General features: G+C 72.5%; 53 protein-coding genes and 1 pseudogene (1 of these 54 cut by a window edge). 36 read left to right on the top strand and 18 right to left on the bottom strand.

Annotation, left to right across the window (positions count from 1 at the left end; genetic code table 11):
- From B086_RS0107415 to B086_RS0107395, 5 genes are all read left to right on the top strand, one after another.
- On the top strand, nt 1-11 hold the 3' end of the coding sequence (locus B086_RS0107415) for a GntR family transcriptional regulator (protein ID WP_018565772.1). The gene continues 742 nt to the left of window position 1, outside the view; 11 of the gene's 753 nt are visible here — the last part of the coding sequence; its start codon lies beyond the left edge, outside the window; it ends in the stop codon at nt 9-11.
- Nucleotides 12-166: 155 nt separating this feature from the next.
- Nucleotides 167-907: a class I SAM-dependent methyltransferase gene (locus B086_RS0107410; protein WP_018565771.1), complete on the top strand. Its 741-nt coding sequence runs from the start codon at nt 167-169 to the stop codon at nt 905-907.
- 171 nt (nt 908-1,078) lie between these two features.
- Nucleotides 1,079-2,218, top strand: coding sequence for a hypothetical protein (locus B086_RS0107405; protein ID WP_018565770.1), 1,140 nt, complete (start codon nt 1,079-1,081; stop codon nt 2,216-2,218).
- Nucleotides 2,219-2,244: 26 nt separating this feature from the next.
- The gene (locus tag B086_RS0107400) at nt 2,245-3,108 is read left to right on the top strand and encodes a DUF3592 domain-containing protein (protein WP_018565769.1); all 864 of its coding nucleotides are present in this window, start codon (nt 2,245-2,247) and stop codon (nt 3,106-3,108) included.
- Between the two features lie 294 nt (nt 3,109-3,402).
- On the top strand, nt 3,403-4,932 hold the full coding sequence (locus B086_RS0107395) for an FG-GAP-like repeat-containing protein (RefSeq protein WP_026252196.1): 1,530 nt from the start codon (nt 3,403-3,405) through the stop codon (nt 4,930-4,932).
- A 237-nt stretch (nt 4,933-5,169) separates the two neighbouring features.
- On the opposite strand, the gene B086_RS0107390 is transcribed toward B086_RS0107395, so the two are convergent.
- Together B086_RS0107390 and B086_RS0107385 are read right to left on the bottom strand one after the other, a co-directional pair.
- Nucleotides 5,170-5,982 carry a class I SAM-dependent methyltransferase gene (locus tag B086_RS0107390; protein ID WP_018565767.1) on the bottom strand — a complete coding sequence of 271 codons (813 nt, stop codon included), beginning with the start codon at nt 5,980-5,982 and terminating at the stop codon, nt 5,170-5,172.
- A gap of 191 nt (nt 5,983-6,173) precedes the next feature.
- On the bottom strand, nt 6,174-7,007 hold the full coding sequence (locus tag B086_RS0107385; RefSeq protein WP_018565766.1) for a PIG-L family deacetylase: 834 nt from the start codon (nt 7,005-7,007) through the stop codon (nt 6,174-6,176).
- A 698-nt stretch (nt 7,008-7,705) separates the two neighbouring features.
- On the opposite strand from B086_RS0107385, the gene B086_RS0107380 reads away from it, so the two are divergent.
- Both B086_RS0107380 and B086_RS0107375 read left to right on the top strand, forming a co-directional pair.
- Nucleotides 7,706-9,265: a carbohydrate binding domain-containing protein gene (locus B086_RS0107380; RefSeq protein WP_018565765.1), complete on the top strand. Its 1,560-nt coding sequence runs from the start codon at nt 7,706-7,708 to the stop codon at nt 9,263-9,265.
- A 67-nt stretch (nt 9,266-9,332) separates the two neighbouring features.
- Nucleotides 9,333-10,637, top strand: a complete 1,305-nt coding sequence (locus B086_RS0107375) for a chitinase (protein ID WP_018565764.1) — start codon at nt 9,333-9,335, stop codon at nt 10,635-10,637.
- 109 nt (nt 10,638-10,746) lie between these two features.
- Here the strand turns inward: B086_RS0107375 and B086_RS0107370 are convergent, their stop codons facing one another.
- From B086_RS0107370 to B086_RS0107360, 3 genes are all read right to left on the bottom strand, one after another.
- Entirely contained in the window at nt 10,747-11,439 is a 693-nt protein-coding gene (locus B086_RS0107370; RefSeq protein WP_018565763.1) for an alpha/beta fold hydrolase, read from the bottom strand.
- A gap of 102 nt (nt 11,440-11,541) precedes the next feature.
- Entirely contained in the window at nt 11,542-12,423 is an 882-nt protein-coding gene (locus B086_RS0107365) for an alpha/beta fold hydrolase (protein ID WP_018565762.1), read from the bottom strand.
- Between the two features lie 131 nt (nt 12,424-12,554).
- Nucleotides 12,555-13,655: a hypothetical protein gene (locus tag B086_RS0107360; protein ID WP_018565761.1), complete on the bottom strand. Its 1,101-nt coding sequence runs from the start codon at nt 13,653-13,655 to the stop codon at nt 12,555-12,557.
- Nucleotides 13,656-13,896: 241 nt separating this feature from the next.
- On the opposite strand from B086_RS0107360, the gene B086_RS0107355 reads away from it, so the two are divergent.
- Nucleotides 13,897-14,562, top strand: coding sequence for an MSMEG_1061 family FMN-dependent PPOX-type flavoprotein (locus B086_RS0107355; RefSeq protein ID WP_018565760.1), 666 nt, complete (start codon nt 13,897-13,899; stop codon nt 14,560-14,562).
- Nucleotides 14,563-14,676: 114 nt separating this feature from the next.
- Here the strand turns inward: B086_RS0107355 and B086_RS0107350 are convergent, their stop codons facing one another.
- Nucleotides 14,677-15,543 (bottom strand): alpha/beta fold hydrolase, encoded by an 867-nt coding sequence (locus tag B086_RS0107350; RefSeq protein ID WP_018565759.1) that lies wholly within the window; start codon nt 15,541-15,543, stop codon nt 14,677-14,679.
- A 111-nt stretch (nt 15,544-15,654) separates the two neighbouring features.
- Between B086_RS0107350 and B086_RS0107345 the strand changes: the two genes are divergently transcribed.
- From B086_RS0107345 to B086_RS0107320, 6 genes are all read left to right on the top strand, one after another.
- Nucleotides 15,655-16,134, top strand: a complete 480-nt coding sequence (locus B086_RS0107345; protein WP_018565758.1) for a CGNR zinc finger domain-containing protein — start codon at nt 15,655-15,657, stop codon at nt 16,132-16,134.
- A gap of 167 nt (nt 16,135-16,301) precedes the next feature.
- Nucleotides 16,302-17,150 carry an oxidoreductase gene (locus B086_RS0107340; RefSeq protein ID WP_018565757.1) on the top strand — a complete coding sequence of 283 codons (849 nt, stop codon included), beginning with the start codon at nt 16,302-16,304 and terminating at the stop codon, nt 17,148-17,150.
- Complete coding sequence (locus B086_RS0107335) at nt 17,150-17,758, top strand: TetR/AcrR family transcriptional regulator (RefSeq protein ID WP_018565756.1); 609 nt, start codon at nt 17,150-17,152, stop codon at nt 17,756-17,758. The genes B086_RS0107340 and B086_RS0107335 overlap by 1 nt, the downstream gene beginning before the upstream one ends.
- Nucleotides 17,759-17,972: 214 nt before the next feature.
- Nucleotides 17,973-18,323 carry a hypothetical protein gene (locus B086_RS0107330; RefSeq protein WP_018565755.1) on the top strand — a complete coding sequence of 117 codons (351 nt, stop codon included), beginning with the start codon at nt 17,973-17,975 and terminating at the stop codon, nt 18,321-18,323.
- A 216-nt stretch (nt 18,324-18,539) separates the two neighbouring features.
- The gene (locus tag B086_RS0107325) at nt 18,540-19,118 is read left to right on the top strand and encodes a dihydrofolate reductase family protein (protein WP_018565754.1); all 579 of its coding nucleotides are present in this window, start codon (nt 18,540-18,542) and stop codon (nt 19,116-19,118) included.
- A 183-nt stretch (nt 19,119-19,301) separates the two neighbouring features.
- Complete coding sequence (locus tag B086_RS0107320; RefSeq protein WP_026252193.1) at nt 19,302-19,742, top strand: VOC family protein; 441 nt, start codon at nt 19,302-19,304, stop codon at nt 19,740-19,742.
- Between the two features lie 81 nt (nt 19,743-19,823).
- Here B086_RS0107320 and B086_RS0107315 read toward each other — a convergent pair whose 3' ends face one another.
- Nucleotides 19,824-21,362, bottom strand: coding sequence for an FAD-dependent monooxygenase (locus B086_RS0107315; RefSeq protein WP_018565752.1), 1,539 nt, complete (start codon nt 21,360-21,362; stop codon nt 19,824-19,826).
- Between the two features lie 138 nt (nt 21,363-21,500).
- Here B086_RS0107315 and B086_RS0107310 point away from each other — a divergent pair, with 138 nt between their 5' ends.
- Nucleotides 21,501-22,172: a TetR/AcrR family transcriptional regulator gene (locus B086_RS0107310; RefSeq protein WP_018565751.1), complete on the top strand. Its 672-nt coding sequence runs from the start codon at nt 21,501-21,503 to the stop codon at nt 22,170-22,172.
- Between the two features lie 46 nt (nt 22,173-22,218).
- On the opposite strand, the gene B086_RS0107305 is transcribed toward B086_RS0107310, so the two are convergent.
- Nucleotides 22,219-22,707, bottom strand: a complete 489-nt coding sequence (locus tag B086_RS0107305) for a GNAT family N-acetyltransferase (RefSeq protein WP_018565750.1) — start codon at nt 22,705-22,707, stop codon at nt 22,219-22,221.
- 133 nt (nt 22,708-22,840) lie between these two features.
- Nucleotides 22,841-23,866 (bottom strand): hypothetical protein, encoded by a 1,026-nt coding sequence (locus tag B086_RS0107300; RefSeq protein WP_234029273.1) that lies wholly within the window; start codon nt 23,864-23,866, stop codon nt 22,841-22,843.
- Nucleotides 23,867-23,981: 115 nt separating this feature from the next.
- On the opposite strand from B086_RS0107300, the gene B086_RS0107295 reads away from it, so the two are divergent.
- Entirely contained in the window at nt 23,982-24,638 is a 657-nt protein-coding gene (locus tag B086_RS0107295; RefSeq protein ID WP_018565748.1) for a TetR/AcrR family transcriptional regulator, read from the top strand.
- A 216-nt stretch (nt 24,639-24,854) separates the two neighbouring features.
- On the opposite strand, the pseudogene B086_RS43975 reads toward B086_RS0107295, so the two are convergent.
- Nucleotides 24,855-25,223, bottom strand: a pseudogene (locus tag B086_RS43975) (FAD-dependent oxidoreductase); the annotation flags it as partial.
- Here B086_RS43975 and B086_RS42610 point away from each other — a divergent pair.
- The 3 genes from B086_RS42610 to infA all read left to right on the top strand — a co-directional run bounded on the left by B086_RS42610 (nt 25,123) and on the right by infA (nt 26,870).
- The gene (locus B086_RS42610; protein ID WP_420712542.1) at nt 25,123-25,584 is read left to right on the top strand and encodes a TetR/AcrR family transcriptional regulator C-terminal domain-containing protein; all 462 of its coding nucleotides are present in this window, start codon (nt 25,123-25,125) and stop codon (nt 25,582-25,584) included. The pseudogene B086_RS43975 and the gene B086_RS42610 overlap by 101 nt on opposite strands.
- Nucleotides 25,585-25,857: 273 nt before the next feature.
- Nucleotides 25,858-26,649 (top strand): GNAT family N-acetyltransferase, encoded by a 792-nt coding sequence (locus tag B086_RS0107280; RefSeq protein ID WP_026252192.1) that lies wholly within the window; start codon nt 25,858-25,860, stop codon nt 26,647-26,649.
- Nucleotides 26,646-26,870, top strand: a complete 225-nt coding sequence (gene infA / locus B086_RS0107275) for a translation initiation factor IF-1 (protein ID WP_018565744.1) — start codon at nt 26,646-26,648, stop codon at nt 26,868-26,870. Before B086_RS0107280 ends, infA begins: the two co-directional genes overlap by 4 nt.
- 177 nt (nt 26,871-27,047) lie before the next feature.
- Here the strand turns inward: infA and B086_RS39365 are convergent, their stop codons facing one another.
- On the bottom strand, nt 27,048-28,004 hold the full coding sequence (locus B086_RS39365; protein ID WP_199790721.1) for a phosphotransferase family protein: 957 nt from the start codon (nt 28,002-28,004) through the stop codon (nt 27,048-27,050).
- Between the two features lie 463 nt (nt 28,005-28,467).
- Between B086_RS39365 and B086_RS41875 the strand changes: the two genes are divergently transcribed.
- The 3 genes from B086_RS41875 to B086_RS46185 are packed head-to-tail and all read left to right on the top strand — an operon-like array spanning nt 28,468 to nt 29,899.
- The gene (locus tag B086_RS41875; RefSeq protein WP_026252191.1) at nt 28,468-28,878 is read left to right on the top strand and encodes a hypothetical protein; all 411 of its coding nucleotides are present in this window, start codon (nt 28,468-28,470) and stop codon (nt 28,876-28,878) included.
- Complete coding sequence (locus tag B086_RS41870) at nt 28,853-29,401, top strand: hypothetical protein (RefSeq protein ID WP_018565742.1); 549 nt, start codon at nt 28,853-28,855, stop codon at nt 29,399-29,401. The genes B086_RS41875 and B086_RS41870 overlap by 26 nt, the downstream gene beginning before the upstream one ends.
- A 27-nt stretch (nt 29,402-29,428) precedes the next feature.
- The gene (locus B086_RS46185) at nt 29,429-29,899 is read left to right on the top strand and encodes a hypothetical protein (RefSeq protein ID WP_420712544.1); all 471 of its coding nucleotides are present in this window, start codon (nt 29,429-29,431) and stop codon (nt 29,897-29,899) included.
- Nucleotides 29,900-30,971: 1,072 nt separating this feature from the next.
- Here B086_RS46185 and B086_RS0107245 read toward each other — a convergent pair.
- Nucleotides 30,972-32,138 (bottom strand): C40 family peptidase, encoded by a 1,167-nt coding sequence (locus B086_RS0107245; RefSeq protein ID WP_018565739.1) that lies wholly within the window; start codon nt 32,136-32,138, stop codon nt 30,972-30,974.
- Nucleotides 32,139-32,347: 209 nt separating this feature from the next.
- On the opposite strand from B086_RS0107245, the gene B086_RS0107240 reads away from it, so the two are divergent.
- Nucleotides 32,348-32,818: a hypothetical protein gene (locus tag B086_RS0107240; protein ID WP_018565738.1), complete on the top strand. Its 471-nt coding sequence runs from the start codon at nt 32,348-32,350 to the stop codon at nt 32,816-32,818.
- Nucleotides 32,819-32,854: 36 nt separating this feature from the next.
- On the top strand, nt 32,855-33,442 hold the full coding sequence (locus tag B086_RS41865) for a hypothetical protein (RefSeq protein ID WP_158690368.1): 588 nt from the start codon (nt 32,855-32,857) through the stop codon (nt 33,440-33,442).
- 64 nt (nt 33,443-33,506) lie between these two features.
- Here the strand turns inward: B086_RS41865 and B086_RS0107230 are convergent, their stop codons facing one another.
- From B086_RS0107230 to B086_RS0107220, 3 genes are all read right to left on the bottom strand, one after another.
- The gene (locus tag B086_RS0107230) at nt 33,507-34,052 is read right to left on the bottom strand and encodes an RNA polymerase sigma factor (RefSeq protein ID WP_018565736.1); all 546 of its coding nucleotides are present in this window, start codon (nt 34,050-34,052) and stop codon (nt 33,507-33,509) included.
- Nucleotides 34,053-34,199: 147 nt separating this feature from the next.
- Nucleotides 34,200-34,883, bottom strand: a complete 684-nt coding sequence (locus B086_RS0107225) for a M15 family metallopeptidase (RefSeq protein WP_018565735.1) — start codon at nt 34,881-34,883, stop codon at nt 34,200-34,202.
- A gap of 179 nt (nt 34,884-35,062) precedes the next feature.
- Nucleotides 35,063-38,443, bottom strand: coding sequence for an AfsR/SARP family transcriptional regulator (locus B086_RS0107220; protein WP_018565734.1), 3,381 nt, complete (start codon nt 38,441-38,443; stop codon nt 35,063-35,065).
- A gap of 326 nt (nt 38,444-38,769) precedes the next feature.
- Between B086_RS0107220 and B086_RS0107215 the strand changes: the two genes are divergently transcribed.
- From B086_RS0107215 to B086_RS41860, 3 genes are all read left to right on the top strand, one after another.
- The gene (locus tag B086_RS0107215; RefSeq protein WP_018565733.1) at nt 38,770-39,171 is read left to right on the top strand and encodes a hypothetical protein; all 402 of its coding nucleotides are present in this window, start codon (nt 38,770-38,772) and stop codon (nt 39,169-39,171) included.
- A gap of 133 nt (nt 39,172-39,304) precedes the next feature.
- Nucleotides 39,305-39,718 carry a hypothetical protein gene (locus B086_RS0107210; protein WP_158679302.1) on the top strand — a complete coding sequence of 138 codons (414 nt, stop codon included), beginning with the start codon at nt 39,305-39,307 and terminating at the stop codon, nt 39,716-39,718.
- Between the two features lie 48 nt (nt 39,719-39,766).
- The gene (locus B086_RS41860) at nt 39,767-40,291 is read left to right on the top strand and encodes an RICIN domain-containing protein (RefSeq protein ID WP_018565731.1); all 525 of its coding nucleotides are present in this window, start codon (nt 39,767-39,769) and stop codon (nt 40,289-40,291) included.
- Nucleotides 40,292-40,501: 210 nt separating this feature from the next.
- On the opposite strand, the gene B086_RS0107200 is transcribed toward B086_RS41860, so the two are convergent.
- A complete protein-coding gene (locus B086_RS0107200) occupies nt 40,502-41,707 on the bottom strand; it encodes a winged helix DNA-binding domain-containing protein (RefSeq protein WP_018565730.1) in 1,206 nt (401 codons plus the stop codon).
- A gap of 207 nt (nt 41,708-41,914) precedes the next feature.
- On the bottom strand, nt 41,915-42,811 hold the full coding sequence (locus tag B086_RS0107195) for a helix-turn-helix transcriptional regulator (RefSeq protein ID WP_018565729.1): 897 nt from the start codon (nt 42,809-42,811) through the stop codon (nt 41,915-41,917).
- A 192-nt stretch (nt 42,812-43,003) separates the two neighbouring features.
- Here B086_RS0107195 and B086_RS0107190 point away from each other — a divergent pair, with 192 nt between their 5' ends.
- The 5 genes from B086_RS0107190 (at nt 43,004) to B086_RS0107170 (ending at nt 49,744) form a co-directional block, all read left to right on the top strand.
- Nucleotides 43,004-43,936 carry an alpha/beta hydrolase gene (locus B086_RS0107190; protein ID WP_018565728.1) on the top strand — a complete coding sequence of 311 codons (933 nt, stop codon included), beginning with the start codon at nt 43,004-43,006 and terminating at the stop codon, nt 43,934-43,936.
- 106 nt (nt 43,937-44,042) lie between these two features.
- The gene (locus tag B086_RS0107185; RefSeq protein WP_018565727.1) at nt 44,043-44,999 is read left to right on the top strand and encodes an alpha/beta hydrolase; all 957 of its coding nucleotides are present in this window, start codon (nt 44,043-44,045) and stop codon (nt 44,997-44,999) included.
- Nucleotides 45,000-45,268: 269 nt separating this feature from the next.
- A complete protein-coding gene (rox, locus tag B086_RS0107180) occupies nt 45,269-46,744 on the top strand; it encodes a rifampin monooxygenase (protein ID WP_018565726.1) in 1,476 nt (491 codons plus the stop codon).
- Nucleotides 46,745-46,945: 201 nt separating this feature from the next.
- Nucleotides 46,946-48,352: an MmgE/PrpD family protein gene (locus B086_RS0107175; RefSeq protein ID WP_078531000.1), complete on the top strand. Its 1,407-nt coding sequence runs from the start codon at nt 46,946-46,948 to the stop codon at nt 48,350-48,352.
- Nucleotides 48,353-48,727: 375 nt separating this feature from the next.
- Nucleotides 48,728-49,744, top strand: coding sequence for a ParB/RepB/Spo0J family partition protein (locus tag B086_RS0107170; RefSeq protein ID WP_078530999.1), 1,017 nt, complete (start codon nt 48,728-48,730; stop codon nt 49,742-49,744).
- 25 nt (nt 49,745-49,769) lie between these two features.
- Here the strand turns inward: B086_RS0107170 and B086_RS44530 are convergent, their stop codons facing one another.
- Nucleotides 49,770-50,054 (bottom strand): hypothetical protein, encoded by a 285-nt coding sequence (locus B086_RS44530; protein ID WP_158690367.1) that lies wholly within the window; start codon nt 50,052-50,054, stop codon nt 49,770-49,772.
- A 171-nt stretch (nt 50,055-50,225) separates the two neighbouring features.
- Between B086_RS44530 and B086_RS39345 the strand changes: the two genes are divergently transcribed.
- The 4 genes from B086_RS39345 to B086_RS0107150 all read left to right on the top strand — a co-directional run.
- On the top strand, nt 50,226-51,563 hold the full coding sequence (locus tag B086_RS39345; protein WP_018565723.1) for a bifunctional o-acetylhomoserine/o-acetylserine sulfhydrylase: 1,338 nt from the start codon (nt 50,226-50,228) through the stop codon (nt 51,561-51,563).
- Nucleotides 51,560-52,681 carry a homoserine O-acetyltransferase MetX gene (gene metX, locus B086_RS0107160; protein WP_018565722.1) on the top strand — a complete coding sequence of 374 codons (1,122 nt, stop codon included), beginning with the start codon at nt 51,560-51,562 and terminating at the stop codon, nt 52,679-52,681. The genes B086_RS39345 and metX overlap by 4 nt, the downstream gene beginning before the upstream one ends.
- Before the next feature lie 32 nt (nt 52,682-52,713).
- Nucleotides 52,714-53,280 (top strand): carboxymuconolactone decarboxylase family protein, encoded by a 567-nt coding sequence (locus tag B086_RS0107155; protein WP_018565721.1) that lies wholly within the window; start codon nt 52,714-52,716, stop codon nt 53,278-53,280.
- 159 nt (nt 53,281-53,439) lie between these two features.
- Nucleotides 53,440-56,887, top strand: a 3,448-nt coding sequence (locus B086_RS0107150) for a type I polyketide synthase (protein WP_018565720.1), incomplete at its 3' end; no start/stop codon positions are given.

Raw genomic sequence — 56,887 nt, 5'->3', positions numbered from 1 at the left:
CGCGCCGCTGACGGGCCGGGCGGGGCGGCCCGCCCGGGATCGCCCGGGATCGCCCGATCGCATCGGGACACCTGCGGCCGGTGGGCCGGTGGGGCGTCCTCGGCGTCCTCCCGGCCGCACCACAATCGTGTTGACCACCCCCGACAGGCGGTGCTTGAGTCGGCGCGTGGACAGCATTCCCGCCAACCGGCGGTTCTGGAACCAGTTCAGCAGCGCCTACCAGCACCAGCACGACCCGCAGATCGGCGCGGCGCCCCGGCTCTGGGGCACGTACGCCGTCCCCGACGCGCACCTGCGCGCTCTGGGCGACGTCACCGGCAAGCGCGTCCTCGAACTCGGCTGCGGCGCGGGCCAGTGGTCCAGGGCGCTCGCCGCCGAGGGCGCCGCCGTGGTGGGAATCGATCTGTCCGAAGCCCAACTCGCCGCGGCGGCAGGCGCGATGGGAGCGGCCCGCTATCCGCTGGTGCAAGGCGCCGCCGAACACCTCCCGTTCACCGCCGACAGCTTCGACCTGGTGTTCTGCGACTACGGCGGGCTCAGCTGGGCGCCCCCGCGCCTGGCCGTCCCGCAGGCCGCACGCGTCCTGCGCCGCGGTGGGCGCCTGGTGTTCAACGTCGCCAGCCCATGGTTCGAAGCCTGCTACGACGAAGCCGCCGGGCGCGCGACCACGACACTCCAGCAGGACTACTTCGGGCTGAACGCCATCGCCGAGGACGACGGCGCGACCAGCTATCAGCTCACCTACGGCGACTGGGTCAGGGTCCTGCGCGGCGCGGGTCTCGTCATCGACGACCTCATCGAGCCGCGGCCCGACCCCGGAACAGCCAACGGCTACAACCGAACCGACCCGCCTGACTGGGCACACCGCTGGCCGGCGGAAACGCTCTGGGTGACCCACAAATCGTAGGCACCGCACCGCACGCACCGCCGCACCGAGCCGTGAAAGTGTTCCCCCCTACCCTCCGCCGACCAGGGCCGGTGCCGCTCGTCCGCGACCCTTCGCGATCTTCCACGATCTTTCGCGAGGGGTTTTCCACAGGGCTGTCGGCCGTTGGCCCTGGCGTGCACAATCGCCCACATGACCTTCACCGCGGACGCGCAGCCCGCGCACAGCACACCCGCCGATCTCGCCCGCGGGCTCCTGACCGGCGGGGTGATCGGGGCGTCCCTGACCGCCTTCATCGGCGGGTGCGTCGTCGAGAAGGCGCTGCCGGTCGTCGTGGGGCTGGTCCTGCCCGCGGTGTACGGTCTGGTCCTCTTCCTCGCCACGCTGCCGCGCCGGGCCCGTGAGGCGGCCGTCGTACCGCGCACGGCGCTCGCGGTGATCGAGAGCCTGGAGGCCGTCGGCGGCGAGAGCAGCGACGTACCCGTGCGGTTCGAGCTGTCCGTGGCGCCGGACGAAGCACCCGCGTACCGCGTCGAGATACGGCAGGACATCAACCTCGTCGAACTGCCCGACTACCGGCCGCGCGGCATCGTGGTGGTCGAGTATCCCCCGGACCGGCCGGCGAAGACGCGGATCGTGAAGCGGCCCACCCCCAAGTGGGAGGAGCGAGCCGCCGGGGCCCAGGTGGATTCGGTGCCCGGCCCGGTCTTGAAGAGCGATCCCCCGGTGGGCTGCGCCGGCGGTCTCCTCACCCTCCTCGGCCTGCTGCTCGGCGCGGGCGCCGTGCTCCTGCTGTTCCGTGCCGACCTGTTCGGCACCGACGAGAGCGGCGCCCCCCGACGACCGTCCGTCTCCTCCTCGTCGTCCACGTCCTCGTCGACCTCGTCGTCCACGACTACGGTGACGTCGGCGACCGGCACGGTCACCGTCGGACCGGGCCAGTCGATGCTCGACCGGGGCGAACTGCGCAAGGCGGTCGAGTCGTTGACGGAGAACACGGGAAGCACGGGGAACGCGGGGAACACGGAGTACACGGACAGGCGCCGGGCACTCACCGTCGTCGTGCAGGACCGTCTGCTGACGGTCGTCTTCTCCCCCACCGGTGTGCGGAGCGCCGGGTTCGACCCGCGTTCCCTGCCCTTCGACCGCCTGCCCGGCCTGGTCGAGGAGGCCAGGACCACCCTCGGTACCGGCTCCCCGCGAAGCTGGCAGCTGACCGCCGACGGCATCACCGGCTCGCTCACGCTCAGAGTCGTGGTCACCGGCGACGGCGGCACGGCAACGCTGGAGGCGGACGGGCAGGGCACCGTACGTCGACACAGCGGCAGTTGACCGGATCGAACGGAGGAAGGGCGCACATGGGGTGGGACGAGTTCCTGGTGCTGTGGTGTGCGGTGTGGGGTGTACTGGCGCTGGTCGGCTACACCATGGCGCTGGCCGGGGTGACCGGGGCGCAGCGGACGGTCCGGCTCACAGGGCGGATCGAGCAGGTACGGGAATCCCGGCACGGCGGCTCCCGCAAGGGCGGGATACCGGTGGTCGTCACCTACCGCGATCCGGTCTCCGGGCAGGAGATCACCGTGACGAACGACGGTGAGCGCGGCGAGATGATCACCGCGGCGTGGGAGGGCCGGGAGATCGGGGTCAGCCACCCGCGGGGCAGACCGCACGACTACCGGTTCTCCGACCGCCCCGAGCGGCCCGGCCGCGGACTGGGCCGGCCCGGTTGCGCGCTCTTCCTGGTCTACGTCGGTCTGGTGGTCCTCGCCGCCGTCGAGCAGGGATGGCCCTGGGCGCTGATCGGCTTCGGCGGTCCGTGCGCGCTCTACGCCGCCGCCCACCTGCCCGGGACGGTACGCGCCAGGCGCGAACGCCTCAGCGGGCTGGCCGCGATGGAATCCGTTCCGGGACGGGTCGTCGCGGTCCTGAAGGACGTCAGCATCGACCAGGACGACGGCCACACCTGGACCACCATCACCCCGGTCGTGTCGTTCACCACCCGTGAGGGCACGGCTGTCACGGCCCACTGCACCTCGCATCTGGCGGACCCCGCCGACGCGTACGGCCGTGAGGTCACGGTCCACTACGCACCCGCCGATCCGGCCGACTTCACTCTGGACCGCGCGGCCGAACAGCGCTCACAGGGGCAGGACGTGACGTTCAACGCCCTGATGGTCCTCGTGCTCGCGGCGACAGCCGTGGCGGGGGCGGTGTTCCTCTGAGCAGCGGGAAGGGTTCCGGCGGATCCCACGAGGACGCGACGGACCGGGTGGATCGGCTCAGTCCATGAGCGTGGACACGCAGCCGGTGCCGCGCGCATGTTCCGTGTTCCGCCGTCACCGGTCCGGTGCCCGAGCTGCCGCCGGTGAGGGGCAGGGGAGCCTCCGGCGCCACGTGCGGGAACAGCTCGCGACGGCTCATCCGTCACCAGCCGCCCCATGGTCGTCACCACGGTATGTTGTCGGGCACACCGAATCAGATGACCCGTCAGTTCCATGGCGGGGGAAGGACATACGTTGCCCGATATAAGAACCCGCTCCCGGCAGGCTCGCGGCACCGTGACCGCCGGTGTCGTCCTGGCGGTCGCCGCCGGACTGCTCACCGCGGCGCCGGTCGCGCACGCGATGTCCGGCGCACCCGCCGCCGCAGGTGACCAGGCATTCGCCGCCCGGCTCCGCATCGGCGAGGGCGACACCATGCGCGCCTGCTCCGGCGCGCTGGTGCAGCAGCAGTGGCTGCTGACGGCCACGAGCTGCTTCGCTCCCACTCCGGGTGCCGTCGTCAAGCCGGGCAAGCCTGTGCTGAAGTCCAGCGCGACCGTGGGCAAGCAGACCCTCGACGTCGTCGAGGTGGTTCCGCGCGACGACCGGGACGTGGCCATGGTCCGGCTGGCCGAGCCCGTCACCGCGGTCGAGCCGGTGGTCCTGGCCGCCGACGCCCCCACGGCGGGTGAGACCCTGCTCGGTTCCGGATTCGGGCGGACCGCCACCGAGTGGGTCCCGGACCAGTTGCACACGGGTGACTTCCGGGTGGATTCCGTGGCCGGCACCACCGTGGCGCTGACCGGCCAGGACGGAGTCTCCGTCTGCAAGGGCGACGCCGGTGGCCCGGCCCTGCGCCGCAAGGGTGCTGAGGTCGAACTGACCGCCGTCCACAGTCTTTCCTGGCAGGGTGGGTGCTTCGGCGAGACGGAGACCCGGACCGGTGCGGTGGACGCCAGGGTCGACGGCCTCGCGGACTGGGTGAAGGACGTCCGTAACCGCGACCGGGACTACTCGGCCGACATCGACGGCGACGGCAAGGCCGATCTGGTCGTCCTGCGCACCAACGGCGACGTCGTGGTCCACCGCAACCAGGGTGACACCTTCGCCCCGGGCCAGGTCATGTCCGGCGGCTGGGACCTCTTCGTGACCTGGAAGGACCTGGGCAGACTGTACTTCGCCGATGTCGACGGCGACGGCAAGGCCGACATGATCGTGCACACCAAGGACGGCAACATCGCCGTCCGCACCAACCACGGCACCTACTTCGACCAGGGCAAGCAATGGTCCAGCGGCTGGGACCGCTTCATCGACGGAAGTGATCTGGGGCGGCTGTACTTCGCGGACGTCGACGGCGACCGCAAGGCCGACATGATCGTGCACACCAAGGACGGCAACATCGCCGTCCGCACCAACCACGGCACGTACTGGGACCAGGGCAAGCAATGGTCCAGCGGCTGGGACCTCTTCGTGACCTGGAAGGACCTGGGCCGACTGTACTTCGCCGACGTCGACGGCGACCGCAAGGCCGACATGATCGTCCACACCAAGGACGGCAACATCGCCGTCCGCACCAACCACGGCACGTACTGGGACCAGGGCAAGCAATGGTCCAGTGGCTGGGACCTCTTCGTCGACGGCACCGGGCTGGGGGTCCTGGAGTTCGGTGATGCCACCGGCGACGGAAAGGCCGACCTGTTCGTCCTCACCAAGGACGGGAAAGTCGCGGTCCGTGCCAACCACGGCACCTACTGGGACCAGGGCAAGGTCATGATCACTCTCTGACCCGCTGCCTCCGTGGTGTGCCGGACGGCCGGCTCCTCCGCACGGAGTGATCCGTCCTGCCGCCGCCCGGCCCTCCGGTGGCACAGGCTGTTCCCGGAGGGCCGGGCCACGCCCGGCCCGTCGAAGCATCGGACCGCTTCCGCAGCTAGGCAGGCCAGGCAGGACGTGCCGACGTCGACAGGGGTCTGCCGGTCGCAGAAACCCTGGTTCCGTCGACCCGGCAGCCGGGAGGCGGCTTCACCGGCGCACCGCCGAGATCAGTCCCCCAGGCCGCTCCTCGTGCCGCGGCGGGGTCCTGACCGGGCGGCCGTAGGCGGCGGCGCGCTCGCGCAGGGTGTGGCCGGTCGCCTCCCAGCCGTGCCCTGCCAGCCAGGCCACCGGGTCGTCGGGCATCTCCGAGACCCACAGGGACGCCGCCGAGCCCGGCGCGGCGTCCGCGCCGAAGCGTTCGATCGTGCCGCGCGAGCCCAGGGTCAGCCCCATCCGGCTGCCCGCCGCCGACTGCGTGCCGATCCGGGCCAGCAGCAGGTCCACCGCGTCCTCGGGCAGATAGATCAGGAGGCCCTCGGCGATCCACACGGTCGGGACGGCCGGGTCGTGCCCTGCGGCTGCCAGCGCGCCCGGCCAGTCCTCACGCAGATCAGCCGCGACGGTGATCCGCTCGCAGCGCGGGACGGCCCGCTCCCGGCGCAGCACCGATGCCTTGAAGTCCAGGGGCGCGGCGGTGTCGACCTCGAACAGCCGGGTGCCCTCGGGCCAGTCGATCCGGAAGGCCCGGCTGTCCATACCGGCGCCGAGCAGCACGACCTGCCGGATACCGGACCCGGCGGCCTGCCGCACCAGGTCGTCGAGGAACTTCGTCCTGATGACGATGGAGAACGAAACGGCCAGCCGGCGGCGGCGCGCGGCCTCGTCGTCGGGCGGCGGCGAGGAGGGCCACAGGCCGCCGGCGGCCGCGAAGGCCCGTGCCAGCGGGTCACGGAACAGCGCGTCCTCCCGCTCGGTCTCCAGCGCCCGGACCCTCGCCACCTCCACGGCCGTGGCCCACACTCCCGACGGCCGCACCCGCTCCTGGTCATCAGTCACCGCGCCAGCGTAGACGGCGGGCACGACGAGCGGCCCACCGGGCATCGCCCGTCGTGCCCCGGGCTGCCGGGACTGGTGCGTCCGGCAGCGGCGGAGTCAACGGTCGTACGGGGCGGAGGGGAAGAGGGGAGGAGGGGACCTCCCCGGACGCAGGGTCAGCGGAGTCCGGCGAAGAGGTCGTCCTCGGGCAGGGCCGCTCCGGTGGTGTCCTGGACGCGCACGAAGGTCTCCATGCCCATCAGCTCGCCGAACCGCTCCTGGCCCATCTTGAGGAAGAAGATGTTCTCGCCCTGGCTGGCGTGCGCGGCCAGCGAGTCGAACTTCTGGCCGCTGAACGCGGTGGCGTCCACCCACGTGGTGATCTCATCGTCGGGGAGACCTATCTCGGCCATCGCGGCGGCCTCGGCGGGATCCGGTTCCGGCATGTCCTCGTGGAACTCGCGCATGGCCTCCTCGAACCGCCGCATCGTCGAGTGGGGCATCGTCGTCCAGTACACCTTCGGTGTCAGGTCGGTCGTCTTCAATGCCGCCATGGTGATGCGGTGGGCCTGGATGTGGTCGGGGTGGCCATAGAAACCGTTTTCGTCATAGGTGACGACCACGTCGGGCCGGTAGTGCCGCATGAGCTCCGCGAGCCGGGCGGCGCCCTCTTCCACAGGGGTCCGCCAGAAGGATCCCGGGGCATCGTTGCCCGGCCAGCCCATCATCCCGGAGTCGGCGTAGTCCAGGGTCTCCAGGTCGCTGATCTTCAGGATGTCGCAGCTCGCCTCGAGCTCTCGACGACGCATCGCGGCGACGGTCGCCGGATCGTGTCCCGGATCGCCCGGCTTGACACCTCCCGGCCCGTCCCCGCAGCCGCCGTCGGTACACGTCACGAGAACCGTGCGGACGCCCTCCGCCGCGTACCGCGCGAGGATCCCTCCGGTTCCGGTGGCCTCGTCGTCGGGGTGGGCATGCACGGCCATGAGCGTCAAGGGCCGGTCGGTCATAAGATCCTCCTGCATACATATGTGTCGGTTCGAGTGCGCGGCGGGTGCACCACGATCCCGAGGGTACGGATTGCCGGAGACGACCCTGCGTTCTCCGTGTTCCCCGCCCGCGCGGGTCCCGGTCCCCTGTCCATGCAACAGCACCGTTCGCGCCGACTGTTCCCGGTCCGCGGAGACGCGCTCGACCAGGACTCCGACAGGCTCAGCGCCGTGATCACGGCGACGAGACGTCGCTCGGTCCGGGCCCGCCACCCGGCGAGCCCGGCGTGACGTTCACCGATAGGGCCGGCTCAGGTGGCCGGTACGCCGTGTCCGGGGCGACGGGGAACCGCCGGCTCGTGGCGGCGGTTCGCGCCTCGGGTGGACCTGGCGGCCCGGAAGAGGAGCCCGTGCGACGGGTCTTGGCCTGAGCCTCACCGCGCCTTTGGTCCAGACCTATTGACGCGCCCTGCCGCCCACCCTACGATCCCGACGGTCACCGCCGTATGACTCCACTTCACCAGAGCCGGGCGTCACGCCCCTCCACACCTTGCACGTGCCCAGGGCACGTGGCGAGAAGGGAGCACAGCATGTTCCGTCGGAGGTTGCGTCCTCTAGATCCGGCAGATCCGGCAGATCCGACCGGTGCCGGTCAGCCTCGCACCGCCCCGCGCTCGGCCGTCGGGCAGCGCGTCCTCGCAGGCGCCGCAGCGGTCGCCATGGTCGGCACCGCCCTCGCTCTGGTGAACTCCGGTTCGGCGGGCGCCGCGACCACCAACCTGGTCTCCAACCCCGGTTTCGAGAGCGGGCTTTCGGGCTGGACGTGCTCGGCCGGCTCCGGTGCGGCGGCCGTGACGAGCCCGGTGCACTCCGGTTCCGGCGCCCTCAAGGCGACGCCGTCCGGCCAGGACAACGCGCAGTGCGCCCAGACCGTCAGCGTGCAGCCCAACTCCCGTTACACGCTGAGCGCTTACGTCCAGGGTTCGTACGCCTACCTCGGTGCCACCGGCACCGGCGCGGGCAGCGACCCCTCGACCTGGGCGCCGGGCAACTCCTCGTACGGCCAGCTCAGCGTCGACTTCACCACCGGTACCGGCGTCACCTCGGTGACGATCTTCCTGCACGGCTGGTACGGCCAACCGGCCTACGTCGCCGACGACGTGGTGCTCAGCGGACCCGGCGGGAACCAGAGCACTCCGCCCACGACTCCGCCGACCACGCCCCCGACCACCCCGCCCACCACTCCGCCGACGACGCCCCCCACCACACCTCCGCCGACCAGTCAGCCGCCCACCAGTCCTCCGCCCACCAACCCGCCGGGCAGCACCTGCCCGACCAAGCCCAAGCCTTCGGGCAAGGTCCTCCAGGGCTACTGGGAGAACTGGGACGGCGCCGCCAACGGGGTGCACCCCGGTATGGGCTGGGTTCCCATCACCGACAGCCGTATCGCCGCGCACGGATACAACGTCATCAACGCCGCCTTCCCGGTGATCCTCTCGGACGGCACCGTCCAGTGGCAGGACGGCATGGACTCGGGCGTCAAGGTGTCGACGCCCGCCGAGATGTGCCAGGCCAAGGCCGCGGGCGCCACGATCCTCATGTCGATCGGCGGCGCGGCAGCGGGCATCGACCTGTCCTCCAGCTCGGTCGCCGACCGCTTCGTGGCGACGGTGGTGCCGATCCTCAAGCAGTACAACTTCGACGGGATCGACATCGACATCGAGACCGGCCTGTCCGGCAGCGGCAACATCAACACCCTCTCCGCCTCCCAGGCCAACCTGGAGCGCATCATCGACGGCGTGCTGTCGCAGATGCCGGCCGGTTTCGGCCTGACGATGGCGCCCGAGACCGCCTACGTCACCGGCGGCAGCGTCACGTACGGCTCGATCTGGGGCGCGTACCTGCCGATCGTGAAGAAGTACGTGGACAACGGCCGCCTGTGGTGGCTCAACATGCAGTACTACAACGGCAGCATGTACGGCTGCTCCGGTGACTCGTACGAGGCGGGCACGGTCGCGGGCTTCACCGCGCAGACCACGTGCCTGAACAACGGACTGGTCGTCCAGGGCACCACGATCAAGGTGCCGTACGACAAGCAGGTCCCGGGTCTGCCCGCCCAACCCGGCGCGGGCGGCGGCTACATGGCGCCCGGCCTGGTCAGCCAGTCGTGGAACGCCTTCAGCGGCCAGCTCAAGGGCCTCATGACGTGGTCCCTCAACTGGGACGGCTCGCGGAGCTGGTCGTTCGGCGACAACGTCAGGTCCCTCCAGGGCCGTTGACGCTCGCTGCCTCCCCCTGCCCGACCGGATCACCTCCGCTCCCCCCACCTCAGCCCGAGGGACTTCCATGAACTTCGCGAAATGGGCGGCCTCCGCCTCCGCGCTCGCGCTCGTGACCGCCGGTTCGGTCCTCGCCCTGGCTCCCAGCGGTGAGGCCGCGACGGCCGACGTCTACTCCGTCGCCCCCTACGTCGACATGTCGAACAGCCAGGAAGGCATGCTCGACACCGCCATCACCGGCCACCACCTCAAGGCGTACACGGCGGCCTTCGTCCTCGGCTCGGGCTGCAACCAGATCTGGGGCGACACCCTGCCGGTCGGCAACGACTCCTTCACCGACCCGCTGATCGCCAAGGCGAAGTCCGAGGGCGCGTCCCTGATCATCTCCTCGGGCGGCGCGAGCGGCCTGCCGCTGGCCTGGACGTGCTCGACCCCGAGTTCGATCCAGGCCGGCTACCAGAAACTGATCGACACCTACGGCGTCACGCAGCTGGACTTCGACGTCGAGGGCGCGGCGGTGGCGGACACCGCCGCCGCGGCACGCCACATGCAGGCGATGAAGGCCCTCAAGGCGGCCAATCCGAGCCTGTCGTTCTCCATGACCCTGCCGGTCCTGGCGAGCGGACTGACCAACGACGGCGTCAACATCCTCAAGGCCGCCAAGAGCGCGGGCGTCAAGATCGACGTGGTCAACATCATGACCATGGACTACTACTCGGGCACCGGGACCGAGATGGGCCAGGGCTCGATCGCCGCCGCGCAGGCGACGCTGGCCCAGATGCAGTCCGTCGACGCGAGCTACACCTATGCGAACCTCGGGATCACCCCGATGATCGGCAAGAACGACGACGGTTCGACGTTCACGCTGGCGGACGCGGCAGCCGTGGAGAAATTCGCCGAGCAACACGGCGTCGGGCGGCTGTCGTTCTGGTCGATCAACCGCGACCAGCCGTGCAGCGGCAGCGCCAACTCGCTGTCGACGTGCAGCCAGATCAGCCAGAGCAGCCTGGCGTTCACCGACGCCTTCATGGCCTACGCGGGGGGCTCCGGGTCGTCGGGCGGCACGACGTCCGGGGGAACCACGTCCGGCGGGACGACATCGGGAGGAACGACGACCGGAGGGACGACGACCGGCGGTACCACCACGGGTGGTACGACGGACGGCGGGACCACGGACGGCGGGACCACGAGCGGTGGATCCGGTGGCGGTTCGACCTGCACGATCACCGCGTGGAACTCCTCGCAGGTCTACACCGGCGGCACCTCGGTCTCCTGGAACGGCCACGACTGGAAGGCCAAGTGGTGGACGCAGGGCGAGGAGCCCGGAACCACCGGGGACTGGGGTGTCTGGCAGGACCTCGGCTCCTGCTGAACCCCGCGCCCTCCGCACATGGCGAGGCCGGCCGGGTCCCGGAGACGGGACCCGGCCGGCCTCGGTCCGACGCACCCCGATGGTCCGCCGTCCTCCCTCTCCAGCCTCTCTAGCCTCTCCGGGAGCCGGCGGCCTCCGCCAGGACGCGGGCGAGTTCGCGGGGACGGGTGGTCATCGGCCAGTGGCCCGAGTCGATGTCCACGTATGCGAGATGGGCGGCGCGAGCGAGCTCAGGACTCTCGCCGGAGCCGATCCACTTCTCGGCCTGGGCCGGGGTGAACTCGGGGCAGACGACCACGACGGGGACGTCGAAGCGGCGCTCGTCGGTCAGGCGTACGACGCCCCTGACGACCGCCTCGGGGACGGGGACCGCGGCGGACGCGAAGCGGTCGCGGGCCTGCTGGTCCAGGTCGGCGGCGTCCGCGCCCTCGAAGGGGCCCCAGCCCGGGAAGGGCACGGCCCCGCCCTCGATCGCGAAGTGATCGGCGTACGCCCGCCCGTCGGGGGCGGGGAAGCCACCGATCAGGGCGACCTTGGCCACCTTCTCCGGCCGTGCGTCGGCGGCCAGCCAGGCCAGGGTCGATGCCGCGGAGTGCCCCACCACCAGCGGCCTTCCGGGCGCCGCGTCCACCGCCGCAACGACGGTCTCCACCTGCTCGTCGAGCGTCGCGGCGGCGGCACCGTCGCCCTGGCCCGGGAGGGTGAGCGGCACGGGACGGTGACCGAGCGCGGTGAGTTCCGGCACGACGTCGTCCCAGGCGGATCCGTCGAGCCACAAGCCGGCGATGAGCAGGATGTCCATGGCGGTTCTCCCTGGGACGAGTCGGAGCTGGTTGCCGGCACGCTGTCGGGAGGCTCTGACAACGGGCTCCGGCCGAGGAGTGCGCGCGGCGGGGCTGCGCGCTCAGCCGCTGTGGGCCACCAGCGCGTCGATGAGCTGGGGCCAGAGTTCCCGGGGGCGGTCGTGGCCCATGTCGGGGACCAGCAGGAGTTCGGCGCCGGGCACCAGGTCCGCGGTGCGTTCCCCGCCGCTGGGGTCGATCAGTGTGTCGTCCAGGCCGTGGATCACCAGTGTCGGCACCCGCAGCTCACGGAGCGCGTCCGCGCGTGAACCGCTGAGGATCATCGCGCCGAGCTGTCGCCCGGTCCCCTCGGGGCAGTAGGCCCGGTCGTAGCTGTCGGCGGCCAGCTCGCGCAGCACCGCCGCGTCGCCGTAGCGCTTGGAGGCCCACACGAGTTCCTCGGCCGCCGCCGCGATGTACCCCTCGCGGTCCGCGGGCCTGGGTCTGAACAGCACCGCCTGGGCCTCCGGGGCGGCCTGGCCGTACGCGCTCTCGCCGGTCGAGGACATCATCGACGTCAGGGTCAGCACCCGCTCGGGGTGGGAAAGGGCCATCGTCTGAGCGATCATTCCGCCCATCGAGGCACCGACCACATGGGCGCGTTCGACACCCAGCGCGGTGAGCAGGCCGAAGCCGTCGTCGGCCATGTCGAGAAGCCGGTAGGGAACCATCGCGAGAGCGGCCGGAATGTCTCCGGAACTCACGGCGGCGATGAACTCGCCCATGTCGACGGGGTGTTCCTCGAACTTGGTGGACAGCCCGCAGTCGCGGTTGTCGTACCGGATGACGTGACGGCCGCGATCTGCCAGCGCCCGGCAGAAGTCCTCGTGCCAGGCGAGCATCTGCGCCCCGAAGCCCATCACGAGCAGTACAGGAGGGTCCCCGGGGTCGCCGAAGGTCTCGTACGCGAGAGACACCCCGGAGGACACGTCGACGATCGGCATGCGGGGAGCCTGCCACAACCGGCGACGGAGCGCACCGGGAATACGCGTGCGTGACCTGCGCGCACCGCGCGGCGCGGAGCCCGACACCCGACCGGCACGGGCCGGGCCGTGACGCCGACGACGGACGGTGGCTAGGAACGCGTCGCCCGCGCGCACTCGTCCCCCGGTCCCGGTGTCTTGCTCCGCCCGATCGGCGTGCTGCGGTCGTAGGGGTCGATCTCGGCGCCGTCCTCGTCCGTGCGGTGGTCCCTGCCGAAGGGCGGGGTGAGGTAGCCCGTGGGGGCGCCGCAGCCGCCGTTGGTCATGGCGTACTTGTACGAGACGATCGAGAACGTGCCCGGCTCGGTGCTCACCTTGGTGGGGTCGTCCCAGCTCAGGACCAGTTCGCGCCGGACGATCGTGCGGATGATCTCGTCGTCGCCGCCCGTGTCCGCGCGGGTGACCGGGTAGACGAAGGTGACGTCGGCGGTCACCAGGAGAGCGCCGCGCTCCCCCTCCCGGTAACTGAGCCGGCCCCGGGTCTTCACGACGTCGCCGACCAGGCGGGTGCGGGTGGGCTGGAAACGGCTGAAGAGGAGGAGGGGGTCGTTCCTCTCGCTCGGGGTTCTGAAGGCGGTTCTCAGCAGGTCCTGGACGTCCTTCTGGTGCGGGTTGATCAGTGCTGTCGCCTTCTCGGGGCGCTCGCCCCGCAGCACTCCGCGGTCCAGGCCGGAAGCGACGAGGAAGTCCCGGCTGCGGGTCAGGGCCCGCTCGACCTCGGTCGCGCTCATCCAGCCGACCGCCCTGGCCTCCGGCACGGTGATGCCCGCCGCTCCGCTCGCCCAACTCGCCGCCGGCGAGCCGCGGAAAGACTCCTCCACGGTGGGTCGCAGGTCCGCCCCCCTCGGTGGTGCCTGGGCCGGGCGAGCGGTCTCGGGTGCCGACGACGGAGAGTCGGTGCCCGCGAACAGGTCCCCTGTCCGCCCCGGCGCGAGCGCCACCGCGACCAGCACCAGCGCGGCCAGCAGCCCGACGACGTACCAGCCCGTACGCCGCTTGGGCCGCGGGGGTGTGTGGCCGCGCCAGCCCTCCGGGCCGCGGCCGGGCTCGGAGCGCAGCCGCGCCGTCACCTCGCGGGCCCGCGCGGACGGCTCCTTGGGCGCGCCGGGGGCGCCCGCCGCCGACTCACGCAGAAACCGCTCCCACTCCTCGTCGGACCTGGACGAGCCGTCCGGCTCCGTACCCGCGCCCATTCCCTCACCCCCAGGCAGACAGCGAACCGCGGCCCACTCCCCTGGGACGCCTCCGCATCATGGCACGGAGCACTGACAGCGAGTCCGGGCGGACGGACCAGCGGGCACGCACGGGCGGAAGGCTGCGCCGCGGGCGAGTTGGGCGCAACGGCGCGGGGCGGCGGTGCTCATCCACGCGGCCGGCCCAGGACCGGACGCGCTGGCCCGCCCCGAACCCCGGTCATCTTCTAGGGTCGTACGTATGATGATCAACACTGAGGCCGGCGGGCAGCTCTTCGAGTCCCTCCGGGCGGACGCCCTCACCGGCCCGGACCAGTTGCGCGAGCTCTACGCACCGCCGAACCCGAACTCGCTGCGCAAGGAGACCGACCACCTGACCGAGGAGACCCGGGCGCTGATCGGCTGTTCCTCGCTGGTGTTCATCGGCAGCGCGGACGCCGGGGGCCGGGCGGACGTGACACCGCGTGGCGGCCCTGCCGGGTTCGTCACGGTGCTGGACGAGCAGACCTTGGCGATACCCGACGCGACCGGCAACAAACGGCTCGACACCCTGCACAACGTGCTGGAGACCGGGCGGGTCGGACTGCTCTTCCTCGTCCCCGGCCGCCCGACCACGCTGCGCGTCAACGGCCGCGCCTGCGTCTCGGCGCGACCGGACCTGCTCACCCAGCTCACTCCGGTGGGGAAGCCGCCGGCCACGGCGCTGGTGGTGCGGGTCGAGCAGGTCTATCCGCACTGCCCGAAGTCGCTGATGCGCGCCGGTGCCTGGCAGCCGGAGCGGTGGGTGCCCGCTGACGCCCAGCCGACCAGCGCCGAGGTGACGCTGGCCCAGCTGGACCTGCCGGGCCTGACCGTCGGCCAGGTCGAGGAGGCCGAACAGGAGTCACTGCGCCTGCGTTACGAGTGATACGAGTGAGGGGTGAGTTCGGACCGCGGTGCCCGGGGCTCGTGTGCTCCCGGGGCTCGTGTGCACACGAGCCTCCCGCGGCGTCGAGCGCGCCCGTCCCGGCTCCAGGAATCCTCAGCCCAGTACCCGCCCGAGGAAGCCGCGCAGGTATCCCGCGACGACGTCCAAGTGGCTCTCCAGCAGGAAGTGGCCGCCGTCGATCAGGTGCACCTCCGCGTCCTTGGCGTCGCGGGCGAAGGCCAGGGCGCCCGCCGGGCCGAAGATCTCGTCGTTGCGGCCCCACACGGCGAGCACCGGGACCTCGCTGGTGCGCAGGAACTCGTGCAGCAGCGGGTAGAGCGGCCGGTTGTTCCGGTAGTCGCGGAACAGCGCCAGCTGGACCGCGTCGTTGCCCTCGCGGGAGACGAGAGCGGCGTCGTGCTCCCAGGTGTCCGGGCTGACCAGGCTCGGGTCGGGCACGCCGTGCACGTACTGCCACCGGATGGCGTCGATGCCCAGCGCGGCGCGGACGGCGGGTTCGGTGTCGGGGCCGGGGTTCGCCCCGTAGGCCCAGACGTCGGTCCAGAACGACTCGACGAAGCCGTCCTCGTAGCCGTTGCCGTTCTGGGTGACGAGGGCGGAGATCCGTTCGGGGTGCCGGAGCGCGAGGCGCCATCCGATGGGGGCGCCGTAGTCCTGGACGTAGAGGGCGTAGCGGTCCAGGCCCAGTCGGTCGAGCAGGTGGGCGGTGAGTTCGGCGAGGGCGTCGAAGGTGTAGGTGAAGTCCTCGGCACGGGGGGCGTCGGAGTGGCCGAAGCCCAGGTGGTCCGGGGCGATGACGTGGTAGTCGTCCGCCAGCAGCGGGATCAGTTCGCGGAACATGAACGAGCTGGTCGGGTAGCCGTGCAGCAGGACGATCGCGGGGGCGTCGGCGGGGCCGGCCTCGCGGTAGAAGATCTCGTGGCCGTCGACGGTGGCGGTCCGGTGGTGCACCGAGCGCATATCTAACCCCTTTGAATTCTTGATGTGGTTAGCCTCTCGCCATGCAAGCACGCGTGGAATAACCTGTCAAACGATTCGATCCGGTTAGATCTGGAAGGAGAGTGGCACCCGATGGACACGCTGCTGGACCTGCTCAACAGCAGGCCGCTGGTCGACGGCGAGGAGCAGGACGCGCTCGGCGACCCGGCCGGGGGCAGGCGCTGGGCCCGGGAGCACGGCGGCGACGGCACCCCGGCGGAACTGGCGCTGCTGCGCGAGGCGCGGGACATCCTGCGGGACGTGGTGCGCGCAGAACGCCCGCCCGCCGCACTGAGCCCGCTGCTCGAAGGGGTCCGGCAGGTCCCGGAGATCACTCCGGACGGACTTCGGTGGACGGTGCGCACTCCGCCGCACGCCCGGCTGGCCGTCGAGACCGTTCTCGCCTGGGCCGCCACCGAGGAACAGCTACCCGGCCGGCTACGCCCCTGCGCCAACGACGCGTGCCGGCTGTTCCTGCTCGACCGCAGCCGCGCAGGCCGCGCCCGCTGGTGCTCGATGGCCGTCTGCGGCAACCGCGAGAAGGCACGCCGCCACTACGAACGCCATCGCTGACCCGGCCCGCTCCCCTCGCGCGCGGTACGCGGACGGCACTCGCACGAACACCCCGCCGCCTCCTCCGAGGCCAGGAATCTACACACCGATGACAAAAATCGACGTGGTGTAGATTTTGTTGTGAGGGAGCGGTCCCGCTTCCTCGGGCCGCGCCCCTTGGAGGAGCGATGGAGAAGCAGAACTGGCTCATCACCGGTGTCAGCTCGGGTCTGGGGCGTGCCTTCGCCCAGGCCGCTCTGGACGCCGGGCACACCGTCGTCGGCACGGTCCGCTCGGCAGGCGACCTGAGGTCCTTCGAAGAGCTGGGGCCGGGCCGCGCCCACGGCCGCATCCTGGACGTGACCGACGACGACGCCGTCTCGGACGTGGTCGCGGAGGCCGAGCAGCAGGTGGGCCCGCTGGACGTCGTCGTCGCCAATGCCGGTTACGGCGTGGAGGGCACCTTCGAGGAGACCCCGCCGGCCGAGGTGCGGCGGCAGTTCGAGGTCAACGTGTTCGGGGCGGCGGCCACCCTGCGGGCGGCGCTGCCGTCCATGCGCCGACGCCGTCGCGGCCATCTGATGGCCGTCACCTCCATGGGCGGGCTCATGGCCGTGCCCGGCATGTCGGCCTACTGCGGCAGCAAGTTCGCCCTGGAGGGCATCCTCGAAGCACTGGGCAAGGAGGTGGCCCACTTCGGGATCCATGTCACGGCGATCGAGCCCGGCTCCTTCCGTACCGACTGGGCCGGGCGGTCCATGACCCGCGCCGAACGGACCGTCGACGACTACGACGAGCTGTTCGGCCCGATCCGCGAGGCGCGGCGCAGGGCCAGCGGGAACCAGCTGGGCGATCCGGCCAAGGCCGGGGCGGCCGTCGTGCACATCACGACGTTCGAGAAGCCACCGGCCCATCTGGTCCTGGGCTCGGACGCGCTGCGGCTGGTCGGCGCCGCCCGCACGGCGGTGGACGACGAGATCCGCGCGTGGGAGACCCTCTCCCGTACGACCGACTTCCCCGAGGGGGCTCAGCTCTGATGCCGCCGGGGAGCCGGCGCAGCGCCGAACGCAAGGGCGACGTCCGGGAGCGGGCCATTCTCGACACCTGCGAGGCCCTGCTGGCCGACAAGGGGTACGAGGCCATGACCGTCGGCGACATCGCCGAGGGCGCCGGTATCACCCGGGGCGCCCTGTACTTCTACTTCGGTTCCAAGCAGGAGGTGGTGACGGGCCTGGTGGCCAGGACGGTCGAGCACCTGTGGGAACGGTCGCGGGCCACCGCGCAGGCCGACGATCCGCGCCGGGCCGTCACGGCGGCCATGCGGCGCACGGTCGAGCTGTGGACCGAACACGGCCTGGTGATGCGTACGGCCATCGACCTGTCGCTGACCGTCCCCGAGATCGGCGCGCTGTGGAACCGCACGGCCGACCTGTTCATCACGGCCATCACCGCCGTCCTGGAACGCGCCGGCGTCCGGACCGGCACCGGGCCGGACGAGGCACCGGCGATGGCACGGGCCCTGTGCTGGATGATCGAGCGGACCTTCTACCACGCCTCGCAGGGGTCCCCCGGTGAGCTGGAGGTGGCATCGGCGACCTGTGAGCACATCTGGCTGACCAGCGCCGGACTGACGGCGACGGACTGACCGCAGCGGATCGACGGCGGCGGACTCACGGCGGCGAAGTGGCCGCGCAGGGTCCGGGCGCGGCGCGGCACGGGCGGGTGCGGGTGCGGGTGCGGGTGCGGGTGCGGGTGCGGAACGATTCTGCGTTCTCGTTCGAGGGACAAACCGACTGTCCTGCGGTCACCGGGGCATCGCTGACACTGACCGCATCCCTACCCGCCGGAGAGAGAACACCGTGATCCGACGCTCCCTCACCGCAGCCGTCGGCGCCGCCTGCGCCTTCGTCCTGCTCATGGCCGTACCCGGCTCAGCCTCCGCGGCGACCGGCCAGTTCCGCTACTCCTACACCACCGCCGAGGGATACGAGGCCGTCGGCTTCCTGAACAACCCCGCGAGCGGCGAGTGCGTCGACCTCCCTGCACCCGGCTCCGCCCCCGGGACCGTCTCCCGGGCGCCGAAGAACCACACCGACGCCACCGCCACGGTCTTCCTCGACGCCGGCTGCGAAGGCGACACCTACTACACGCTGCGGCCGGGCGCCGGCGCGTCCGACCGTCTGCTCCTGCGCTCCGTCGTCTTCTCCTGAGCGGGCACCCCGGACGACTGGGCGGGCATCCGGGGCGACGCGCGCCGGACCGAGCCGTCGCGGCCCCGGCGGCACCGCTCACCGGGGGCTGACCGCTCCTTCGCACACAGGTCCCGCACGGGTCCTGTCCAGGTCCGCCGTCGGGCGGCGATGAGTTTCGGCGTGGCGCCCCGTCTGAACTCACGTACCCCCTCAGCCGCACCCGAGGAGAGCACCATGGGCGCCACCTACACCTTCGACGTCTTCTCCACCCTCGACGGCTACGGGCGGCCCGGCAGTCCTGACTGGGGCGGCTACTGGGGCAAGCAGGGGCCCGAACTGCTCGACCGCCGCCTCTCCCTGTACGAGGCCGAGGAGCGGATGGTGTTCGGGGCCCGCACCTACCGCCTGTTCGCGCAGGTGCTGGCCCCGGCCTTCGAGGAGTCGGGGCGCGACCCGTGGGTCACCCGCATGCTGAGCCTGCCCGCGACGGTGGTGTCGAGCACGCTGGAGGGGCCTCTCGGCCTGCCGGACGCGGTCGTCGCGAGCGGTGACGCCGTCGACATCGTCGCCCGGCTCAAGGAGGAGTCCGAGGTGCCGCTGCGCTCGCACGGCAGCATGTCGCTGAACCGGGCGCTGATGGCCGCCGGTCTGGTCGACCGCGTCCAGGTGACCGTCTTCCCCGTGATCACCGGGCAGACCGGCGAGCACCCGGTCTTCCGGGGCGCGGCCGACTTCGACCTCGAACTGCTCGACAGCCGGACACTCGACGGCGGCATCCAGGAACTCACCTACCGGCCCACCCTGCACGGCTGAAACCGTCCGGTGCGATCAGGTGCTCGGGCGGACCGGGCGCCTCGTCCCGTCCGCGGATGTCGAGAACGTGTCCCCGGCTCCGTCCCCGGGACAGCAGCGGCCGCCACCGGCCGCACCAGGAAGCCAGAAAGCCCGGAAGCCCGGAAGCCTGGAAGCCCGGAAACTCAGAAGAAGGAGAGCCGCATGGCGATTCAGCGGATGGACAATGTCGGCATCGTCGTCGAGGACCTGGATGCCGCCGTCGCGTTCTTCGTGGAACTCGGTATGGAGCTGGAGGGCAGGGCGGAGATCGAGGGCCTCTTCGCCGACCGGTGCACCGGGCTCGACGGCGTCCGCTGCGACATCGCGATGGTCAGGACGCCGGACGGTCACAGCAGGCTCGAACTGGCGAAGTACCGCAACCCCGCGCCGGTCGGCACCGAGCCGCGCGACCGGCCGCACAACACGCTGGGCATGCACCGGGTCATGTTCGCCGTCGACGACATCGAGGACACCGTGGCCCGCCTGCGCCCGCACGGCGCCGAACTCCTCGGCGAGATCGCCCGGTTCGAGGACAGCTACCTGCTCTGCTACCTCCGCGGCCCGGACGGCATCATCGTCGCGCTGGCCGAGCAACTGCACTGAGAGGGACCGAATCGCGCGCGACGGTAGCCCCTGGACGGAGTCCCGCGCGGGCTGCGGCGGCGTCGTCGTCGGGGGCGTGGCTCAGTCCGGCGTGCCGGGGGTGCCCGCCCACGCGGTCAGTGCCCGTGTGCGCTCGGCGCGCCGTCCGGCCGTGTCACCGGTCCGGCTCGCCCAGGCGACATGGCCGTCGGGGCGTACCAGGACCTCGGTCACGCCCGCGAGTTCGGGGTGGTGGTCCCGTCCGGTCACCGTCACGGCCTCCACGCGTCCGCTCCAACCGGCCGCGACGGCGGGCGGGAGCGCCTCGTCCCCGGCGAGGTCGAGCAGCAGGAAGCGGCTGCGGTCGGTCAGTTCGTAGACCCGGGTGGCGGCGGATCCCGCGGCGGTCAGGCCGATGTCCGGCATGCGCCGTCCTTCCAGCGGGTCGGCGCCGGGACCGCGGGCGGGGTAGGCGGTGCCGAGGGCGGACACCTGCTCGGCCAGGATCCGGTTGACCTCGGCCGTGCCCAGGAACCCGTCGAGCATCCCGCGCAGTGCGGCGGCGGGCCGCGCGTACTGCGGGACGAGGACCAGTTCCGCCAGCAGGGTCTGGATCCCGGTGTTCTCGACGACCGCCGCACCGACCGGCCGGCGCTCGGCGTCGTAGCCGTCCAGCAGTCCGGGCGGCGCCCAGCCGCTGATCTCGGCCGCCAGCCTCCAGCCCAGGTTGGCGGCGTCCTGCAAGCCGGTGTTGAGACCCTGGCCGCCCGCGGGGAAGTGGATGTGGGCGGCGTCACCCGCCAGCAGGATCCGGCCCGCGCGATACGTCTCGGCGAGGCGGGCCTCGTTGCCGAAGCGGGACAGCCAGCGCGGGCGGCCGACACCGCAGTCGGATCCGCAGATGTCCGTCAGGGAGGTCCGGAACTCCTCCAGCGTCACGGGCTCGCGGGAGGGGACCCGCATCCGGGCGGGGTCGAGGCAGACGAGCCGGGTGGCGCCGTCCTCCAGCGGTGCGACCAGCACCCCGCGGGCCTGTGCGCGCCGCAGTCCCGGGTCGTCCCGGTCCACGGTCTCGAAGTCGCCGAGGACACCGGTCACCGTCTCGTCCGTCCCCGGGAAGCCGATCCCCGCGGCCGTGCGCACCAGGCTGCGTCCGCCGTCGCACCCCACCGCGTACGCCGCTCGCAGGGTCCGCCGCCTGCCGGGGCCGTGCTCGTTCCGTACGTCCACGACGTCCACCTCGACGCCGTCGGGGTCCTGGCGTACGCCGACGGTCCGGTGTCCGCGCAGGATCCCGACGCCCAGTTCGGCGGCGCGCTCCGCCAGCAGGGCCTCGGTGCGGGCCTGGGCGATGAACAGCGTGTAGGCGTGGCGGCTGTCGAGGGCGGTGAAGTCGAGCCGGGTCTCCAGGCCCGCGAAGTGCCAGCCCGGCACGGTGGTGCCGGCGGCGAGGAAGCGGGGGGCCAGCCCCCGCAGGTCCATGAGCTCGATGCTGCGCGGGTGCAGCGTGAGGGCCCGGGAGTCGCGCTGCGGCTCCGTGCGGCGCTCGACGATCAGCGGCCGGACGCCTGCCAGCGCCAGCTCGCAGGCGAGCATCAGCCCGGTCGGACCCGCTCCGACGACGATCACCTCTGTGGTCACATCCGCCTCCGAATCAGTGAGCAATGAGCAAGTGAGCAGTGAGCAGTGAGCAGTGAGCAGTGAGCAGTGAGCAGTGAGCAGTGAGCAACGAATTAGTGAACGACGTTCACGTGAACGGCGTTCACTATAATCACCGGCATGAGCGATCCGTCAACCTCCCGCCCGGCCCGTGGCCGTCCGCCCCGGCTCGACCAAACCCGTACCGTCGAGACCGCCCTGGACCTGCTGAACGACTCCGGTCTCGACGCGCTGACCATGCGGCGGCTGGCGGACGCGATGGGCGTACAGGCCGGGGCGCTCTACCGGTACTTCCGGACCAAGGAGGATCTGCTGACCGCGATGGCCGAGCGCATGATGGCCGGCGTCCGGGCCCCGGCGGGCGGTGCGGACTGGAGCGACCGCCTCTCCGGCCTGGCCAGGGCGTTGCGGCAGGCGCTGCTGGCCCACCGTGACGGTGCCCGGGTGTTCGCGGGGACGCACTCCACCGGCCCGGGAACCCTGGGCTTCGCGGAGAGCTGCACAGGCGTCCTGCGCGAGGCCGGATTCAGCGACGCGGACGCCGCTCGGGCCGCGCTGGCGGTGGTCCGCCTCACCATCGGGCACACCCTGGAGGAACAGGCCGCGCTACGGACCGAGGACGGCTCCCCGGCCGACCCGGAGGTGCTGCGCGAGGCGGTCTCCTCCGGCGGCTACCCCCACCTCACGGCCGCCCTGCCCACCCTCACCGAGGCCGACCAGGCACCCCACTTCGAATTCGGCCTCGCCCTGCTCGTGGCAGGTCTGGAGACGCTGCGTCAGCCGCGCCGGTGAGCGAGAGGGCGAGGAGCGGAGCCGGTCCGCCGTCTGCGGCGGCGTGTCATGCCGCGGAGATCCGGAACTCGAATTCGGGACGGTCCCACGGCACGGCGGGCGGGTTCGCGGGCACGATCCCGGTACGCACCGCACCGACGCGGTGGTAGAAGTCCTCGGCGGGAACGTGTGACACCACCCTGACGCGGTCGAGCCGCGCGGCACGGGCCTCGGACCGCATGTGCGCCACGAGCAGCCGCCCGATGCCGCGTCCCTGCGCTTCGTCGGCGACGAACAGCAGATCGAGCTCCGGCGGCGCGAGGACGAGCGAGTAGAACCCGAGGACCCGCCCGCCGTCCTCCTCGGCGCCGACGGCCACGAAGACGCGGTGGGCCTCGATGTAGTCAGGGCCCACCCGGTAGCCCGCGACCGCTGCCGCGTACTGGCCCGCGTAGGCCCCTGAGCCACGCACGAGCCGCGTGAGCCGTCTGGCGTCCCGCGCGACGGCCCTCCGTATCGTGACCGGCCGGCTGAGCGGCGACGTGCGGGGAGTCATCACAGAAGTGTCCCGCACCGGGGAGTGCCTCCGCGCGGCGGGGCGGCCGCGGGCGCCGGGGACAGGGGCAGGGGACCGGTGGGGCGGGAACCGGGAGATCCGCTGGAGCAGTGTGCAGGTCTGCCGGGGTCCGTCACCTCCGGTACCGCTGGGCCACGGCGGTGAAGGCGGCCTTGGGCTCCCAGTCCATGTCGGGATAGGTCCGTCCCCGTCGCCCTTCGAGGAGTTTCACGATGCCCAGACCGGCCCGGTCCAGGTCGTCCCTGGGGTCGCCGTCCGGGCGGTGCGGGTAGCCGGGCAGCGCGAACAGGAAGACGAACGCGCTGTCCACGCCCTCCGTCTCGAAGATCTCCAGCAGTTCGCTCAGATACGCGGCCTGGCCGGGCTCGTCCCGCTCGTACACGCCGTTCAGCCGTACCGGGGCCTTGGTCTGCGGGTCGTACTCGACCACGTCGAGCACCCGCCCGCCCCGGTCCCCCGCGCCGCGGTAGGCCGCGGTGCCGAACCCGGTGACGGCGAGCGGCTTCGGGCCCCGCACCAGGACGCGCACGGCCTCCCGGAACCGGCCGGCGATCTCGGCGGAGCGCAGCAGTTCGTAGGTCACGATGTCGAAGGGGGTCCAGTCGACCTGTTCGAACTGGATGGACGCGTAGGTGAGCCTGCCCCCGAAGCGCTCACGGACCACGGCCACGGCGTCGCGGAGGAACGCGTTGACGCGCGTGCCCAGTTCGCGTATCGCGCCGGCCCGCCGCTCGGGCCGGCCCATCAGATGCCCCACCCGTTCCTCGGGGCTGTCTCCGGGCAGGAATCCGGGGTTCATCACGCTCAGCTCGACACCCGCGACGAACACGACGGCGGCGCCCTGCCGCCGCAGCCGTTCCGCTCGCTCGGCGCAGTCACGGAAGAGTGCGAGGATCTGCTCCCGGTCCAGCTCCAGCGGGTAGGGCGAGAACCAGACCTCCAGACCGAGTCCGGCGGCGGCCTCCGCCGCCAGCTCCAGCCGGTCGGGGTCACCGCCGATGATCTGGACCGCGTTGCAGTGCAGGTCGTCGCGGATGACGGTCAGCTCGCGCCGGACCACTGCGGGGTCGAGGCGCTCACGGGACACCTGACCGTGCACGACGAATCCGGTGTCGTACGTCATGCCTCTCGCCCGCATGGTGATCTCCTCCCTGTCGTGACCGGTCGGTGCCGGTCGGGTGCGCCGAGACTCACAGGAAAAGTGCGTGCACGCAAGTTTGCGTGCACGCATTGTTCCGTGGAACCCTGGCACCGTGACGACACCACCACCGGGGCTACGGGAGCGGAAGAAGCAGGCCACACGCGAGGCGCTGCGCGAGGCGGCCCTGCGGCTGGCCGTGGAGCACGGGCCCGACCGGGTGCGGGTCGAGGACATCGCCGAGGCCGCCGGCGTGTCGCCGCGCACCTACAACAACTACTTCGCCAGCCGGGAGCAGGCGATCGTCTCCGCCGTCACCGCCGACCGCGAGGCACGTGTCGCGGCGGCGGTCGCCGCCCGGCCCGCGGGAGTGCGCCTGGCCGACGCCGTCACCGACGCTGTGGTCGAGCAGTACACGGACACCGGTGAGCACACACACAGGGCACTGCTGCTGATCACCACCCGTCCCGTGCTGCGCGAGGCGTTCCTCGGCACGACCGCCGGTATCGAGTCCCCTCTGACCGCGGTGATCGCCCAACACCTGGGCGACACAGAGGCGCCCACGGCCCGCGTACTCGCGGCAAGCGTCGCCGCGGCCGTCCGCATCGCTCTGGAGGACTGGCTGCGCCCACCCGGGGACGCGGCGTCCGAGGGGTCCTGCGGCGCGGCAGGATTGATCGTCCCCTCCGGCTCACTGCCCGGCCTCCTCCGCGCGGCCCTGGCCCCGCTCGCCCCCGCTTTCGACGCCGCCGAACATCGCACCCGGGCGTGAAGCCGCCGCCCCCAGCCGAGGGGCCCACGCGCCGCCGGCCGGAGCGGTTCCACTTCCTGAGCGCTGCGAACCGGGGCCCGACCGCACGGACCAGGGTCCGACCGCACGGATGGACCGGGGCCCGACCGTACGGACCGGGGTCCGATCGCGCCGCGACGCCCGGCGCAAGCACCGGCTCTTCATCGTGCCGCCCGTCACCCCGCTCGGCGGCGGGTGTCACGCGTTCTGTTCGGCGCCGGTCATCAGGGCGAGCAGGCTGTGGGGCGCGTGGTCGTCGATCATGATCGTGTAGAAGCCGTCGTCGTCGGCTTCGTCGGCGCGGGCGAACATGGCCTGCTCGTGCGTGGCGGGGGCGGCCTCCGTGTCGCCGGGGTGCGCGGCGAGGGCCCGGCCGAGTTCGGCGCCGTCCTGGATGGCCAGGTTGGCGCCCTCGCCGTTCGGCGCCCGGAGGTGTGCGGCGTCGCCGAGGAGAGTCACGCCCGGTGTGCGGTCCCAGCGGTGCCCGGCGGGCAGCGAGAAGACGGGACGCAGGACCGGCGGGGTGTCGCTCTCGGTGAACAGGGCGGTGAGTTCGGGGGCCCAGCCCTGCCGGCCGTGGCGGCCCGCGCTGCTGGACTTCTACGAGAGCATCGGCCGCCTGCTGGACGCCCTCGGCGTTCCGGAGGAGGCGCGCTTCGACGCGGCGGGCACGCTGGTCAACCACGTCCTCGGCGTCGCCGCGCAGAACGCCGCGAACGCGCGGCTTCTCGCGGACGCCCGCGGCACGGACCGCGAGTCCTTCCTGGAGGACGCCGCCACGCGATGGGCGCGGGTCGACCCCGAGCGGTATCCGTTCGTGCACGCGGCGGCGGCCCGGCTGGGCGAGCACAACGACCGCGAGCAGTTCGCCTTCGGCGTCGACGTCTTCCTCGCCGGCATCGCGGCCCTGGGCGGAGCCCGGCGCTGAGTGCCGCACCGAGCCTTGAGCAGGGGCGGCCCGGAGCGGGATCCGGCCTCGGCGGGGCGGTTCCGTGCCTCAACTGCTCGTGCCCGGAAAAGGGGTTGGGGCGGGCGGCGGCCCGCTGCTACGTTCGTGGCGGACCGTGAAGCCGTCGTAGGGAGGTGAGCCCCGTGAACACAGTCACCCATGGGTGCTCCCTCATCCCGTCACGGTCCGGCGGCTGACATCCGGTGTCGCCAGGAGCGCCTGAGACCGAGGCACTCCTGGAAGAGGACTCCGATGAGTACAACACCTGTCACATCCGGCCGGAGCAGGGACACGGTGGTGGTCACACGTGTCGCGGACCGGCAATGGCACGCGCTGGACGACGACCTGGTGGCCGGCCGCGGACACGCGGAACAGCGGCCCGACGGGCGCCTGTTCGTCACCATCGACGCCTGGCACGACGCCGCCTTCGACCGGCTCGCCGAGGCGATGCCGACCGACCTGCCCGCGCCGCTGTACACGCTGGTCGACGAAGCCGACACCGAGCTGACGGCCGGCTGGCGGCGCGCCGGGTTCACGGTCCGGCGCCGCGAGCGGGAGTACGTCGTGCCGACCGATCCGCGGGTCACCGGGCTCGGAGCGGTCCTGCCGCCTCCGGGCGTGACGATCGTCCCCGCCGCGGAGGCGGACGAGACTCTGCTGCGCGCGGTGGACCGGGCGATCCGGGACGAGGTCGAGGCGTCCGTCGGGTGGCGGTCGATGCCCGCCGAGGTGACCCCCCGCCCCGAGGACGGCACCGCCGCCGGACCGTCGGTGTACGCGGTGGCCGCCGCGCCGGACCGCTACCTGGGTCTGATCCGGGTGGAGCGGGTGAAACGGCCGCGCATCGGACTGGTCGCGGTCCGGGCCGGTGAGCGGCGTCGCGGCATCGCGCGGGCGCTGCTGGCCCACGCCCTGGGGACGCTGCACCGTTCCGGGACGGCCGCTGCCTGGGCCGAGGTCCACGACTCCGGGCGGGCGGCCTCGGCGCTGTTCGAGGGCATCGGCGCCCGGCCGGCGGGAAGCAACCTGGAGCTGGTGCGATGACGAGGAACAAGAACGTCATCGAGGTCGAGGGCAGGGTCGTCGAGTGCCTGCGCAGCGCCATGTTCACCGTGGAGCTCGAGAACGGCCACCAGGTGCTCGCGCACGTCAGCGGGAAGATCCGCAAGAACTACATCAGAATCATGCTGGAGGACCGGGTGCTGGTGGAGCTCCCGCCGTACGACCTGACGCGCGGCCGGATCGTCTTCCGGTACCGCAACTAGAGAAGGCCCCGGCGACGGCCGGCACCTTCCGCGACGGCTGATCCCGGCGCCCCGGTCACCGCATCTGCGTGACCGGGGCCCGGAGACGAGGGGGCGGCGGGCGGGGACGAGCGTCGTAGTCGGAGGGGCGACGCCGTGCCGTACTGCCCCGGTGCCGTACCGCCCGGTCGCAGGCGGCTACCGCCTCGGTTCACCGACCTGGGGCGGAGGGCATCCCCAGTCGTCGGCCGTAGCGTCCATCAGGGCGGTGACATAGGCGTCCAGCCGCTGTTCCACGGCGCGTTCCGTCAGCTCCGGACGTCCGGCCTCCCGCCAGGTCCGCGCCACCGGACGCACCTCCTCCGAGGAGGCCAGCGCGTCCCGGACCAGCCAGTACCGCCGCTCGCTCACGGCCGCGGCCAGCGCGCCCCCGGCCTCCTCGTACGCCTGGGGGAACCGCAGGCCCCACTCCGGGCCGTGCAGCAGCGCGAGGTTGGTCGAGCAGTGCGCCACATCGAAATCCGCCGGGCCCCAGGAGGCCGCCGCCCAGTCGACGACGGCGGTGATCCGCGCTCCCGCCGGGTCTGAGGACCCCATGTCGAACAGCACGTTGCCGGGCTGGAAGTCCCGGTGCAGGAAGCGTCCCTCATAGGGCGGCGCGGGCCCGCGGATCACGTCGATCGCCGCGGCCCATGCGGCCGTACGGGCGCCCGCCGGGGTGACGACGGAGTCGGCGGTCGTCAACGCCTCGTACTTCGGGGGCCGTTCGGCGGGCCGTACCGCGTGGATCGCGATGAGCTGACGGGCCAGCAGGGGAACGCGTGTCTCCACCCCCTCGTCGTCCAGGACCGTCCGGCCCGTCATATGTGTCATCAAGAGCGACGGGTGCTCGGCATGCGCGGCGACCGGGTCGGCCGCGACCAGTCCGGGAACCGGCACACCGGTCCCCGCCAGCACGGTCAGGGCGCCGGCCTCCCTCCCCAGCCAGTCCTCGGCGCGCTCCCGGTAGTACGGGACGACGAAGCTCCGCAGCACCAGATCACGGGTGCTGCCGTCCGGCGCGCCGACGGTCAGCCTCCGCATCTCGGCCGTGATGCCACCGTGCAGCACCTCGGCTCCGACAACCCTTTCGCCGTCCTCCAGCTGTCTGTTCACCCAGGCCAGCGTCAACGGGCTGACAGCGCCTGCTTCTTCGTGGTCGGTCACCGTGACCTCTCGTCATCCGGACGGCAGTACCCGCAAAGGCTCTCATCGTGATGACCAGCGGTCTGCCAGGCGCGACTTGGCTGGATCTGGTTCGTCCGGAACCCGTCCCGGAGCGGTGGCTGCGGGGCGTGGGGTGGTGTGGGCCGCCGTGGGGCCCTGGAGGGGGCCGTTGTGCGCGGGAAGTGCGGGGGCGGGACGGGTGGGTGCGCGCGGCGGGTGCGGATGGTCTGTGCGGGATGCCGGTTGCGCGGTATCCGGGCAGAGGTATCCGGATTCCGGGACAGGTCGTGCCGCGCGAGAGCCCATGGGCCGGGCCGGCGCAAGGTCTTGTCCGTGCCCGGGAGCCAGGCAGGGAAATCTCCACGCCGCTCACCGGCATGGACACGCCGAGTTCCTGGGAGGGGATGGCGGAGTGCGACCGCAGGACTATGAGGCGTACTGCCGGGCCGATCCCGCCTTCTACGACGACCCCGTCCGCGGTGAGGAGTCGCGGGATCCACAGGACCCGCAGGACCCGGAGGTCATCGGCGAGGTGCTCGCGTACTGCCGTGAGCACCGGCTGTCGGTGAAGTTCCTGCGCGGTCCCGTCACCGTATTGGCGGCGAACTCGAAGTACGCTCCCCGCGCCTCCCGCGGGAAGCTGCTCACCCTCTACCCGCGTGACGAGGCGGAGCTGCGGCGCGCCCTCACCGGTCTCGCCGCCCGTCCGGACGGCCGCCGCGGACCGTACATCCTCAGCGACCTGCGCTGGCGGGACACCGTCCTGTACGTGCGCGCGCTACGGCGCGTTCCGGCAGATGTACTGCGTCAACGCGGCCGGTGAGACGGTCTCGGCGCTGCGCGACCCGGCCGGCGCGCTCGTCCCGGACCTGCGCCGGCCCGTCTTCTCGGTTCCCGACTGGGTCGCGGTTCCCGGCTTCCTGGCCGAGCAGGTCGCCGCCCAGGGACGGCCCGAGGACTTCACGTACGACATCGAGCGGGCCCTGCACTTCTCCAACGGCGGTGGCGTGTACAAGGCCCGCGACCGCCGTGACGGGCGCGGTGTCGTGCTGCGCGAGGCTCGGCCGCCAGCCGGTCTCGACGGCCGCGGCACCGACGCGGTCACCCGGCTGCACCGGGAGCGCGACATGCTGCGCCGACTGGCGGGGCCGGACTTCGTACCGCGTCTGTACGACCACGTGACGGTGTGGGAACACGAGTACCTGGTCGAGGAGTTCATCGAGGGCGAGAAGCTGGAGCGGCACCTGTTCAACGGGGCCCATCCGCTGCTGTCGGCCGCTCCGGACCAGGCGACGCTGGACGCGTACGTCCGCACCGCGCTCGGCTTCTCGGACCAACTGGCCTAGATCATCCAGGAGTTGCACCGGCGCGGTGTGGTCTTCGGTGATCTGCATCCGGGCAATGTGATGGTGCGGCCCGACGGGCGCCTGACCCTGGTCGACTTCGAGCCGGCCTTCGACGCGGAGAGCGGGTCCGCCTGCGGTCTGGGGGCGCCGGGGTTCTTCTGCGCCACCGCCCGGGAGGGCACGTCCATGGACGACTACGCGCTGGCCTGTATGCGGCTGTTCTTCTTTCTGCCGCTGACGTTCCTGAACGCGCCGCCGCGCCGCCGACAGCCGCCCGGACACCGGCCCCCGGGGCACGGGGGACCACCGACGGAGACGGCGCGGAGGACACGGAGGACACGGAGAGCAGGGAGGACACAGAGGACACCTGGGAACCGGGCCGCCTCACCGGACCCGAGGAACTGCGGCAGGTCATGGACTCACTGGCCGCCGGTATCGTCGCCGCGGCCACCCCCGAGCGCACCGACCGCCTCGTGCCACCCGCGCCGGGCTCTATGACGGCCTGTACGGTGCCGCGGTCGTGCTGGACCGCCTCGGCGAGGCGGACGCGGCCCGGCGCGCCCTGGCCAGGGCCGGACAGGTGGCCGGTGAACGCACCGGACGCGGCATCCTCACCACGGACCTGTCCGGTGGCACCGCGGGTGCCGGTCTGGCCCTGCTGCACTTCGGCCTGGTCGACGAGGCGGCGGACCTCGGCGGCTCGCCGGCCGAGCGGCTGGGCGCCGCGGGCCGCCCGCCCGGCCGGCCCGGTCTGCTGTACGGGGCCTCGGGCGCCGCCCTGTTCCTGGTGCGGCTCCATGAGCACACCGGTGAGGACCGCTGGCTCGACCTGGCGGGCGCGGCGCCGGCCGAGGACCTCACCCATGCCTCGGTCGACACCAAGGGCATGCTGTTCCGCCACGGCGGGCACCTCACCCCGTACCTGGCCAACGGCAGCGCCGGTGTGGCGCTCGCGGCCCGCGCGCTGCTGCGCCACCGCGACGACGCCCGGCTGCGCCGGGCGGTCGGGCACATGGAGCGCGCGTGCGCCGCCGAGTTCACGCTGATGCCGGGGCTGTTCGAGGGCCGCGCCGGGCTCGACTGCTCCCCGGACCGCGGCGCGGGCGCTGCGGTCCGGGGCCGGGGCCGGGCCGGACGGTTCCCCGGTCGCCGCGGCACGGGCCCAGGCGCTGCGGCTCGACTGGCATCTGCTGCGCCACGGCGGCCACGCGGCCGTCCCCGGGCAGCACCTGTTCCGGCTCTCCGCGGACCTCGCCACCGGAGCGACCGGTGTGCTGCTGGCCCTGCGGGCGGCGCTGGACGGAACGGGTACGGCGCTGCCCCTGCTCGACCCCTTCCCCGCCGGTGCGGCCCGCCGCTGACGGGAGCCGCACCTCCCGTCACCCCGAGATGTCCCCGGCCGACCGGTCCGGGGCAGAACCCATCACGAAGGAGGTACGCCCATGTCGTTCGTCCTGGACTTGCAGGCGATGCAGGAGGAGTCCGAGTCGATCGTCGAGTCGCTGTGGTGCAGCCACTGGTCCACTCGGGCCTGTATGTGACAGCCCGGCTGCCCGCCGTGTGACCGGACTCAGCAGGTGGGCACTCCGGGCAGCCACTCCGGGCCCTTGATGTAGATGTTGGTCATCCACGAGCCGTCGGTGAGCCTGGACCAGGCATCGTTGGTGTAGCCGTCGGCGGTGACCGTCTGGGCGTGGGCCTGGCAGGTCACGTTGACGGTGGTGGGCTGCGGGAAGTAGTCCACGACGGCGGCGTTCACGTTGGCATCGGAGTGGGTGCGCACGCCGGTGCCCCAGGTCTGGAAGGGCTTGCTGCCTCCGCTGGGCGGCGGGGTGGAGGTGCCGCCGCAGTCCGGGATGCCGGGCAGGGACGCCGGGCCCTTGATGTAGATGTTCGTCAGCCAGGAGCCGTTCGACAGCTTGGCCCAGATGTCGTTGGTGTAGCCGTCGGCGGTGACCTTCTCGGCGTGCTGCTGGCACATCACCGACACCTGGGTGGGGCCGGGGAAGGTGTCCACGACGGACGCCTTGACGCTGGGCGCGGAGTGGGTGCGCACCTGGGTGCCCCAGGTCTCGAAGGTGGTGCCGCCGTTGGCCGGCGGGGGCGGCACCGTGCCGGAGCCGTCGATGCGGACGGCGCCCGCGTAGTCGCCGCCGGTGCGCACCGGCGCCACCCGGATGTGGGTGCCCGACTCGTACGCCTCCACCATCTGTCCGGCGCCGAGGTAGACGGCGACATGGTGGATGTGTCCGCTGCCCCAGAACATCAGGTCGCCGGGGAGGAGGGGTGCCGTGCCCTGGCCCGCGGAGAACCTGGCCGCCGCGTGCGAGGTGTGGAACTGGTCGTCGGCCGTGCCGTTGATCAGGTCGCGGCCGGTCGCCTGGGCGTAGGCGTAGCGGGCCAGTCCGGAGCAGTCGAAGCCCTTGCGCTCGTTGTCGTGGAGGCTGTCGGGGTCGGAGCCGTCGTAGTAGCCGTAGGTCGCGCCCGGGGTGGCGCCGTGGCCGCCGCCCCAGCTGTACCAGACGCCGATCTGGGTGCACGCGGCGCGGACGGCGGCCTCGGCGGTGGCCGAGGCGCCCGGGGCGAGCACGTCGCAGGCGGCCTGCGCGGACGCGGGGGCGGCCGACACCGCGTGCGCCGTCGCGGGCAGGGCGGCGGAGAGGGCGAGGGCGGCGACGGCGGCCAGCGAGCGGCCGGCGATCTGGCGCGTCCTGATGGTGGGGTTCACGGTGCACATCCTCCGTTGACGGTCTGTCGTTGCGGGGACCGCGCCGGGCGTGCGGCGATATGCCTCAACTCGGGTGACCTACATCACACTTCATGGCGGGCGGGCTGCTCATACCCGCTCCGCGCCGCCGCCGTCCCCCCGATGACCCGCCGAGCGCGGCGCCGGCCGAGCGCGCCCCGCGGCGGGCGGCTCCCTGCCCGCCGACCGAGGGACACCCCATGGCCTCCTCCGGACCGCCGACGACCGTCCCGGCCCGATCCCGTTCCGTCCTGCGTCGACGGCTGGCCGCCGGTGTGCCCGTCGCCGCCGCGCTGGCCGGCACGCTGCTCACCGGCCCCGCCGCCGCGGCGCCCACCGCGCCGTCTGTGCCGTCTGTGCCGTCCGCGCCGTCCGCGCCGTCCGCCGCTTCCGGCAACGACGTGTACGTCTGGGCGACCGGCGTCAACCTGCGCCCGTGCCCCCGGGTGTCCACCACCTGCCGCCCCACCGGTGTCCGGCTGGGCCGCGAGTACGCCGCCGCGTACTGCCAGGCCGTCGGCGACCGCGTCGTCGACGGGCCCTACGAGAACACCTACTGGGTCCAGGTCGCCGCGCACGGCCAGGTCGGCTGGATCAGCGCCGTGTATGTGCGCGGCGGCGACAACAACCAGCCCGTCCCCGGTGTCCCGGGCCCCGACAGCTGCGTGTGACCCCTCCGCATCCCGCCCTCCATGTCAGGAGACCCCGTGCGTCCAGACCCCGTGCGTCTGCCGTCCTTCCGCCGCTCCCTCGCCGCACCCGCCGCCCTCGCCGTCACCACCGCCGCCGTCCTGCTGTCCACTGCACCGACCGCCGGGGCCCGGACGGCGGACCCCACCGTCCAGGCCGGCCGGGACCACCACACCTGGGCCAGCGACGTGAACGTCCGCGTCAGCAAAGCCGATCCGAACACCTGCGGACGCCACCCGTCCGTCGCCGACTGCTCCGGCACGAGCGGGGTGCGCGGTGCCGTCGCGCCGGGTGCCGCGGCAAGCGGGACGAAGGAGGGCGCGGCGCCGGTCGCCGCCAAGAGCGCGCGTCCGTACGGCCCTTACAGCGTCACCGCGTACGAGACCGTCAACATCCGCAGCAAGCCCCACACTTCGTCCCGTGCCTTCGACCAGATCCAGGCCGGTGAGACCCGTACGGACGCCCTGTGCTGGACGCACGGCGAGACCGTCCGGGACCACGGCTACACCAACGACGTGTGGATCGGCTTCACCGAGGGGTGGGCCAGCGCGGTCTATCTGAAGGGGAACGAGTACGCGGGGCTGCCGGCCGGCGCGAAGTGCTGAGACGGCGTACGGAATGAGGGGGGCGGGGCCGCGTGCCCCGCCCCCTCGGTCTTCGGACGCTCCGTCAGCAGGGCCGGGCGTCGGCCAGCGCGGCCCGCATCTTCGCGAGGCCGCGCATCCGGTTGCGCTGCACGGTCCCCCGGTGCGCGCCCAGCCACTCCCCCGCCGCGTCGTGGCTGAGCCCCTCCAGGTCCACCAGGATCACCGCGGCGGCCTCCTTCGGCGACAGCAGGGCGAGCAGGGCCAGCGCCGCGCACCGGGCCTCGCAGCGCTCGACTCCCCCGTCCCAGCCGGGCTCGGGCAGCCGCTCGGTGGCCGTCTCCCGGCGGGACGGCCGCTGCCAGGAGTCGCGCAGCAGGTTGAGCGCGGTCGCCGAGGCGTAGGCGTACGGATGCTGCTGGGAGGCCAGGGTGCGCCCCCTGGCCCGGCGGGAGAGCCGCATGTAGGTGTCCTGGAGCAGGTCGTCGGCGTCGTGCGGATTTCCGGTCAGGGTCAGCAGCCGTCGGCGCAGCCGGGGCATGACCTCGGTGAAGACGGCGTCGAACTCGGCCGAGTTCATGCCGTCGAGCGGACGGTCGACGGCGGTGTCGCAGGGCTCGGTGAAGCTCATCGGATGTTCCCCCAGGTGCCCGCGGTTCCACTGGTCAGGTGGTACGGGCTGCTGCTGTGTCCGGCCGGGGCCTGCTGCTCCGGCCGGTGGTGAATGGTGTGGTGCGGACGAACCCGGTACGGACGGGGCGGCCCTGTGCGGACCGGCTCAGGCCGGTGCGGTGGCGTGCTGTGTCCCGTCCGGCAGTTCCACGGGGCCGTAGCGGGCGGCGCGCTGCCCGGACAGCAGCGCCCAGTACCGGTCCCCGTAGGACCAGTGCCACCACTCCGTGGGGTAGTTGACGAATCCGGCGGACGTCAGCGCCCGCCGCATGACCTCGCGGTGGGCACGGGCGGTGGCGTCGATGTCCGGCGCGTCCGTGCGGCACGCGTTGCCGCTCTCCTCCGGGGTCGCGTTCACCTCGGTGCCCAGGGCCAGTTCGGTGCCCTCCTCGGTGCACAGGGTCAGGTCGATCGCGCCGCCGCTGACGTGCGGGGCGACCTCGGGCGGCGAGATGTAGGCGCTGGCCAGCTCCTGGATCCGGGCCGGGGACGCCTCGGGGTGCGCGGCCCGCAGGTCCGCCGAGTACCCCTCGAAATAGACCCGTTGGAGTTCCGGCGGCCGGTACCCCTCGACCACCAGGAACCGCGTCCCCGAGGGGAGCGCGCGCTGTGCCCGCAGAAGCCTGCCGAGGACACCGGACCGGGTCCGGGCGTAGGCGCCGAGGCTGTCGGCCTGCCGGCCGTCGAGCAGCAGCTCCGGTACGTCCCGGAGGTCGACGAGCGGTTCGTCGCAGTCGTCCAGCGGGACGGCCGCCACGCGCGGGTCGGAGAGAGTGATGATGTCGGTCACCCGCCGATGGTCCCGGGCACCTCTGCAAAACCTCTGTAGATGCTCTGCAAGCGTGCTCTGCAAGCGCCCGGCAGGTCCGGCTGCCGCCGACCGGGGCGGCCCGGCTCGCTGCCGGTGAGCAGGACGGACCTCGGTACGGCGGGGCCGGGTGCCGCGTGGGACCTCCGGCCCTGCGCCGTTCAGCCGCGTTCCTCCCACGCCTCCCGGCCACCGAGCGCGCGGAAGGCCGCGTGCGCCTGGCGGCGGGCCTCCTCGGCGGCCGCGCGGTCGCCGTGCGCGGCGTGCACCTCGGCCAGATCGCGCAGGGTGCGGGCGCGCCAGAGCGGCAGGGCGAGCCGTTCCCAGAGGGCGAGCGCCTCCCGCAGCGGGGCTTCCGCGCCGTCCGGGTCTCCCGCCGCGAGGTGCCACTCGCCCCGGGTGCGCAGCACGAGCGCCTGGCCGAAGCGGTCCTGCCGTTCCCGGGCCACCTCCAGGCAGCGGCCCAGCCGCTCGTCCGCCCGGTCCAGCAGTCCTTGCCGCAACTCCACTTTGGCAAGGGCCTGTTCGGTGTACATGAGGCCGAACGAGTCACCGAGGGAGGTGAAGACGCGCAGCGCCTCGGCGAGGACGCCGGTGGCCTCGGACAGCGCACCGCGCGCCCGGTCGCACAGGGCGATCGAGCGCAGGGTGAGCGCCTCGCCCTGGCGGTCGCCGACCCGCCGGAACAGCGCGAGGGACCGGGTCAGCGCCTCCCGGGCCTGGTCGCCGCGCCCCTGCTCGCGGTGGACGTAGCCGATCCCGTAGAGGGTGCGGGCCAGCCCCGCGTCGTCGCCGAGCGCGGCGTACCGCTCCAGGGCGGCGCCGAGCGCTTCGGACGCTTCGCCGAACCGGGCCTGTTCGCGGCGGATGGTGCCGATGCCGACCAGGGCGGTGGCACTGCCCCGCAGCGCGTCGCGCGCGGTGTCGGCCGCCGTTCCCCCCGCGTCGCCCGCATCACCCGCATCACGTAAGTCGCCTGCGTCGCCCGCGTCACGGGCCGTCGGTGTCTGCTCGTCGAACAGGCGCCGCGCCCGCTCCAGGCAGGCGTACGCCTCCTCGAACCTGTCCTGCTCGTAGCGGAGTTGGCCGAGTCCGACCATGAGCCACGCCTCGCCCTCCCCGTCCCCCTCCCGGCGCACCGCGTCCAGGGCGACGGTGTGGGTCTGCGCCCAGACGTCGAACTGGTTGTACAGGGCGGCGGAACTGGCGATCAGGGCGCCCGCCAGTGCGCGCGCGGCCCGGGTCATGCCCTGGGCTGCGCAGTGGTGAACGGCCGAGACCAGGCAGTTCTGTTCGGCGGCGAACCAGGCGGCGGGCCGGGACAGCAGCCGGTCCTGGACCTCGGGGCCCAGGCGGCACTCCGGGTCGGGCTGCGGCAGCAGCCAGGAGGCACCGCCGGGGCCCTGGACGGCCGCGCGGTCGGAGAGCGTGAGCCAGCAGGCGACCAACCGCTCCACGGCGCCGTCGCGTTCGTCGGCGCTCTCCTCGGCATGGCAGCGCTCGCGGGCGTGTTCCCTGACGAGGTCGTGGATGCGGTACCGGTTCTCGCCGGTGCCGTCGGTGCCGAGCACCTCGATGAGGTGGCAGTCGACGAGCCGCTCAACGGCCTCCTCCGCCTCCTCGGTGCCGATGTCGAGGAGGGGCGCGGCGATCCAGGCGGCGAAGTCGGGCAGGTCCATCAGCGCGAGGCGGCGCAGCGCCCGGCGCTCGGGCGGGTCCAGTTCCGCGTAGCCCAGTTCGAGGCTGGTGCGCACCTCCAGGTCGCCGACGCGGAGTTCGTTGAGGCGGCGGCGTTCGTCGAGGAGCCGTCCGACGAGCTGCCCGGGGCTCCAGTGCGGTCGTGCGGCGAGCCGGGCGCCCGCGATCCGCAGGGCGAGCGGGAGCTGACCGCACAGGGCGACGATCTCGGCGAGGTCGTCCGGCTCCGGGCGGGTGCCGGTGCGGCCCGCGACCGTGGTCAGCAGGTGCAGTGCCTCGGCGGGGCCGGGCACCGGCAGGTCGAGGCGGACCGCGCCCTCCAGCGCGGTCAGCCGCCGTCGGCTGGTGATCAGCACGGCCGAGCCGGGTCCGGGCGGCACCAAGGGCCGCAGCCCGGCCTCGTTGGGGGCGTTGTCGAGGATCAACAGGATGCGGCGGCCCGCGAGTTGGGTGCGGTAGAGGCCGATCAGATCGTCGGTTCCGGAGACGGTCTCGGGGTCGACGCCGAGCGCCCGCAGCAGCCTGGCGAGGGCATCGGCTGTGGTCAGCGGGGTGGTGTCGGAGGCGCGCAGGTCGAGGAAGAGGCGGCCGTCGGGGAAGAGGTGCGCCGCGCGGTGGGCGGCGTGGACGGCGAGCGCGGTCTTGCCCATCCCGGGGCGGCCGGAGATGACCGCGACGGGCGGGGCGGTCCTGCCGGGGTCTCGGGCCTGGTCGAGGAGGGCGGTGACCCAGGCGATCTGATGGGTGCGGCCCACGAAGTCCGCGACGTCCGGGGGGAGATGGGAGGGCGGACGGGCCGTCGTCCGGTCACCGGCCGTGGACGCGCCGGGGCCCGCGGAGGTCGCCGGGGCGACCGGGGCCGCCGGGGCCGCCGGGGGCGCGGGCGTCGCCGGGGAGTCCGGGGAGGCCGGGTCGGTGGGCAGGGGAGCCTGCGGGCCGGTGGGCGCGCGGCCCGGCACCTGGCCGGGCGTATGGCTGGGCGCACCGCCGGATGTGCCCGGTATGGGGCCGGACGTGCCGCCGGATGTGCCGGGTATACGGCCGGGCCCGCCGGACGCGGGCGCTTCCGCCGTCCCGGGGTGACCGGCGGCGAGCGCGGGGTCGTTGTGCAGCGCGGCGAGGTGGACCGCGTGCAGTTCGGGTCCCGGGTCGAGGCCGAGGTCGGCGCGGAGTATGTCGCGGCCCTCCTGGTAGACCCGCAGCGCGTCGGGCGCCCGGCCGATCCGGAGCAGGGCGGTCATCAGCTGGGCGCGCGGCCGTTCGCGCAGCGGATGGGCGGCGACATGGGAGAGCAGCGGCGCGACGACCTCGCCGTCGTGCCCCATCTTCAGCCGCAGTGCGAAGAGTTGCTCCTGCGCGACGAGCCGCAGTTCCTTCAGCCGGGCCGCCTCGATCCGGGCGAAGGACTGGGTCACGCCTTCCAGGGCGTCCTGGCCGCGCCACAGGGCGAGGGCCTCGGTGAGCAGGTCGACCGCCTCGGTGTCGCGCCCCGCGTCCGCGGCACGGCGGCCGGCCGACAGCAGCCGCTCGAACCGGCGGGCGTCGACCTGGTCGGGGGTGAGGCCGACGACGTATCCGGGGGCGCGGGTGCGGATCGCGGAGGCGGCACCGGCCGGTGCCAGGGCGCGGCGGGCGGCGGCGACGTGCGAGGCGACCAGCGCGGCCGCGGTCGCGGGGGCGCGTTCCTCCCAGACGAGGTCCACCAGCCGTGCGGTGGACAGGACTTCACCCAGATGCACGACGAGCGCGGACAGCAGCGCCACCGGTCTCGAACCGCCCAGCGGCAGATTCCGGGTCCCGTCCTCCCACACCTCGACGGGACCCAGCAGGCGCACTTCGATCATCGTCCCCCGGCAAGCATCGATCCGCGCACTTGTCCAGACAACGATATCGGCAGGCCGGGCGGGGTGGTCACAGATTTCGGGCCACTGGCCGGTTCCGACCCGTGCGCTGGTGAGAGACCCGGGCGAAGCCCCGACAGGAGCGCTCCCAGCTCGATTTCGGCGCCGACGGGTATTGGCTGGTTCTCGTGGCGTGTCCCACCGGATGCGCCCACGGCGCGGACATCGGTCGGGGCGCGTACGAGCGCATACGCGCGGCGGCGCTCATACGGGACGATCGCGTGCCCCGTCCGCCCTGTGACAACAAGTCACCGAGCGAGGAGACGACCATGACGAACATCCTCCGCGCAGCGGCGCGTTCGCTGCGGCACGCGGTCCCGGCCGGTGCCGTCGCGGCGGCCGCGGCGCTTCCCCTGCTGCTTCCCGCACCGGCCCAGGCGACCACGTCGGACGCCCAGTTGTACGTGTGGGCGACCGGTGTGAACGTACGGGAGTGCGCGGGGGTCTCCGCCAGCTGCCCGCCGATCAAGTACGCGCAGATCGGCAAGCGGTGGGTGACGGCGTACTGCCAGCGGCAGAGCAGCGAGGTGGTGGACGGCCCCTACCGCAACAACTGGTGGGTGCAGGTGAACGCCGGGGGTCCGATCGGGTGGATCAGCGCGGTGTACGTGCGCGGCGGCGACAACGACCAGCCGGTGCCCGGCCTGTCCACCGATTCCGACTGCCACTGACACCCGAGAACGGCGGCGGAGAGCCGCGGCGAAGGACGGCGGCGCGGACGCTCATACGAGGAGCCCGTGGGCGCCGTCTCCCGGACGACGCGTCAGTCACCATCCTTCACCGACACCGAGAGGGGCACCCGCTGTGTCCTCGAAGTCCATGACCCGCCTGTTCTCCTGGCGGGCGCTGTGCACCACCGTGCTCGGCCTGACGGCCGTGCTGGGTCTGATGTCGGCTCCCGCGCAGGCCGACGTCACGACGAGGCCCGTCCACATCTGGGCCAGCCAGGTCCGCGTACGGGAGTGTCAGAGCACCAGCTGCGACCTGGCCACGCAGGAGCGGCTCACCAACGTCACCGTGCAGGCGTTCTGCCAGCGTTGGAACGAACGCGTCTCCGACGGCCCCTACTACAACCACTACTGGGTCGAGATCATCACGCCCGGTCACAGGCTGGGCTGGGTGAGCGCCGTGTACGTCAGCGGCGGGTCCAACGACGGTCCGGTGCCCAACGTGCCCGTCGAGACCGACACCAGCTCCGTGTACTGCGAGTACCCGTAAGCCGCGCGAGGTACGGGGCGTCGACCGCACCACAGGAAAGGGAACATCATGAACGCGCAGGACCCGACGTCCGGACGGCGGCTGCGCCGGGCGGTCGTCGTCCTCGCCTTGGCCGCCTGTCTGAGCACGGGCGTGGCCGGTGTCGCCAGCGCCGACGCTCCGGCACGTGACGGGAGCCGGACCGTCTCGGCGGGCGCCGTCTCGGCGGCGGCGGTCGAGCACTACGGCAACATGGCGACCGGCGGCTGTCTCGACGACAGTGAGCACGGCTTCCGGGGCTACCAGTGCAACAACAGCAACTACCAGAACTGGAGCGTGCGGATCTGGCAGGGGGACGGCACCCGCCAGTTCCGTAACGTCTTCACCGGCCGCTGCATGTACGGCGGTGTCGGTGCCGGGGCCAGGCCGGAGACCCGGGCCTGCGACTCGTCCGAGCAGCAGAGCTGGTGGGTGCACGCGCGGGGCGACCAGGTGAGCTTCGAGAACCAGGCCACCGGTCTCTGTCTCGACGACAGCGAGTACGGCCTGCGCATGATGGTCTGCACCTACAACCGCTACCAGACCTGGCGCTGACGACACGCCGGGCGGGCGCTGCCGGAGGGACGAGCGGGTGGTCCCTCCGGCACCGCGTTCCGCCACACTCCGCCGGATGCTGCCGGGTGCTGCCAGCTGCTGCCGGGTCCGCTTCGGGGTGAGTGCCTGACATCCGCGAGGCCCTTTGAAGCCCGTGAAGCCCGTGAGGACCATGAAGCCCGTGAGGACCATGACCGGGCCCGCGCGCTGTCAGGACTTCATCGCCGGGGAGCTGTAGACCGACCCCACGCGGAATCCGTCGAGCCAGGCGGTGAGGCGTTGCGCCTGTTCATCGAGCAGGCGCTGTTCGGTGGGGGTGACGCGTTCCAGCAGGCGCAGGCTCACCAGACCGGCGGGATCCTGCACCCAGCAGCCCACCACACGGCCGTTGGCCCAGGCGGTCGTGCCCGCGTTTCCTCGGCGGTCGAACAACTGGTCACGGTGGGGGCCGAGATAGAAGTCGCGGTCGCGCCAGCCCATCACCGTCGCGTCGAGGACGGGCAGCAGCGCCGCCCAGGGGCCGGGATCGGTGACCTCGTCGAGGTCGTCGGGCAGCAGCCACCCGGTCGTCCCGCCGTCCAGGGTGACGGGGAGCGCGCCGAGGCCGGCGAGGGCGGCGCGGACGATGGTCCTGGTGGCTCCGAGCCACCACAGCAGGTCGTCCTCGGTGCCGGGGCCGAAGGTGTACAGCCAGCGGCGGACGATCTCCCGGTAGCCGTCCGCTGGGGCGAGGGCGGCGGGCGGGTCGCCCAGCCAGTGGCGCATCAGGGTCCAGCGAGGGCGGGAGGTGTACCAGCCGGCGCCGTTGACACCGCGGACGATGTCCCCGGTGGCGCCCAGTTGGGTCAGTACGCGCGAGGCGGCCCACGGGACGCCGGATGCGGCCGACACCTTCACGTCGATCAGCGGCAGGGCCCCGCGGATCTCCTGGGCCGTACGGCCGTCCGCGGCCGTGGCGAGCAGGTCGACCACCTCGGCGCGGGCGCGGTCGAGCCAGGCGTGGCCGTCGGCCGCGAGACCGGCCTTGACCGTGTCGGCCACGATGCGGGCGCGCTCGGTGGCGGCGACCCGCGCGGACGGCCCGGCCCAGGCGGCGGGGAGCAGGTCGCGGGGGAAGACGAACAGGGTACGGCGCATGGCGAGCTGTTTGACCAGGCCGCGGTCGGTGTGGAGGGCGTGGTCCACGTCGGCGGTCGTCAGCGAGGTCGTGCGGGCGTGGCAGGAGAGGTGGACCGTGGCCGGTTCGGTGGCGTGCAGGACGGTCATCGCCTCGGTGACGGCCCGGGGAGAACCGGCACGGAACGCCGGGGCCAGCGCGTGCCGGACGGCGAGCCGGGCGCGCCGTTCCCTGTCGGTGACGTGGCGCACGGGCAGGCCGGCGCTCTCCGGTGCGGTGCGCGGGGAAGTTTTCGCCATGGGATCCATCGTCCTCGATATCGAGGTCAATTCCTGTCCTCGATTCCGGCGAAGACCTCTGTTCCTGCTCCTGCTCCTGCTCCTGCTCCTGCTCCTGCTCCTGCTCCTGCTCCTGCTCCTGCTCCTGCGGACGTTCCCGCTACGCGAGAGCCGCGCCGGGGCGGTCTCCGGGCAGGGGCGGTGCGGTCTCGGCTCGTACGGCGGGCGTCAGCTCTGCCGGTCGGCGGAGGCGGGGCTGCCGGTGGGCGGGGACGCCTCTTCGGTGGCGGCCCAGGCGGCCAGGAGCTGGAGCCGGTCGTGGTCGGGGGTGCCGGGCGCGACGCTGAGAGCGGTGAGGGAGAGGCCGGGCTGGGCGGGCAGCTCCATGGAGTCGAAGTCGAGGGTGATGTCACCGACGACGGGGTGGCGGAAGGCTTTGCGGCCGGTGTAGTGCAGGCGCACATTGTGTTTGGCCCAGGCGGTGCGGAAGGCGTCACTGCGGGTGACCAGCTCGCCGATCAGGCCGGTCAGCTCGGTGTCACCGGGGGCCCGGCCCGCTTCGGTGCGCAGCAGAGCGACGGTCGTGTTCACCGCTTCCTCCCGGTGGGGGAAGAAGTCGCCTCCGGCGGGGTCGAGGAACTGGAAGCGGGCGATGTTGACCGGCTGCCCGCCGCTGCTGGTGTACAGCGGGCTGTACAGGGCGCGGCAGAGGGGGTTGGCCGCGAGGATGTCCAGGCGTCCGTTGCTGATGAAGGCCGGGCAGTCGCTCATGGAGTTCAGGACGCGCAGCACGCTGTCCGGCAGCGGGCCGCGCGGGCGCCTGGCCCGGCGGGCGGGGCGCCTGGCGGCGGCGCGGGCCAGGTCGTAGAGGTGGGCGCGCTCGGCCTCGTCGAGCTGGAGGGCACCCGCGACGGCGTCGAGGACCTCCTCGGACGCACCGGCGAGGCGGCCGCGCTCGAGGCGGACGTAGTAGTCGATGCTGACGCCGGCGAGGAGGGCGACTTCCTCGCGGCGCAGGCCGGGCACGCGCCGGTTGCCGCCGTAGGCGGGCAGTCCCGCCTGCTGCGGGCTGATCTTGGCGCGGCGGGAGGCCAGGAACTCGCGAATGTCACTCTCGGTACTCACCTCTCCAGGCTAGGACGGCTTCGCCGTGCGCGGGGGGTTCTGTCAGTACCTGTAACGGCAGACCCTTCTCCAGCTCCGTGACCTGCTGTTTCCTCGATATCGGCACCGGCTGGGGGCCGGATCGGGCCCCCGGAGCCGCTTCCCGCCCGGGTGCCCCGCACGACCCACTGGAAGAACAAGGAACCAAGGAACATGGAACCCACCGCTTTCCCCAACGGCTCGCTCACCATGGCGGGCACTCTCCACCTGCCCGAAGGTTCCGCCCCCGGCACCCGGCACGCGGCGGTCGTCGTCGTCCATCCCGGCGGCGGCGTCAAGGAGCAGGCCGCCGGTCTGTACGCCGCCAGGCTGGCCGAGCAGGGCTTCGTGGCCCTCGCCTTCGACGCCTCCTTCCAGGGCGACAGCGGCGGCGAGCCGCACCACCTGGAGGACCCCTACGCCCGCGTCGAGGACGTCCGCGCGGCGGTCGACCACCTCCAGACGCTCCCCTTCGTCGACCCGGAGCGCATCGGTGCCCTCGGCATCTGCGCCGGTGGCGGCTATGCCGTCAACGCCGCGATGACCGACCACCGGATCAAGGCGCTCACCACCGTCAGCGCCGTCAACATCGGCACCAGCTTCCGCCGCGGCTGGTACGGCACCGACTCCGACGCCGCCGCCGTACCCACCCTGAAGGCCCTCGCCGGACAGCGCACCGCCGAGGCCGCCCAGGGGGCCGAGCCCGCGTACCTGCCCTACGTCCCCGCCGAACCGGACGACAGCACCCCCCGCGACCTGGTCGAGGCGGCCGACTACTACCTCACCCCACGTGCCCAGCACCCCAACGCCGAGAACAAGTTCCTGTTCACCAAGAGCGTCTCGCGGATCTTCGCCTTCGACGCCTTCCACCTGGTCGAGGACCTGCTCGTGCAGCCGGTCCTGATCGTCGCGGGCAGCGAGGCGGGTTCGCTGTGGATGTCCACCGAACTGCACGGCCGCGCCCGCGGGCCCAAGCGGCTCCTGGTCGTCGAGGGCGGCACGCACATGGACTTCTACGACGTCCCCGAGTACGTCGACCGCGCCATCGCCGAGGCCGTGCCGTTCTTCACCGGGCACCTCGCGGCCGAGCCCGCGGACCAGGGCTGAACAGCCTGAACAACCTGCACAGAGCGGCCGTCCTGCACTGCTTCGGTCCCCGCCGCCACTCCCCCCTTCCCTCCCCCTCCCCCACTCACCACCAAGGAATCCACCCATGACCGACACCATCGAGCATGTGGCCGTCAAGGCCCTCGCCTGGGAGATCGCCGCCGACCTCCACCTCCCCCCGGAGTTCGACGCGACCCGGCACTACCCCGCGATCGTCAGCGTCCACCCCATCGGCTCGTGCAAGGAACAGACGTCCGGCAACGTCTACGCGAGGGCGCTGGCCGCCGAAGGGTTCGTCGTCATCGCCTTCGACGCCAGCTTCCAGGGCGCGAGCGGCGGGACCCCGCGCTCGGTCGAGGATCCGTACGTCCGGGTCCAGGACATCAGCCAGGTCATCGACCACCTGGTGACGCTGCCGTACGTCGACGCCGACCGCATCGGTGTGATCGGTGTCTGCGGGGGCGGCGCCTACGCCGTCAACGCCACCATGACCGACCGCCGGATCAAGGCCGTCGGAAGCGTCACCGGCGTGAACTTCGGACGGCTCATGCACGAGGCGTTCACCGGCTACGACCCCATCGCCGTCCTCGACGCCATCGCCGAGCAGCGCACGGCGGAGGCCCGCGGAGCCGAGCCCCGGGTGAACCAGTACCTCCCGGACTCTCCCGAGGCGGCCGAGGCACAGGGCCTCACCGAGCTCGACCTGGTCGAGGCCATCGACTACTACCGCACCGACCGCGGACAGGCACCCGGCGGCCGTACCGAGGCACTGTTCTCCCGGCAGGCCACGGCGGTGGGCTGGGACGCCTTCCACCGCGCCGAAGTCCTCCTCACCCGTCCGCTGTGCGTCGTCGTCGGGGACAGGCCCGGGGCGTTCGGCGCGTACCGGGACGGCCTGGAGATCTACCGCCGCGCGGCATCGAAGGACAAGGAACTCGTCGTCGCGGAAGGCTTCTCCCACTACGACCTCTACGACCGGCCCGAGGCGGTCGGGATCGCGCTGGAGCGGCTGATCCCGTTCTACCGCAAGTACCTCCAGGAGGACCCCCACACCCACGCCTGACACCGGCACCACCGGACCACCGGCACACCCCCGCACCACCCGAGCCCCCCCGCGCCACGGCCGGCCGGTCGCCCGCCGGCCGTGGTCCCCGTCCTCCGACAGCGGGCGGGGGATGATACGTTGCACTGGCCCGTGACGCCGCCCGAGGAGGTGAGACCCATGAACGCTGTATCGATGTGGGTGCTCCCCCTGTTCCGTCACGGTCGGCGGCTGACCTAGGTGTCGCCGGGAGCGCCTGGCCAACAAGGCACTCCCGAAGGGCAACACCTATGCAACCCAAGCATTCTTCGCCGACCGCCGTCGACCTGCCGCCGGATGGCGCGTTCGATGTGATCATCGCCGGGTGCGGGCCGACCGGCGCGATGCTGGCCGCCGAACTGCGGCTGCACGACGTGCGGGTGCTCGTCCTGGAGAAGGAGACCGAGCCCACGTCGTTCGTCCGCGTGGTCGGTCTGCACATCCGCAGTATCGAGTTGATGGCCATGCGCGGACTGCTGGACCGCATCCTGCCGCACGGAAGGCGGCGTCCGGCGGGCGGCTTCTTCGCCGCCATCGACAAACCCGCGCCCAAGGACCTGGATTCCACGCACGCCTATCTGCTGGGCATCCCGCAACCGGTCGTCGTGGACCTCCTTGAGCAACACGCGATCGGACTGGGCGCGCAGGTCCGGCGCGGCTGCGCGGTGGCCGGAGTCACGCAGGACGACGAGGGCGTGACCGTCGAACTGGCCGACGGCGAACGGCTGCGCTCGCGCTGGCTCGTCGGCTGCGACGGCGGGCGCAGCACGGTGCGCAAACTCCTCGGCGTCGGCTTCCCCGGTGAGCCCTCGCGGACCGAGACGCTGATGGGCGAGATGGAGGTGGGGGTGCCGCAGGAGCAGATCGCCGCCAAGGTGACCGAGATCTCCCGGACCGAGAAGTCCTTCAGTCTCCGGCCCTTCGGCGGAGGGGCCTATCGCGTCGTGGTGCCCGCCGCGGGCGTCAGCGACCGTGCGGAACCGCCCACCCTCGATGACTTCAGGCAGCGGCTGCGCGCCGTCGCCGGAACCGATTTCGGCGTGCACTCCCCGCGCTGGCTGTCCCGCTTCGGGGACGCCACCCGGCTCGCCGAACGCTATCGGGTGGGGCGGGTGCTGCTGGCCGGCGACGCGGCACACATCCATCCGCCCGTGGGCGGGCAGGGCCTCAACCTCGGCGTCCAGGACGCCTTCAACCTCGGCTGGAAACTGGCCGCACACGTGCGCGGCTGGGCACCGGAAACACTGCTGGACACCTATCAGGCCGAACGCCGTCCGGTCGCCGAGGAGGTGCTCGACAACACCCGCGCCCAGATGGAACTGCGCTCCACCGAACCGGGTCCGCAGGCCGTGCGCAGGCTGCTCACCGAACTGATGGACCTCGACGAGGTGAACCGCCGTCTGATCGAGAAGATCACCGGCATCGGCATCCGCTACGACTTCGGCGAAGGCCCGGATCTCCTCGGCCGCCGCCTGCGCGACATCGACGTACGGCAGGGCAGCCTCTACGGTCTGCTGCACCGCGGCCGCGGCCTGCTGCTGGACCGCACCACGCGTCTGACGACCGGCAGTTGGTCGGACCGGGTGGACCACCTCGCGGACCCCACCGCGGCGCTGGACGCTCCGTGCGTCCTGCTGCGCCCCGACGGCCATGTGGCCTGGATCGGCGACGACCAGCGGGACCTGGACACCCATCTCGCCCGCTGGTTCGGCAACCCCGCCGACTGACCCCTGATGCCACCCGCCCGGACCCGAAAGGTCCGGGCGGAGGACCGGGCCTGAACAATTCAGTCCCGCATCAGCCCCGCATCAGTACCGCACCTCTGGCCCCGCACAACGTCTCGCACAGCGGTGCGGTACACATTTCGGCACTAAGAGACAACAAATACCGTACTTGTCGGTGTCCCGCCCCCGCGACAAACTCCGTTTGTGCCTGAAAATTCTCCTGGTCTCTCGCGACGCATCAGTTCCTGGTCGACTGGGCTGCGCTGGTCGGACGTGCCCGAAGCCGTACGGGGCAGGGCGGTCGACGCGCTGCGGGACGTGGTGGCCGTCATGTTCGGCGGGGCGGCGACGACGGCCGCCCGGCACGCCTCGGCCTACGCCCGTACCGCTCCCGGCGACTCCCCCTTGGCCGGAGGCGGATTCGCCGATCCGGCCAGGGCGGCCTTCGCCAACGCCACCGCGGCGACGGCGCTGGACTTCGAGGACGGCCACTACCTCGGTGGCGGCATCCATCCCGGCTCGGTCGTGGTCGCCGCGGGGCTCGCGGCCACGCCGCCCGGCACGACGGTCGGCGACTTCCTGACCGCCCAGGTCGCGGGGTACGAGGTGGGGCTGCGCGCGGGGGCTCTGCTCTGGCCGCGGCACGCCGACGACTGGTACCACTGCACCGGCACCGCCGGAACCCTGGGCGCCGCCGCGGCCGTGGCCCGGCTGTACGGACTGGACGCCGACGCGACCGCGCGAGCGGTCACCCTGGCGTGGCAGCACGCGCCGATGGCGACATTCGTCCTGCCGATGGCGAAGGAGTCCATCGGCTGGGGCGCGCTCACCGGTGTGACGGCGGCCGATCTGGCCCGCGGCGGATTCCTCGGCCTTCCGGAGGGCTGTCCGCCGCCCGCGTTGCCGGGTTTCGCCGCGACCCCTTTCGATGTTCCCGGAGCCGAGGACAACGACCTGGTCATGAGTTTCGGTGAGACCTTCGAGAGCGGGCGCACCTATTTCAAGAAGTACGCGTGCTGCCGCTACATCCACGCGGCCGCCCACGGTCTCGCAGCACTGCTGCGGGAACTAGGGGTGGCCGCGGCGGAGATCGAGGAGATCGAGGTGCGGACACACCGCGGTGCCCTCTTCCTCGATGAGATCTCGCCGCGCACGCTCGAACAGGCGCAATACAGCTTTCCGCATGTGCTCGCCGCGGTGGCGCTCGACGGTGCCGCGGGGGCCCGGCAGATCGACGAGGAACATCTGGGCGATCCCCGTCGCGACGCGCTCGCCGCCCGGGTGCGGCTCGTCCACGCCCCCGAGCTCGACAGTGCTCCTCCCTCCTCCTATCCCTCACATGTGCGCGTACGGACCGTCGACGGCCGGGAGGCCGAAAGGCTCTGCACCGAGGCGCCCGGCGATCCCGGACTCCCCCTGTCGGACGATGAGTTGTGGCGCAAGTGGCTGGATGTCATGACGCTCGCGGTGCCCGGCGAGGTGACCGAGAGTGTGCTCGACGGGCTCGGGGACCCCGAGCGGATCCTGTCCGATGTGCTGTCACCGGCGTGGAAGGCGGTGCCCCCGCCGGAGCCGGCCACTGCTCCCGGCGCGTCGACGCGGATTCGGTGACGCATCTCACAGAACCCTTGTGCAGAGAAGGCGACTTGATCGATCGCGACATCAGGGGTGCCGCGGGTAAGCAATGAACCCGCAACATGCTACTGGCATGGACCTGCTCACTATCAGTCCTGTCCCCAGTCGCCGGGGACCGGACGCCGGGTCCCGAAGCCGCCGCCGGGAGGTCCCGGACCTTACGTTCCCGACACATCAGCGCAGTTGACAGGCGTTGCGCAGCTCTGTGTATCTTCCAAACAAGCTGACGCTTTGGAGGATGCGATGCCTGCCGAGTCAGAGGCCAGGTGCGTCACAACCATCGTTCGCGCCCGCTCGCGACCCGCTTCATCGAAACGGAGGCCGTCCTGCCGCCCCGGAAGGTTCTGAGCCATGGGCGAGCCGACCACAACCGCGCCGACCACAATCGCTGTGACGGACCCGAGCGGTGCGGAATCCGGCCGTGAGCCGCTCCCTCCGCTGACCCCCGTCACCCATGTGCCGATCAGTGCCCTGACAACCGGGGAATCGCCCCGGTCGAACGGCACCGACATCGAAAGATGCCGCGAACTCGCCGAGACCGAAGGTGAGTTGCCCGCCATAGTGGTCCACCGCGAGACGATGCGCGTGGTGGACGGGGCACACCGGCTGCGTGCCGCCGAACTGCGCGGCGACGAGCTCATCGCGGTGCGATTCTTCGACGGACCCGCACGCGACGCGTATGTGCTGTCCGTCGAGGCGAACACACGGCACGGCACACCCCTGTCGAGAGCTGAGCGCACGGCCGCCGCGACCCGCATCATCGGTTCCCACCCCCAGTGGTCCGACCGGGCGATCGCGCAGGTGGCGGGGTTGTCCGCGCATACGGTCGCCGCGCTGCGCCAGCGTTCGAGGGAGCGGACCGCTCAGTCGAACAGCAGGATCGGGCGGGACGGACGCGTACGACCGGTCAGCAGTGCCGAAAGCCGCAGACTGGCGGGCAAGTTGATGCGCAGCGATCCCAAGGCGTCGCTGCGCCAGATCGCCGACCGCGTCGGCCTCTCGCCCGCCACCGTGCTCGACGTGCGCCGTCGGCTCGACCGGGGCGACGACCCCGTGCCGACGGGCCGCCGCACCCGGGCGGCCGGACCGGCGAAGCCGCCGGTCCGCGAGGAACGGGATGCCCGGGACAGCCTCGACGCACTGCTGCACAACCTGGCCAAGGACCCGGCGCTCCGCTTCACCGACGCCGGGCGGCTGCTGCTGCGCCGCCTGCACCGGCAGGCGGTGAGCACAGAGGAACAGGCCAGTCTCCTCGACGACGTGCCCGCGCACTGCGCGGTCCCGGTCGCCGTGTTCGTACGCCGCTGCGCCGAACGCTGGCTGGAAGTGGCGGAGGAATTGGAACGACGCAGGTGTCAGCCGGCCTGAGACCCGGAATTCCGTCCGGTCGCGTTCACCTTTCCGACCACTCCGACAGCGACACCGGCACCGGCACCATCGAAATCGACTTCGACTTCGACTTCGTTTTGGTGCTTGCACAGAACAGAAACACTTTTATGTCCGCCACCGTTCCATGACGGTCGGCGACGGCCCATGACGTGCGGCTCGGCAGGTGCTTCGGAGCACCTGCCGAGCCGCACGTCTTCGTGTGCCCGAGAACATCCCCCACCTGTAACGCGATGGTCTTCCGGCTGTTGCGCGCAGGCCATTCTCCGCGCGCAGCGCGCTGTGCGTTCACCCCTGCGCCCTTCCCTTCTGTTGAACCTCGGCACGCCTCGTTAGCATCGCTTCCCGGGCCACGCCGAGGAGCGTCGGCCAACTCCCCTTTCTCACCTGTCCGGCAGGCATTCCGTGCGCCTGCCGGAATTTCTCCCACCGGCACGTCCACCCTTTCGACGAGAGGAAATCCATGACCATTTCCAGTGACCCGGCGGCCTTCGACGAGGCCGGGCCCGGCCTCGATCCCACCCAGGCGTGGGGCTTCGAGACCCGGCAGATCCACGCGGGCCACTCACCCGACCCGGCGAGCGCCGCCAGGGCCCTGCCGATCTACCAGACCACTTCCTACGCCTTCGAGAGCACCGAGCACGCCCGCGCGCTGTTCTCCCTGGAGGACACCGGCAACGTCTACGGCCGGATCATGAATCCGACCCAGGACGCCATCGAGCAGCGGATCGCGGCCCTGGAGGGCGGTGTCGCGGCCCTGCTGCTCTCCTCCGGGCAGGCTGCGGTGGCCACGTCGATCCTGAACCTGGCCGCCGCGGGCGACCACATCGTGACCAGCCCCCGGCTCTACGGCGGCAGTTACACCCTCTTCCGGCACACCCTGGCCCGCTACGGCATCACGGTGTCCTTCGTCGAGGACCCGGACGACCTCGACCAGTGGCGGGCCGCCGTCCGGCCCGAGACCAAGGCGTTCTTCGGGGAGAGCATCTCCAATCCCCGCAACGACGTGTTCGACATCGAGGGGGTCGCCGCGGTGGCCCACGAGCACGGCGTGCCGCTCGTCATCGACAACACGGTGGCCACGCCCTACCTCGTCCGGCCCCTGCTGCACGGCGCCGACATCGTGGTGCACTCGGCCACGAAGTACCTCGGCGGGCACGGCACCACCATCGCCGGTGTGCTGGTGGACGGCGGGACCTTCGACTGGTTCTCCGGGCGCTTCGCCAACTTCACCGACCCGGACCCCAGTTACCACGGTCTGGTCTACGCCGAGCTGGGCCCGCCCGCGTACGCGGTCAAGGCCCGGGTCTCGCTGCTGCGCGATCTCGGCCCGGCCATCTCGCCGTTCAGCGCCTTCCTCCTCGGCCAGGGCATCGAGACCCTGAGCCTGCGGGTGGAGCGCCATGTGCAGAACGCCACGGCGGTCGCCGAGTTCCTCGAGGCGCGGCCCGAGGTGTCCTCGGTGGCCTATGCCGGGCTGCCGTCCTCCCCCTGGTTCGAGCGCGGCCGGAAGCTCGCGCCCCGGGGCACGGGCGCCGTCGTCAGCTTCGAGCTGGCGGACGGGGAGAAGGCGGCCACCGCCTTCATCGACGCGCTGACCCTGCACAGCCATGTGGCCAACATCGGGGACGTGCGCTCCCTGGTGCTGCACCCGGCGACCACCAGTCACGCGCAGCTCAGCACGGAGGAGCGGCTCACGGCGGGCGTCACGCCCGCGACCGTGCGGCTGTCGGTCGGCATCGAGTCGATCGACGACCTCCTCGCGGATCTGCGCGCCGGCTTCGCCGCGGTGGCGCGGTGACGGTCGGTGTGCTGCGGTCCGTGCCCCGGGCGGCCTTCCCGCCGCCCGACGGCCGGCCGTGCCTCGTCGAGGTGGGGCCGCTGGCCCTGGAGTCCGGGGCGGTACTGCCCGGGGTACGGCTCGCCGTGCAGTGCTGGGGCCGTCCCTCCGCCCTGCGGGACAACGTCGTCCTGGTGCTGCACGCGCTGACCGGCGACGCGCACGTGGCCGGGCCCGCCGGGCCCGGCCAGCCCACCCCGGGCTGGTGGGACGGCGTCGTCGGGGAGGGCCGCGCGGTGGACACCGGGCGGTGGTGCGTGCTCGCGGCCAATGTGCTCGGCGGCTGCCGCGGCAGTACGGGACCCGCGTCGCCGCACCCCTCGGGCGGAGCGTGGGGCGGCCGGTTCCCGGAGGTGAGCATCCGCGACCAGGTCGCCGCCGAGGCCGCGCTGGCCGACGCGCTCGGCATCGGCCGGTTCGCCGCCGTGGCCGGCGGGTCGATGGGCGGGGCGCGGGCGCTGGAGTGGGCGGTCGGCCACCCGGAGCGGGTCGGTGCGGCGCTGGTCCTCGCCGTGGGCGCGCGGGCGACCGCCGACCAGATCGGCACCCAGAGCACCCAGATCGAGGCCATCACCCGCGATCCGCACTGGCAGGGCGGGGACTATCACGGCAGCGGACGGCTGCCGACCGGCGGCCTCGCCCTGGCCCGGCGCATCGCCCATCTCACGTACCGCACCGAACTCGACCTCGACGCGCGGTTCGCGAACCGCCCGCAGGAGGCGGGCCGTCCGCTGCCCGCCGTGGAGAGCTATCTGCGCCACCAGGCGCGCAAACTCGTCGACCGCTTCGACCCGGGCAGCTATGTGGCGCTCACCCGCGCGCTCAACGGCCACGACGTGGGCCGGGACCGGGGCGGGGTGGACGCCGCGCTCGCCGGCTGTCCGGTGCCGGTGGTCGTCGCCGGGATCGACAGCGACCGCCTGTACCCGCTGCGACTCCAACGCGAACTGGCCGAGAAGCTGCCCGGCTGCACCGGCCTGGAGGTCATCGGCTCCCGCCAGGGGCACGACGGGTTCCTGACCGAGACCGCGGCCGTCGCCGACCTCCTGACCACCACCCTGCGGCGCGCCTCCGGCTGAGGCGCGCCGCGTACCGCACGAGAGGAGCCCCCGTGGCCCGCATCCCCTATCCGGAGTTCGCCCCGGACTTCGACATGCCCACACCGATCTACGGCAGCCCGCACGACGCGACGCTGCTCAACGTCTTCCGGGTCCTCGGGCACAGCCCCGCTCTGCTGACCGCGGTGGCGAACATCGGGCACACCCAGCTCACCGAGGGCCGACTGTCCGATCCCGACCGCGAGTTGGTGATCCTGGCCGCAGGCCGGTGCTTCGGGGCGGACTACGTGTGGGCCCAGCACGAGCAGCTCGCCGCCGAGTTCGGCCTCCGCGCCGACCAGCTCACCGCGCTGCGCGAGCGGCGTCTCACCGCCGACTGCTTCGACGGCCCCCAGCGCGATCTGCTGGCCTTCGTCTCGGCGGTGGCCGCGACCGCCCGCGTCGAGGACACCCTGTTCCAGCGCGTCCGGGAGCGGCACGGTGACCGCGGCGTCGTCGAGATCATCGCCCTGACCGGGGTGTACTTCCTGGTCTCCCGGATCACCACGACCCTCGACGTCGACATCGACAGCCGCGAACTGGACAGCGCCCTGTCGGCGGCCGGCCGCCCCCAGGACTGAGCCGCCCCTCGGCTCGCCCCACTCGCCGCCGCCGCACACCTCCCCGCCCTCCGCTCGCCCCACGCACCGCCGCCGCTCGCCCCCGCGCCGCCGCCGCGTGCCACCCCCGCACGACGCGGTCCCGCGCGCCCGCACGCGGCGCCCGAGAAGGAGAAGCCCATGATGAGCAAGCCCACCGGAGCCGAGGTCCCCCCGCACCCGGCCGAAGCCGTCGCCGTCGTCGGCATGTCCTGCCGGTTCGCACAGGCGCCGACGCCCGACGCGCTGTGGTCGCTCCTGCGCGACGGCCGCGACGCCATCGGGGAGGTGCCACCGGATCGCTGGGACGCGACGGCCTTCCACGATCCCGACCGGGCGGCACCCGGCCGGATGAACTCCCGCTGGGGCTCGTTCCTCGATGATGTCGACCGCTTCGACCCGGCCTTCTTCCGGCTGTCGCCGCGCGAGGCCGCGATGACGGACCCGCAGCAGCGGCTCATGCTGGAGCTGGGCTGGGAGGCCCTGGAGGATGCCCGGGTGCGGCCCGGTGCGCTGCGCGGCCGCCGGGTCGGGGTCTTCGTCGGTTCGATCTGGGACGACTTCGCGCACCTGGTCTACCGGGACGCGGTGGCCGCCGGGACCCAGCACACCATGCCCGGCGTGCACCGCGGCATGATCGCCAACCGGCTCTCGCACTTCCTCGGCGTCACCGGCCCGAGCCTGGTCGTGGACACCGGGCAGTCCTCGTCCCTGGTCGCCCTGCACCTGGCCTGCCAGAGCCTGCGCAGCGGCGAGTCCGAGACGGCCGTCGCGAGCGGCGTCAACCTGAGCCTGCTGCCGGAGACTTCGGTCATCTCCACCAAGTGGGGCGGTCTGTCGCCCGACGGCCGCTGCTACACCTTCGACGCGCGCGCCGACGGCTATGTCAGGGGCGAGGGCGGCGGCGCCGTCGTGCTCAAGCCGCTGGCCCGCGCGCTGGCCGACGGCGACCGGATCTACTGCGTCGTACGGGGCGGCGCCATCAACCACGGCAGCGGCGCCGGGCTGACGGTCCCCGAGGAGCGGGCCCAGCGCGACGTGCTGCGCCTCGCGTACGAGAACGCCGGCGTCGACCCGGGCATGGTGCAGTACGTGGAACTCCACGGCACCGGGACCAAGGTCGGCGATCCGATCGAGGCGGCTGCGCTGGGCTCGGTGGTCGGCACCGCGGGCACGGACCGCACCCTGCGCGTCGGTTCCGTGAAGACCAACCTCGGGCATCTGGAGGGCGCGGCCGGGATCGCCGGGTTCCTCAAGGTGGCCCTCAGCGTGTGGCACCGGCAGCTCCCGGCCAGCCTCAACTACCGTACGCCGAACCCGCGGATCCCCTTCGCCGAGCTGCGCCTCGCGGTGCAGAGCGAGCCCGGCGACTGGCCCCTGCGGGACGCTCCGCTGCTCGCGGGCGTCAGTTCCTTCGGCATGGGCGGCGCGAACTGCCATGTGGTGGTGTCCGAGGCGCCGCGGCCCGCCACGGGCGAGCCGCGGGACACGAGTGGCGTGAGCGGGCCCCCGGTCACCGCATGGGTCCTGTCGGGCCGTACCCCGCGGGCGCTCCAGGACCAGGCCGAACGCCTCCACGACCATCTCACCCGCACCCCCGGCTGGCACCCCGCCGACATCGGACTCTCCCTCGCCGCCACCCGCACCCACTTCGAGCACCGCGCCGTCATCACCGCCACCGACCCCGACACCCTCCTCGACCACCTCACCCGGGTCGAGCACACCGAGCCGGTCTCCGGCTCCCTCGCCTTCCTGTTCACCGGCCAGGGCTCCCAGCGCGCGGGCATGGGCGGTGAACTCCGCGCCCACCACCCGGTGTTCGCCCGCGCCTTCGACGAGGTCTGCGAGCACTTCCCCGGGCTGTCCCTGCGCGAGGCGGTCACCACCGGCGAGGGCCTCGGCCGGACCGCCCTCACCCAACCCGCCCTGTTCGCCCTCGAAGTAGCCCTCCACCGGCTCGTCACGGCGTACGGCGTCACCCCGGGCCACCTCGTCGGGCACTCCGTCGGGGAGATCGCGGCCGCCCATGCCGCCGGTGTCCTGAGCCTGCCGGCCGCCGCAACGCTCGTCGAGGCCCGCGGGCGCCTGATGCAGGAACTCCCGCGCGGCGGCGCCATGATCGCGGTCGACGCCCCGGAGGAGACCGTCGCGCCGCTGCTCACCTCCCAGGTCACCGTCGCGGCGGTCAACGGCCCCGCGGCCGTCGTCATCGCGGGCGACCACGACGAGGCGCACCGGATCGCCGATGAGCTCACCGGACGCGGCCACACGTGCGTCCCGCTGGCGGTGAGCCACGCCTTCCATTCACCGCGCATGGACCCCATGCTCGACGCCTTCCGCGAGACCCTGGCCACCCTCACCTTCAACGAACCGGCCGTCCCGGTCGTCTCCACCGTCACCGGCCGGCTCGCCACCCCCGGGCTGCTCGCCACACCGGACCACTGGATCGCCCACGCCCGCGGCACCGTCCGCTTCCACGACGCCGTCCTGACCGCCGAACAGCTCGGTGCCCGCACCTTCCTGGAGCTCGGCCCCGACGCCACCCTCGCATCCCTCGTCCCGCGCAGCGCCCGGCACCCCGGCACGACGGCCACGTCGCTCCTCCGCCGGAACCGGCCGGAGCCCGAGACCTTCCTGCGCGCCCTCGCCCACCTGTTCACCCGCGGCACACCCGTCGACTGGGAGCAGACGTACGCCCACACGGATGCCCGGGTCGTGAGCCTGCCCACCTACGCCTTCCAGCGCGAACGGCACTGGCTCGACACCCTGGACACCGCTCCCCGGCCCGCGCAGGCCGTGCGGACCGTGCGGTCCGCGCCTCCGGCCGAAACCGAGGCGGTCGAGGCGGTCGAGGCGGTCGAGGCGACTGAACCGACCGACCCGGCCGAGGCAAAGCGCGAGGAGGCCCCCGCCGCCTCGCCGCCGGCCGATGCCCGCGCGCTGCGCGCCCTGGTGCTCGCCCATGCCGCGGCGGTCCTCGGCTACGGCGACCCGGGCGACATCAACCCGGGGCACACCTTCAGCGATCTGGGCTTCGACTCGTTCGCCGCCGTCGAGTTCCGTACGCGGCTCGGTGCGGCCGTGGGGCTCTCGCTGCCCACGGGCCTCGTCTTCGAGCACCCGACCCCAGGTGACGTGATCGCCCATCTCGGCGAGCGGCTGGCGGCCACGAGCGGACCGGACGCTCCGGCGGACACCGGTGGTGAACCGCCCGCAGATGACGATCCGTTGGTGATCGTCGGCATGGCCTGCCGCTACCCCGGCGGCGTCACCTCACCCGACGACCTCTGGAACCTCCTCACCACCGAGACCGACGCCATCACCGACTTCCCCACCAACCGCGGCTGGAACCCNAACCTCCACCACCCCGACCCCGACACCCCNNACACCACCTACACCCGAGGCGGCGGCTTCCTCCACGACGCCGACCACTTCGACGCNCCCTTCTTCGGCATCTCACCCCGCGAAGCCGTCGCCATGGACCCCCAACAACGCCTCCTCCTCGAAACCGCCTGGCACACCATCGAACACGCCCACATCGACCCCCACACCCTCCGCGGCACCGACACCGCCGTCTACATCGGCGCGA

The organism is Streptomyces sp. PsTaAH-124 (genome assembly GCF_000373685.1).
Lineage (GTDB): Bacteria > Actinomycetota > Actinomycetes > Streptomycetales > Streptomycetaceae > Streptomyces > Streptomyces andamanensis.
This window is presented reverse-complemented; position numbering and strand designations above follow the sequence as displayed.

Bases quoted from the DNA above. Each gene is read 5' to 3' on its own strand.
- B086_RS0107305 (WP_018565750.1), bottom strand. From the start codon at position 22,707: ATGACTCCCCGCACGTCGCCGCTCAGCCGGCCGGTCACGATACGGAGG.
- rox (WP_018565726.1), top strand. From the start codon at position 45,269: ATGCAACCCAAGCATTCTTCGCCGACCGCCGTCGACCTGCCGCCGGAT.
- B086_RS0107335 (WP_018565756.1), top strand. From the start codon at position 17,150: ATGCCGCCGGGGAGCCGGCGCAGCGCCGAACGCAAGGGCGACGTCCGG.
- B086_RS0107320 (WP_026252193.1), top strand. From the start codon at position 19,302: ATGGCGATTCAGCGGATGGACAATGTCGGCATCGTCGTCGAGGACCTG.
- B086_RS0107350 (WP_018565759.1), bottom strand. From the start codon at position 15,543: ATGCGCTCGGTGCACCACCGGACCGCCACCGTCGACGGCCACGAGATC.
- B086_RS0107340 (WP_018565757.1), top strand. From the start codon at position 16,302: ATGGAGAAGCAGAACTGGCTCATCACCGGTGTCAGCTCGGGTCTGGGG.
- infA (WP_018565744.1), top strand. From the start codon at position 26,646: ATGACGAGGAACAAGAACGTCATCGAGGTCGAGGGCAGGGTCGTCGAG.
- B086_RS0107385 (WP_018565766.1), bottom strand. From the start codon at position 7,007: ATGACCGACCGGCCCTTGACGCTCATGGCCGTGCATGCCCACCCCGAC.
- B086_RS0107380 (WP_018565765.1), top strand. From the start codon at position 7,706: ATGGTCGGCACCGCCCTCGCTCTGGTGAACTCCGGTTCGGCGGGCGCC.
- B086_RS0107325 (WP_018565754.1), top strand. From the start codon at position 18,540: ATGGGCGCCACCTACACCTTCGACGTCTTCTCCACCCTCGACGGCTAC.
- B086_RS0107220 (WP_018565734.1), bottom strand. From the start codon at position 38,443: ATGATCGAAGTGCGCCTGCTGGGTCCCGTCGAGGTGTGGGAGGACGGG.
- B086_RS0107400 (WP_018565769.1), top strand. From the start codon at position 2,245: ATGGGGTGGGACGAGTTCCTGGTGCTGTGGTGTGCGGTGTGGGGTGTA.
- B086_RS0107200 (WP_018565730.1), bottom strand. From the start codon at position 41,707: ATGGCGAAAACTTCCCCGCGCACCGCACCGGAGAGCGCCGGCCTGCCC.
- B086_RS0107230 (WP_018565736.1), bottom strand. From the start codon at position 34,052: ATGAGCTTCACCGAGCCCTGCGACACCGCCGTCGACCGTCCGCTCGAC.
- B086_RS0107240 (WP_018565738.1), top strand. From the start codon at position 32,348: ATGGCCTCCTCCGGACCGCCGACGACCGTCCCGGCCCGATCCCGTTCC.
- B086_RS0107170 (WP_078530999.1), top strand. From the start codon at position 48,728: ATGGGCGAGCCGACCACAACCGCGCCGACCACAATCGCTGTGACGGAC.
- B086_RS39345 (WP_018565723.1), top strand. From the start codon at position 50,226: ATGACCATTTCCAGTGACCCGGCGGCCTTCGACGAGGCCGGGCCCGGC.
- B086_RS0107185 (WP_018565727.1), top strand. From the start codon at position 44,043: ATGACCGACACCATCGAGCATGTGGCCGTCAAGGCCCTCGCCTGGGAG.
- B086_RS0107370 (WP_018565763.1), bottom strand. From the start codon at position 11,439: ATGGACATCCTGCTCATCGCCGGCTTGTGGCTCGACGGATCCGCCTGG.
- B086_RS0107280 (WP_026252192.1), top strand. From the start codon at position 25,858: ATGAGTACAACACCTGTCACATCCGGCCGGAGCAGGGACACGGTGGTG.
- B086_RS0107310 (WP_018565751.1), top strand. From the start codon at position 21,501: ATGAGCGATCCGTCAACCTCCCGCCCGGCCCGTGGCCGTCCGCCCCGG.
- B086_RS41860 (WP_018565731.1), top strand. From the start codon at position 39,767: ATGAACGCGCAGGACCCGACGTCCGGACGGCGGCTGCGCCGGGCGGTC.
- B086_RS0107215 (WP_018565733.1), top strand. From the start codon at position 38,770: ATGACGAACATCCTCCGCGCAGCGGCGCGTTCGCTGCGGCACGCGGTC.
- B086_RS0107245 (WP_018565739.1), bottom strand. From the start codon at position 32,138: ATGTGCACCGTGAACCCCACCATCAGGACGCGCCAGATCGCCGGCCGC.
- B086_RS0107355 (WP_018565760.1), top strand. From the start codon at position 13,897: ATGATGATCAACACTGAGGCCGGCGGGCAGCTCTTCGAGTCCCTCCGG.
- B086_RS0107405 (WP_018565770.1), top strand. From the start codon at position 1,079: ATGACCTTCACCGCGGACGCGCAGCCCGCGCACAGCACACCCGCCGAT.
- B086_RS0107190 (WP_018565728.1), top strand. From the start codon at position 43,004: ATGGAACCCACCGCTTTCCCCAACGGCTCGCTCACCATGGCGGGCACT.
- B086_RS0107360 (WP_018565761.1), bottom strand. From the start codon at position 13,655: ATGGGCGCGGGTACGGAGCCGGACGGCTCGTCCAGGTCCGACGAGGAG.
- B086_RS0107365 (WP_018565762.1), bottom strand. From the start codon at position 12,423: ATGCCGATCGTCGACGTGTCCTCCGGGGTGTCTCTCGCGTACGAGACC.
- B086_RS0107300 (WP_234029273.1), bottom strand. From the start codon at position 23,866: ATGCGGGCGAGAGGCATGACGTACGACACCGGATTCGTCGTGCACGGT.
- B086_RS0107375 (WP_018565764.1), top strand. From the start codon at position 9,333: ATGAACTTCGCGAAATGGGCGGCCTCCGCCTCCGCGCTCGCGCTCGTG.
- B086_RS0107345 (WP_018565758.1), top strand. From the start codon at position 15,655: ATGGACACGCTGCTGGACCTGCTCAACAGCAGGCCGCTGGTCGACGGC.
- B086_RS41870 (WP_018565742.1), top strand. From the start codon at position 28,853: ATGTACTGCGTCAACGCGGCCGGTGAGACGGTCTCGGCGCTGCGCGAC.